The 55,965-nt window shown below is 59.7% G+C and carries 54 protein-coding genes, 1 tRNA gene and 1 pseudogene (2 of these 56 cut by a window edge); 31 read left to right on the top strand and 25 right to left on the bottom strand.

Annotation, left to right across the window (positions count from 1 at the left end; genetic code table 11):
* Positions 1–751, bottom strand: partial view of an SDR family NAD(P)-dependent oxidoreductase gene (locus LSG25_RS19605; protein ID WP_232742540.1) — the 5' portion only. The gene continues 44 nt to the left of window position 1, outside the view; only the first 751 of its 795 coding nucleotides appear in the window; its start codon is at positions 749–751; its stop codon lies beyond the left edge, outside the window.
* A 577-nt stretch (positions 752–1,328) separates the two neighbouring features.
* Here LSG25_RS19605 and LSG25_RS19600 point away from each other — a divergent pair.
* From LSG25_RS19600 to LSG25_RS19590, 3 genes and pseudogenes are all read left to right on the top strand, one after another.
* Positions 1,329–1,616: a co-chaperone GroES gene (locus LSG25_RS19600; RefSeq protein ID WP_232742539.1), complete on the top strand. Its 288-nt coding sequence runs from the start codon at positions 1,329–1,331 to the stop codon at positions 1,614–1,616.
* Between the two features lie 28 nt (positions 1,617–1,644).
* Positions 1,645–3,285, top strand: coding sequence for a chaperonin GroEL (gene groL / locus LSG25_RS19595; RefSeq protein ID WP_232742538.1), 1,641 nt, complete (start codon positions 1,645–1,647; stop codon positions 3,283–3,285).
* 236 nt (positions 3,286–3,521) lie between these two features.
* Positions 3,522–3,830 (top strand): annotated as a pseudogene (locus tag LSG25_RS19590) (DUF3363 domain-containing protein); the annotation flags it as partial.
* 6 nt (positions 3,831–3,836) lie between these two features.
* On the opposite strand, the gene LSG25_RS19585 reads toward LSG25_RS19590, so the two are convergent.
* Positions 3,837–4,499 carry a TetR/AcrR family transcriptional regulator gene (locus tag LSG25_RS19585; RefSeq protein WP_232742537.1) on the bottom strand — a complete coding sequence of 221 codons (663 nt, stop codon included), beginning with the start codon at positions 4,497–4,499 and terminating at the stop codon, positions 3,837–3,839.
* A gap of 239 nt (positions 4,500–4,738) precedes the next feature.
* On the opposite strand from LSG25_RS19585, the gene LSG25_RS19580 reads away from it, so the two are divergent.
* The 4 genes from LSG25_RS19580 (at position 4,739) to pyrF (ending at position 7,684) form a co-directional block, all read left to right on the top strand.
* Positions 4,739–5,737 (top strand): alpha/beta hydrolase, encoded by a 999-nt coding sequence (locus LSG25_RS19580; protein WP_232742536.1) that lies wholly within the window; start codon positions 4,739–4,741, stop codon positions 5,735–5,737.
* Positions 5,734–6,252: an SDR family NAD(P)-dependent oxidoreductase gene (locus LSG25_RS19575; RefSeq protein WP_232742535.1), complete on the top strand. Its 519-nt coding sequence runs from the start codon at positions 5,734–5,736 to the stop codon at positions 6,250–6,252. The genes LSG25_RS19580 and LSG25_RS19575 overlap by 4 nt, the downstream gene beginning before the upstream one ends.
* A 93-nt stretch (positions 6,253–6,345) precedes the next feature.
* Positions 6,346–6,729, top strand: coding sequence for a diacylglycerol kinase (locus LSG25_RS19570; protein ID WP_232742534.1), 384 nt, complete (start codon positions 6,346–6,348; stop codon positions 6,727–6,729).
* A gap of 139 nt (positions 6,730–6,868) precedes the next feature.
* Entirely contained in the window at positions 6,869–7,684 is an 816-nt protein-coding gene (gene pyrF, locus LSG25_RS19565; RefSeq protein ID WP_232742533.1) for an orotidine-5'-phosphate decarboxylase, read from the top strand.
* Here pyrF and LSG25_RS19560 read toward each other — a convergent pair.
* Genes LSG25_RS19560 through ribBA form a run of 6 tightly spaced genes read right to left on the bottom strand, consistent with a single transcriptional unit; the run spans position 7,668 to position 11,886 of the window.
* On the bottom strand, positions 7,668–8,174 hold the full coding sequence (locus LSG25_RS19560) for a CinA family protein (protein WP_232742532.1): 507 nt from the start codon (positions 8,172–8,174) through the stop codon (positions 7,668–7,670). The two genes, pyrF and LSG25_RS19560, sit on opposite strands and share 17 nt — an antisense overlap.
* A complete protein-coding gene (locus LSG25_RS19555; RefSeq protein ID WP_232742531.1) occupies positions 8,171–8,695 on the bottom strand; it encodes a phosphatidylglycerophosphatase A in 525 nt (174 codons plus the stop codon). The genes LSG25_RS19560 and LSG25_RS19555 overlap by 4 nt, the downstream gene beginning before the upstream one ends.
* Positions 8,696–8,727: 32 nt before the next feature.
* Positions 8,728–9,687, bottom strand: a complete 960-nt coding sequence (gene thiL, locus LSG25_RS19550; RefSeq protein WP_232742530.1) for a thiamine-phosphate kinase — start codon at positions 9,685–9,687, stop codon at positions 8,728–8,730.
* A gap of 21 nt (positions 9,688–9,708) precedes the next feature.
* Positions 9,709–10,230 (bottom strand): transcription antitermination factor NusB, encoded by a 522-nt coding sequence (gene nusB, locus LSG25_RS19545; protein WP_232742529.1) that lies wholly within the window; start codon positions 10,228–10,230, stop codon positions 9,709–9,711.
* Positions 10,199–10,708 carry a 6,7-dimethyl-8-ribityllumazine synthase gene (gene ribH, locus LSG25_RS19540; RefSeq protein ID WP_232742528.1) on the bottom strand — a complete coding sequence of 170 codons (510 nt, stop codon included), beginning with the start codon at positions 10,706–10,708 and terminating at the stop codon, positions 10,199–10,201. The genes nusB and ribH overlap by 32 nt, the downstream gene beginning before the upstream one ends.
* Positions 10,709–10,722: 14 nt before the next feature.
* On the bottom strand, positions 10,723–11,886 hold the full coding sequence (gene ribBA / locus LSG25_RS19535; protein WP_232742527.1) for a bifunctional 3,4-dihydroxy-2-butanone-4-phosphate synthase/GTP cyclohydrolase II: 1,164 nt from the start codon (positions 11,884–11,886) through the stop codon (positions 10,723–10,725).
* A gap of 203 nt (positions 11,887–12,089) precedes the next feature.
* Between ribBA and LSG25_RS19530 the strand changes: the two genes are divergently transcribed.
* Complete coding sequence (locus tag LSG25_RS19530) at positions 12,090–12,902, top strand: IclR family transcriptional regulator (protein ID WP_232742526.1); 813 nt, start codon at positions 12,090–12,092, stop codon at positions 12,900–12,902.
* A gap of 118 nt (positions 12,903–13,020) precedes the next feature.
* Positions 13,021–14,613 carry a CYTH and CHAD domain-containing protein gene (locus LSG25_RS19525; RefSeq protein ID WP_232742525.1) on the top strand — a complete coding sequence of 531 codons (1,593 nt, stop codon included), beginning with the start codon at positions 13,021–13,023 and terminating at the stop codon, positions 14,611–14,613.
* A gap of 32 nt (positions 14,614–14,645) precedes the next feature.
* On the opposite strand, the gene ftsY is transcribed toward LSG25_RS19525, so the two are convergent.
* Positions 14,646–15,779, bottom strand: a complete 1,134-nt coding sequence (ftsY, locus tag LSG25_RS19520) for a signal recognition particle-docking protein FtsY (protein WP_232742524.1) — start codon at positions 15,777–15,779, stop codon at positions 14,646–14,648.
* Positions 15,780–15,841: 62 nt separating this feature from the next.
* Between ftsY and rsmD the strand changes: the two genes are divergently transcribed.
* The 3 genes from rsmD (at position 15,842) to LSG25_RS19505 (ending at position 17,339) form a co-directional block, all read left to right on the top strand.
* Positions 15,842–16,432, top strand: coding sequence for a 16S rRNA (guanine(966)-N(2))-methyltransferase RsmD (rsmD, locus tag LSG25_RS19515; protein WP_232742523.1), 591 nt, complete (start codon positions 15,842–15,844; stop codon positions 16,430–16,432).
* A 76-nt stretch (positions 16,433–16,508) separates the two neighbouring features.
* Positions 16,509–17,012: a pantetheine-phosphate adenylyltransferase gene (coaD, locus tag LSG25_RS19510; RefSeq protein ID WP_232742522.1), complete on the top strand. Its 504-nt coding sequence runs from the start codon at positions 16,509–16,511 to the stop codon at positions 17,010–17,012.
* A 75-nt stretch (positions 17,013–17,087) separates the two neighbouring features.
* On the top strand, positions 17,088–17,339 hold the full coding sequence (locus LSG25_RS19505) for a YfhL family 4Fe-4S dicluster ferredoxin (RefSeq protein WP_232742521.1): 252 nt from the start codon (positions 17,088–17,090) through the stop codon (positions 17,337–17,339).
* 4 nt (positions 17,340–17,343) lie between these two features.
* Here the strand turns inward: LSG25_RS19505 and LSG25_RS19500 are convergent, their stop codons facing one another.
* Entirely contained in the window at positions 17,344–17,730 is a 387-nt protein-coding gene (locus LSG25_RS19500; RefSeq protein WP_232742520.1) for an MOSC N-terminal beta barrel domain-containing protein, read from the bottom strand.
* A complete protein-coding gene (locus LSG25_RS19495) occupies positions 17,727–20,321 on the bottom strand; it encodes an AsmA family protein (protein WP_232742519.1) in 2,595 nt (864 codons plus the stop codon). The genes LSG25_RS19500 and LSG25_RS19495 overlap by 4 nt, the downstream gene beginning before the upstream one ends.
* A 274-nt stretch (positions 20,322–20,595) precedes the next feature.
* Between LSG25_RS19495 and LSG25_RS19490 the strand changes: the two genes are divergently transcribed.
* Positions 20,596–21,873 carry a bifunctional O-acetylhomoserine aminocarboxypropyltransferase/cysteine synthase gene (locus tag LSG25_RS19490; RefSeq protein WP_232742518.1) on the top strand — a complete coding sequence of 426 codons (1,278 nt, stop codon included), beginning with the start codon at positions 20,596–20,598 and terminating at the stop codon, positions 21,871–21,873.
* Positions 21,874–21,930: 57 nt separating this feature from the next.
* Here LSG25_RS19490 and LSG25_RS19485 read toward each other — a convergent pair whose 3' ends face one another.
* Complete coding sequence (locus LSG25_RS19485; RefSeq protein ID WP_232742517.1) at positions 21,931–22,353, bottom strand: YidB family protein; 423 nt, start codon at positions 22,351–22,353, stop codon at positions 21,931–21,933.
* A gap of 122 nt (positions 22,354–22,475) precedes the next feature.
* On the opposite strand from LSG25_RS19485, the gene LSG25_RS19480 reads away from it, so the two are divergent.
* From LSG25_RS19480 to LSG25_RS19465, 4 genes are all read left to right on the top strand, one after another.
* On the top strand, positions 22,476–23,594 hold the full coding sequence (locus LSG25_RS19480) for a Re/Si-specific NAD(P)(+) transhydrogenase subunit alpha (protein WP_232742516.1): 1,119 nt from the start codon (positions 22,476–22,478) through the stop codon (positions 23,592–23,594).
* Positions 23,594–23,908 carry an NAD(P) transhydrogenase subunit alpha gene (locus LSG25_RS19475; RefSeq protein WP_232742515.1) on the top strand — a complete coding sequence of 105 codons (315 nt, stop codon included), beginning with the start codon at positions 23,594–23,596 and terminating at the stop codon, positions 23,906–23,908. Before LSG25_RS19480 ends, LSG25_RS19475 begins: the two co-directional genes overlap by 1 nt.
* Positions 23,905–25,341 carry an NAD(P)(+) transhydrogenase (Re/Si-specific) subunit beta gene (locus LSG25_RS19470; protein WP_232742514.1) on the top strand — a complete coding sequence of 479 codons (1,437 nt, stop codon included), beginning with the start codon at positions 23,905–23,907 and terminating at the stop codon, positions 25,339–25,341. The genes LSG25_RS19475 and LSG25_RS19470 overlap by 4 nt, the downstream gene beginning before the upstream one ends.
* Positions 25,342–25,430: 89 nt before the next feature.
* Positions 25,431–26,189, top strand: a complete 759-nt coding sequence (locus tag LSG25_RS19465; protein WP_232742513.1) for a flagellar brake protein — start codon at positions 25,431–25,433, stop codon at positions 26,187–26,189.
* 30 nt (positions 26,190–26,219) lie between these two features.
* On the opposite strand, the gene LSG25_RS19460 is transcribed toward LSG25_RS19465, so the two are convergent.
* Entirely contained in the window at positions 26,220–27,725 is a 1,506-nt protein-coding gene (locus tag LSG25_RS19460) for an aldehyde dehydrogenase family protein (RefSeq protein WP_232742512.1), read from the bottom strand.
* 149 nt (positions 27,726–27,874) lie between these two features.
* Here LSG25_RS19460 and LSG25_RS19455 point away from each other — a divergent pair, with 149 nt between their 5' ends.
* From LSG25_RS19455 to LSG25_RS19425, 7 genes are all read left to right on the top strand, one after another.
* A complete protein-coding gene (locus LSG25_RS19455) occupies positions 27,875–29,050 on the top strand; it encodes an FAD-binding oxidoreductase (protein WP_232742511.1) in 1,176 nt (391 codons plus the stop codon).
* A gap of 85 nt (positions 29,051–29,135) precedes the next feature.
* Positions 29,136–30,056, top strand: coding sequence for a bifunctional Delta(1)-pyrroline-2-carboxylate/Delta(1)-piperideine-2-carboxylate reductase (gene lhpI / locus LSG25_RS19450; protein ID WP_232742510.1), 921 nt, complete (start codon positions 29,136–29,138; stop codon positions 30,054–30,056).
* Positions 30,057–30,177: 121 nt separating this feature from the next.
* Complete coding sequence (locus LSG25_RS19445; RefSeq protein WP_232742509.1) at positions 30,178–31,683, top strand: 2-hydroxymuconic semialdehyde dehydrogenase; 1,506 nt, start codon at positions 30,178–30,180, stop codon at positions 31,681–31,683.
* Between the two features lie 28 nt (positions 31,684–31,711).
* A complete protein-coding gene (locus LSG25_RS19440) occupies positions 31,712–32,134 on the top strand; it encodes a RidA family protein (RefSeq protein WP_232742508.1) in 423 nt (140 codons plus the stop codon).
* 18 nt (positions 32,135–32,152) lie between these two features.
* Entirely contained in the window at positions 32,153–32,686 is a 534-nt protein-coding gene (locus tag LSG25_RS19435) for a 3-hydroxyanthranilate 3,4-dioxygenase (protein WP_232742507.1), read from the top strand.
* Between the two features lie 72 nt (positions 32,687–32,758).
* On the top strand, positions 32,759–33,760 hold the full coding sequence (locus LSG25_RS19430; protein ID WP_232742506.1) for an amidohydrolase family protein: 1,002 nt from the start codon (positions 32,759–32,761) through the stop codon (positions 33,758–33,760).
* Between the two features lie 87 nt (positions 33,761–33,847).
* Positions 33,848–34,804 (top strand): LysR family transcriptional regulator, encoded by a 957-nt coding sequence (locus tag LSG25_RS19425; RefSeq protein ID WP_232742505.1) that lies wholly within the window; start codon positions 33,848–33,850, stop codon positions 34,802–34,804.
* An 11-nt stretch (positions 34,805–34,815) separates the two neighbouring features.
* Here LSG25_RS19425 and LSG25_RS19420 read toward each other — a convergent pair whose 3' ends face one another.
* From LSG25_RS19420 to LSG25_RS19375, 10 genes are all read right to left on the bottom strand, one after another.
* Entirely contained in the window at positions 34,816–36,489 is a 1,674-nt protein-coding gene (locus LSG25_RS19420) for a GGDEF domain-containing protein (protein WP_232742504.1), read from the bottom strand.
* Between the two features lie 205 nt (positions 36,490–36,694).
* Positions 36,695–37,786 carry a redox-regulated ATPase YchF gene (gene ychF, locus LSG25_RS19415; protein ID WP_232742503.1) on the bottom strand — a complete coding sequence of 364 codons (1,092 nt, stop codon included), beginning with the start codon at positions 37,784–37,786 and terminating at the stop codon, positions 36,695–36,697.
* A gap of 106 nt (positions 37,787–37,892) precedes the next feature.
* Positions 37,893–38,699, bottom strand: coding sequence for a type II CAAX prenyl endopeptidase Rce1 family protein (locus LSG25_RS19410; protein ID WP_370636025.1), 807 nt, complete (start codon positions 38,697–38,699; stop codon positions 37,893–37,895).
* A complete protein-coding gene (pth, locus tag LSG25_RS19405) occupies positions 38,689–39,285 on the bottom strand; it encodes an aminoacyl-tRNA hydrolase (RefSeq protein ID WP_232742501.1) in 597 nt (198 codons plus the stop codon). Before pth ends, LSG25_RS19410 begins: the two co-directional genes overlap by 11 nt.
* 123 nt (positions 39,286–39,408) lie before the next feature.
* Complete coding sequence (locus tag LSG25_RS19400) at positions 39,409–40,038, bottom strand: 50S ribosomal protein L25/general stress protein Ctc (RefSeq protein ID WP_232742500.1); 630 nt, start codon at positions 40,036–40,038, stop codon at positions 39,409–39,411.
* 106 nt (positions 40,039–40,144) lie between these two features.
* Positions 40,145–41,095 (bottom strand): ribose-phosphate pyrophosphokinase, encoded by a 951-nt coding sequence (locus LSG25_RS19395; protein WP_232742499.1) that lies wholly within the window; start codon positions 41,093–41,095, stop codon positions 40,145–40,147.
* Between the two features lie 116 nt (positions 41,096–41,211).
* Positions 41,212–41,288 (bottom strand) — tRNA-Gln (locus LSG25_RS19390).
* A 1-nt stretch (position 41,289) separates the two neighbouring features.
* Positions 41,290–42,255 carry a 4-(cytidine 5'-diphospho)-2-C-methyl-D-erythritol kinase gene (gene ispE, locus LSG25_RS19385; protein WP_232742498.1) on the bottom strand — a complete coding sequence of 322 codons (966 nt, stop codon included), beginning with the start codon at positions 42,253–42,255 and terminating at the stop codon, positions 41,290–41,292.
* 12 nt (positions 42,256–42,267) lie between these two features.
* Positions 42,268–42,828, bottom strand: a complete 561-nt coding sequence (gene lolB, locus LSG25_RS19380; RefSeq protein ID WP_232742497.1) for a lipoprotein insertase outer membrane protein LolB — start codon at positions 42,826–42,828, stop codon at positions 42,268–42,270.
* Positions 42,828–44,603, bottom strand: coding sequence for a tetratricopeptide repeat protein (locus tag LSG25_RS19375; protein ID WP_232742496.1), 1,776 nt, complete (start codon positions 44,601–44,603; stop codon positions 42,828–42,830). Before LSG25_RS19375 ends, lolB begins: the two co-directional genes overlap by 1 nt.
* 87 nt (positions 44,604–44,690) lie before the next feature.
* Here LSG25_RS19375 and mutM point away from each other — a divergent pair, with 87 nt between their 5' ends.
* The 6 genes from mutM to fahA all read left to right on the top strand — a co-directional run bounded on the left by mutM (position 44,691) and on the right by fahA (position 51,170).
* Positions 44,691–45,518, top strand: a complete 828-nt coding sequence (mutM, locus tag LSG25_RS19370) for a bifunctional DNA-formamidopyrimidine glycosylase/DNA-(apurinic or apyrimidinic site) lyase (RefSeq protein WP_232742495.1) — start codon at positions 44,691–44,693, stop codon at positions 45,516–45,518.
* An 83-nt stretch (positions 45,519–45,601) separates the two neighbouring features.
* Entirely contained in the window at positions 45,602–46,558 is a 957-nt protein-coding gene (locus tag LSG25_RS19365; protein ID WP_232742494.1) for an MBL fold metallo-hydrolase, read from the top strand.
* A 31-nt stretch (positions 46,559–46,589) separates the two neighbouring features.
* Positions 46,590–48,266, top strand: a complete 1,677-nt coding sequence (locus tag LSG25_RS19360) for an FAD-dependent oxidoreductase (protein ID WP_232742493.1) — start codon at positions 46,590–46,592, stop codon at positions 48,264–48,266.
* A gap of 6 nt (positions 48,267–48,272) precedes the next feature.
* Complete coding sequence (locus LSG25_RS19355) at positions 48,273–48,479, top strand: DUF2783 domain-containing protein (RefSeq protein ID WP_232742492.1); 207 nt, start codon at positions 48,273–48,275, stop codon at positions 48,477–48,479.
* A 53-nt stretch (positions 48,480–48,532) separates the two neighbouring features.
* On the top strand, positions 48,533–49,834 hold the full coding sequence (gene hmgA / locus LSG25_RS19350; protein ID WP_232742491.1) for a homogentisate 1,2-dioxygenase: 1,302 nt from the start codon (positions 48,533–48,535) through the stop codon (positions 49,832–49,834).
* Between the two features lie 16 nt (positions 49,835–49,850).
* Complete coding sequence (gene fahA, locus LSG25_RS19345; protein WP_232742490.1) at positions 49,851–51,170, top strand: fumarylacetoacetase; 1,320 nt, start codon at positions 49,851–49,853, stop codon at positions 51,168–51,170.
* 495 nt (positions 51,171–51,665) lie between these two features.
* Here the strand turns inward: fahA and LSG25_RS19340 are convergent, their stop codons facing one another.
* Positions 51,666–53,027 (bottom strand): phosphatase PAP2 family protein, encoded by a 1,362-nt coding sequence (locus LSG25_RS19340; RefSeq protein WP_232742489.1) that lies wholly within the window; start codon positions 53,025–53,027, stop codon positions 51,666–51,668.
* A 144-nt stretch (positions 53,028–53,171) separates the two neighbouring features.
* Complete coding sequence (locus LSG25_RS19335) at positions 53,172–54,584, bottom strand: FAD-binding oxidoreductase (protein WP_232742488.1); 1,413 nt, start codon at positions 54,582–54,584, stop codon at positions 53,172–53,174.
* 172 nt (positions 54,585–54,756) lie between these two features.
* Between LSG25_RS19335 and LSG25_RS19330 the strand changes: the two genes are divergently transcribed.
* Positions 54,757–55,965, top strand: partial view of a phosphomannomutase/phosphoglucomutase gene (locus LSG25_RS19330; protein WP_232742487.1) — the 5' portion only. 180 nt of this gene lie beyond the right edge of the window; only the first 1,209 of its 1,389 coding nucleotides appear in the window; it begins with the start codon at positions 54,757–54,759; its stop codon lies off the right edge, out of view.

Here is a 55,965-nt window from a genome sequence, read left to right as displayed (position 1 = left end):
CCGCTGCATCGAATCCGCCGTCGACGGCGAGCACTTGGCCATTCACATAGCTGGCGCCCGGTGTGCACAAAAAACCGACCGCCGACGCAATTTCTTCCATAGTGCCATAGCGACCGAGCGGAATACTGTCGTAATAGTCGGCCCGGATTGCTGCCGAATGGACTTGCTTGGCCATTTCGGTTTCGACAGGCCCTGGCGCGATTGCGTTGACCCGGATTCCCATGGTTCCGAATTCAACCGCCTGTTGACGCGTAAGGTGGATGAGCGCGGCCTTACTGGTGCCATAGGCAACGCGCAAGGTGCTGGCGCGCAATCCCGAGATCGACGCGATGTTGACGATTGAACCGCCGCCGTTCTTTAACATCACGGGTACGCAGGCTTGCGAGCAGAGGAAGGCGCCATCCAGATTTGTCGCCATCACGTAGCGCCACTCTTCGAACGAGGTCGTGCCTAACGTCTTGAACACAGCAACGCCGGCATTGTTCACCAGCGCATCGATGCGGCCAAAGTGCGCCTCGATCCGCGCCATGGTCTCTTGCACTTGCTCGGGGTTCGACACGTCACAGGGCAGCGCAAGTACGCGCTTGTCACCTTGATACTCGAGTGCGGCTTTTGAGAGTTCCTCGGCATCAATGTCGAGCATAACCACTTGGTGGCCGTGAGCCAGAAACCATCGAATGGTTGCGAGCCCGATGCCGCGTGCGGCGCCAGTTACGACACTGACCGGTAGAGAGGAGTTGGGAATTGTCATATTAAGTTTTGAAGATATTTAAGGCAGTTGGAGATAGTCAGGATTTGCGCCGCAATTCAAAGCAAGGCAGCTAAACCCATAGCCGCCCCAATACCCGTTACAAGCGCGACACGTCTGTTCTCCAGACCGTGGGAGGCAATTGTATCTGGCGAAGTGCAAGTTCTTGCTTCATTTTGATTAAGCCTTAAGGTGGCATCTTACGCTCCTTGGAAACAGGGGGCTGGTGCGATAGCGGAACTCATCAGAGCGCGATGTATGACTTCCAAAGACGGCCTTTTGCCCGGACCGGCCACACAGATGACCTCATAGCTCCTGTTCATTGGGGTTCCTTGGCACAGTAGCTATCGTTGATCCGGCAATATCGCAAGCGATCAACGTTCATTGATGGGCGTTGATCTTATCTTCGCGAACGTCTACAAGTGGTGTTCGACATTCGACATCAAAAATGTAACAAACCCTTCCCCCCCACTTGAACAAATTCAATTCATCCCTATAATTAGCACTCGAAGGGGTTGAGTGCTAACAATTGACCCCCTACCCTAATATTTCCATTTTTTTACTGAACAGGAGTTCCTCCATGGCACTGCGTCCTTTGAACGATCGCGTGATCGTCAAGCGTCTGGACAACGAGCGCACCACTGCGTCGGGCATTGTAATTCCCGAAAGCGCCGCTGAAAAACCCGATCAAGGCGAAGTCATCGCTGTAGGTCCTGGCAAAAGAACCGAAGACGGCAAAGTGCTGCCGGTTGATCTGAAGGCCGGCGACAAGATTCTGTTCGGCAAATATGCCGGCCAGGCAGTCAAGGTTGACGGCGAAGAGCTGCTCGTTATTCGCGAGGAAGAAGTCCTCGCCGTAATCCAGTAATCATCCGAATCAAGCAAGGAATTTAATAATGGCTGCTAAGCAAGTACTATTTGGCGATGACGCTCGCGTGCGCATCGTCCGTGGCGTGAACATTCTCGCCAATGCCGTGAAAACGACTTTGGGCCCTAAAGGCCGCAACGTGGTTCTGGAGCGCTCTTTCGGCGCCCCCACCGTGACCAAAGACGGTGTTTCGGTTGCCAAAGAAATCGAACTGAAAGACAAATTCGAAAACATCGGTGCACAACTGGTTAAAGAAGTTGCCTCCAAAACGTCCGACAACGCGGGCGATGGCACCACCACCGCTACCGTGCTGGCTCAGTCGATCGTCGAAGAAGGCCTGAAATACGTGGCCGCCGGCATCAACCCCATGGACCTCAAGCGCGGTATCGACAAAGCTGTTGCCGTTGCCGTCGAAGAGTTGAAGAAACTGTCCAAGCCTTGCACCACCAGCAAGGAAATCGCCCAGGTCGGTTCGATCTCGGCCAACAGCGACAGCTCGATTGGCGAAATCATTGCCAATGCCATGGACAAAGTGGGCAAAGAAGGCGTGATCACCGTCGAAGACGGCAAATCGCTGGAAAATGAACTGGACGTCGTCGAAGGCATGCAATTCGACCGCGGCTATCTGTCGCCCTACTTCATCAACAATCCCGACAAGCAAGTGTCGGTTCTGGAAGATCCGTATGTCTTGATTTTCGACAAGAAAATCAGCAACATCCGCGACCTCTTGCCGATTCTCGAGCAAGTTGCAAAATCCAGCCGTCCTTTGCTGATCATTGCCGAAGACGTCGAAGGCGAAGCCCTGGCTACTCTGGTGGTCAACAACATTCGCGGCATTCTGAAGACCACGGCTGTCAAGGCTCCTGGCTTCGGCGACCGTCGCAAGGCCATGCTGGAAGATATCGCCATCCTGACCGGCGGCGTTGTGATTTCGGAAGAAACCGGCATGTCGCTCGAGAAAGCCGCCCTGACCGATCTGGGTCAGGCCAAGCGCATCGAAGTGGCTAAAGAAAACACCACGATCATCGATGGCGCTGGCGACAGCAAATCGATCGAAGCTCGCGTCAAGCAAGTACGCGTTCAGATCGAAGAAGCAACGTCCGACTACGATCGCGAAAAACTGCAAGAACGCGTGGCCAAACTGGCTGGCGGTGTTGCGGTGATTCGTGTCGGTGCCGCGACCGAAATCGAAATGAAAGAGAAGAAAGCCCGCGTGGAAGATGCTCTGCATGCCACTCGCGCCGCAGTGGAAGAAGGCATTGTTCCTGGCGGCGGCGTTGCGCTGATTCGTGCCAAGGCCGCCATTGCCAAGGTCAAGGGCGACAACGTCGATCAGGAAGCAGGCATCAAGCTGATTCTGCGCGCCGTTGAAGCTCCTTTGCGCACTATCGTGGCCAATGCCGGCGACGAGCCCAGCGTTGTGGTCAACAATGTCGCCAATGGCAAGGGTAACTACGGTTACAACGCTGCCACCGGCGAATACGGCGACCTGGTTGAGCAAGGCGTGCTGGATCCTACCAAGGTTACCCGCACGGCTCTGCAAAACGCCGCCTCGGTGGCCAGCCTGTTGCTCACGACTGAAGCCGCTGTGGCCGAAATCGTGGAAGACAAGCCTGCCGGTCCGGCTATGCCTGACATGGGTGGAATGGGCGGCATGGGCGGCTTCTAAGCGCCTTTGCGGTCTGCCGGCCTTCGGGCCGGCGCCTGTCTCGAAAAAATCCCGGTCTCTGGCCGGGATTTTTTTTCATGCTGACGCCAGCACCAAATTTGGCTGGTCTACGCTGAGGCTCGTCACAGCGAGTTACCTTAGGGATCAAGTGGATTCACCATACCCCGGTGCTTTCCACAAGCCGATCCACTTTCCAGCCGCGTGACTCCCACGCAGCACCTGGAAATTGGGTCACCATAGTTGAAGCACGCGGTTCAGCCGAAGTCCGGGCAGCCGACAAGAACATCGCCGAGAGAGTCTGGCGCGTGCCAGCGAACCTGCCTGAGCAAGGTCGGTAATACAATATACAGCGGCTGGATGGCGTGTCGATGGAGCTGCGTTCGCACTTTCCTATCGAGCGCCAGACACGCGTGATCGGCGCGATCTGGTTGGAGCAGCAATTGATCGGCGGCACCAGCAGCATCGCCGACAACGACTTCGGCGGTGACGCGCGCGAGGCACTGCGGCAGCGGTCGGGTTTCTTGATCGAACAAGGATTGGTACAGAACGCACTAGCTTCGCGAGGATACTTCTTTGCCCCTCTTCGTTCGCGTTGACGCGCGGGGGGAACTGCCAGCGGGGCGCACGCCTTTGAGTACTTGGGTAACGAGTTCATCCCCATAGACTTGCGTCAGCGGAGCGTGGCGCAGTAGATGTCTGAAATATAGAGGGCCAAAGATAGCATCGATCAACAACTGGGCATCGACCGACTCGTCAAACTCTCCTTTCTGCTTCCCCTCCTCGATATCCGCCGCAGTTGCAGTTCTGCGAGCATTGATATGTTGCTCCACCAGTTCGCTCAGGATTTCCGGTTCGCTTTGACCCTCGGCAATCAAGTCGGCAATGACCTTGCCGAACAAGCCATTGAATTCATGGATGAGACGACGGACTTTCGTGCGAATAGCGTGTTCAGCGGTCGCGGACTTCGGGATTTTCGACACCACTGCGACCCGCTCATGGAATACAGCAAACACGAGTGCTGCCTTAGATGGCCACCACTTGTAGAGAGTTGGCTTGCCGACTTTGGCACGTTTGGCAATCGCTTCCATGGTCAGGTCGCGAACTGAAGTCTCCTGCAGCAGTTCGAAAACGGCATTCAGGATCACAACATGAGAGTCCGCAGAGACGCTACGCGGACGCCCTCGCGACACTCGGGTGGGCTCGATAGTAGACATGCCTCCATTTTAGTTTTATCAAAACGATCCGTAAAGAATTTCGTGGTGCCAAGTCACAGGACGCTCAGTTCGGTCCATCACGCTGTTTGAGAAATCGCACCGCCGAGTAGAGCAGATGAACCGTAATGCGGGAGCAATGGGTTGACCTTCGTTCAATTTATAATTACATTACGTTCAGTTAAATAAATTAACGCCACCAATTACTTGCTTTGCCGACTCAAATCTCTCGGAGATACGCCATGTCTTTTTCCAAAAATGCTTCTCTTGATGCCCCCTGGGCAACTACTCATCCCCTGACATCCGCTGATGCCGTTGTAATGACTGGCTTGCGTGAGATGGTTCTTCCAATGAAGGGCAAGATGCAAGGTATTGCCGCGCGTGGTCCCTTCGATAACATCATGGGCCGCGTTCAAGCGCCGGCGGATGTCACGTTCGAGGCCGACAGCGTCGGCGGTGTCGCTGGCTGGTGGTGCCGCCCTGTGAATGCCCGCGTCGATGAGGTGATCCTTCATTTGCACGGAGGCTGGTACAACTGGGGCTCGGCGCAAGCCTTTCGCGGGCTGGTCGCACACATCGCTGTGAGTGCAGGTGCAGCGGCCTTCATTCCCGACTACCGACTAGCGCCAGAAAACCCGTTTCCAGCTGCAGCCAACGACGTGCAAGCCTGCTACGAAGGGCTGTTCCAGTGTGGCGTAAGTCGCGTGGCTATAGTGGGCGATTCAGCGGGCGGCGGTTTAGCGCTCGGTCTTTTGGCATGGACAACTTCGAAGGCGCGTGTGGGTAGCTCGCTCCCAGTGGCCGCGGTGGTGCTGTCTCCAGTGACCGACCTTACCCTTTCTGGCGAGAGCTGGAGCTCACGAGCAGATGCAGACCCGTACTTCGTCCGTGCCCAAGTCGAAGCCCTGGTCAAGTCGTACCTGAATGAGCAGGCCGCAACCGATCCGCTTGCTTCACCGCTGTATGGCATCCTGCAAAACTTGCCGCCAGTTCGCGTGCATGTGGGCAACGACGAAGTGCTGTTAGATGACTCTTGTCTCTATGTCGAGCGTGCTGTTGCTGCTGGTGTCGACGCAAAGTTAGATGTGTGGAAAGGCATGCCACACGGATTCCTATCCACTGTTGGGCGAACCAACGCAGCGACTAGCGCGCTTGAAGCAATCGGCAACTTCCTTGCGTTACGTCTGTCGACCAAACCGGGTAATCAATTCAACGCGGCAGACTTCAAGGAGCATGCGTGAAACTCACCGGCAACATAATTTTCATCACCGCTGGCGGCTCGGGCATCGGACGCGGTTTGGCCGAGGCATTCCACGCTCTACGCAACCAAGTCATCATTTCCGGACGGCGACTGTCCGTCTTAGAGACGGTCTGCGTGGCAAATCCTGGAATGCAATGTGCCGTCTTCAACGCCAACGACCTGCAAGACATCAAGCGGATAGCGCGGTACCTCGCCGAGAAAGCACCGGGATTGAACGTTCTCATTAACAATGCGGGCTTTCAGCAGCCCGAAAACCTTCTAAATCAACAAGAAGACCTGACAGATGCTGAGTCCACCATAACGACCAACCTCCTGGGACTCATTCGGATCACTGCCGCGCTATTGGTTTATATGGATTTTCTCGACATGCACGCCATCAGAAAAGACTTGATAACGGACATTTTTTATGAGCGCATGGCAGCGCCCCCTGCGAGGCCCAGGATTAAGTTTGGCTGGATCAGGCTGCGCCTGTATGATTCAGTGTCCGAGCGTTGATTTGGCTATGAGGGGTCCCCATACAGCCATTGTTAATTGCGAAGAGCGGGCACCCGTTCCCGCATAAATATAAATTAAAGCCGCCAGAGAAGAATGAACACATCGTCGCCTTATAAAAGCCTTGGCGGTTTCGGCCGCCTGCTCAATGCCCTGCGCTATTCGCTGCAGGGCTTCAAAGCCGCGTTTCAGCATGAGGCGGCCTTTCGCCAGGAACTGCTGCTGGCTGTTGTGCTGACGCCAGCGGCCTTCTGGCTGGGCCGCAATGCCCTGGAGATCCTGCTGCTGCTATCAACGATCCTGTTTGTCCTGATCGTGGAGATCCTGAATTCGGCGCTCGAAGCGCTGGCCGATGCGATTACGCTCGAACATCATCCCCTGATCGGCCGCGCCAAGGACCTGGGCAGCGCGGCGGTCATGCTGTCCCTGGCGCTGGGAGGCCTGGTCTGGGGCACCTTGTTGTGCGTCCGGTTCCTGTAGATGAAAAGGCAAACGGCTGCCCCGGGCTTGCGGCGCGATCGGCGCGTGCAAAGTCCACTACACTAGAGCCTGCGCGCGTCGCACATCCCTGTAGACGGCTGCCGTTTCCGCCACTTTTGCCGCACCCCTGTTATCGCCCATGACATTCATTACAAAGCTCAATCAAGCCTGGTCCGCCTCGAACTCCCTGCTCATGGTGGGCCTGGACCCCGATCCGCAGCGCTTTCCCGCCGAGCTTCAAGGCCGCGACGACGCCATCTACGAGTTCTGTCGCGCCATTGTCGATGCCACCGCTCCCTATGCCTGCGGCATCAAGCCGCAGATCGCGTATTTCTCGGCGCAACGCGCTGAAGAGCAACTTGAAGCCCTGTGCCGGTACATACGCCAGGCATATCCGCAGCTCCCCATCGTGCTCGATGCCAAGCGCGGCGACATAGGCTCGACAGCCGAACAATATGCCCGTGAAGCGTTCGAGCGCTATAACGCCGATGCGGTCACGGTCAGCCCGTATATGGGCTTCGACACCATACAACCGTATCTGGCCTGGCAGGACCGCGGGGTCATTGTGTTGTGCCGCACCTCGAACAAGGGCGGCTCCGACCTGCAGTTCATCGAGTCGAAAGACGACCTGCCGCTGTACCTGCATGTGGCCGGACTGGTCGCCGACCGCTGGAATACCAACGGCCAATGCGCCCTGGTGGTGGGCGCCACCTTCCCCGATGAAATCGCCCGGGTCAGGCAGCGTGTCGGCGATATGCCTCTGCTTGTGCCGGGTATAGGCGCCCAGGGCGGCGATATCCCCGCCACGGTCAAGGCGGGCTGCGACAGCCGTGGGGCGGGAATGATGATCAATTCGTCGCGCGCCATTTTGTACGCCAGCGGCGGAGAGGACTGGCGCGAAGCGGCATCGGCGGCGGCCCTGGCCACGCGCGATGCGATCAATGCTGCCCGATAAGCTCTATGGCGGTATGCAGGGCATAGGCAACGGCGCTTGAACGCACCTGCTGGCGGTCGCCTTCGAAAACCCGGATCGCGGCACGTGTTGTAACGCCATCGGGCGTGCGCCGGGCAAAACCGAAACACACCATGCCTACCGGCTTGCCCGGCGTCGCGCCGCCAGGCCCGGCAATGCCGGTCGTGGAAATGGCAAATTGCGACAGGCTGGAAACCGCCAGCACGCCGGCCGCCATTTCCATGGCGGTTTCTTCGCTGACGGCGCCGAACCGTTCCAGCGTATCGGCATGCACCAACAGATGCTGTATTTTGGCCGCATTGCTGTAGGTAACGAAGCCTCGGTCGAACCATTGGCTCGACCCCGCCACATCGGTCAGCGCGGCGCTCAAAAGGCCCCCGGTGCAGGACTCGGCACAGGCCATCATCCAGCCGCGGTCTATCATCAACTGCCCCAATGCCTGAACCAGGTCTGAAGATTCGTGCGCGCTCATAGCAATAGCTCCAATCGAACCAGAATCGCCATCACCAGCAAGGCGTATATGGCGGCAACGATGTCGTCCCACATCACTCCGAAGCCATTTTTGAAATGAGCGTCAAAGAAATGAATGGGCGGCGGCTTGACGATATCAAAGGCCCTGAACAGCAGAAACGCCAGCAATTGCGCGCCCCATACCCCGGGAGTCAACCACAGCACCAGCCAGAAGGCGATGATTTCGTCCCATACCATGCCGCCGTGATCGGGCTGCCCCAGTTCCTTGCCGACGCGGTGGCAGCTCCAGCAGCCATAGGCAAACGATAACACCAGCACGGCGGCAATTGCGCCATCGGGAAGCCGGGAAACCAGCAGCACCCAGAGTATCCACGCCAGGACCGTGCCCCATGTGCCCGGCCCGGGCCGCAACAGGCCGCTGCCGAAACCAAACGAAATAATCCGCGCGGGCGAATGGTATACCCATGCCAGGGTCGGCTCGAGGGGCGGTGTCGCCGACGTACCGGGATCAACAGAAGGCATAAAACCAACCTCTAAAAATTCGCATGAAAACTTCAGCCAAAATGATCGAACCCCGCGGGCAAAGGCGTAATGAATTGCCCGTCGGCCCCTTTTACCCTCAACCCGGGCTCGGCAGTAATGCGGCCCACCCGCGACACGGCCACCGAAGACTGCTGCGCCAACGCCAAAATCTGTTCGCGGCGCGGCGCGGCGGCCGTAAAGCAAAGCTGATACACATCGCCGCCGCCCAGCACAGCCGCCTGCTGCACGCTTTGCGGCAGGCGGCGTAAAGCCGGGTCAACCGGCAGCGCTGCGTAGTCGAGTTCCGCGCCACAGCCGCTGGCATCGAGTATATGTTCCAGATCTTGCACGAGGCCATCGGAAATATCCAGCGCCGCGTGCGCCACGCCGGCCAATTTCTGCCCCAGGCCGAGGGGAGGCAGCGGCCGCTCCAGGAACGGGCGAGTAGCGCTCAGCAGGTCGGGATTGGCCGGCAGCGCGTTCAACAACAGTTTCAAGGCGATATCGGCGGCCCCAAGCGTGCCTGTGATCCATATGTCGTCTCCGACCCTGGCAGCATTGCGACGCAGTGCCTGGCCCGCCTGGATCTGGCCGAATACGGTAACGCTGATAACGATGCCGCCCGGGCTGCGCGTGGTGTCGCCCCCGACCAGGGGACAGCCGCTGGCATCGGCCAGCGCATAGAAGCCATTTGAAAAAGCCTCGAGCCAGTCCGCATCGATGCCTGGCAGAGACAGGCTCAGCAAACATGCCAGGGGCTGCGCGCCCATGGCGGCAAGATCCGATAAATTGACGGCGAGCGCCTTGTGGCCCAGCGCATTGGGATCGACGTCGGCAAAAAAATGCCGCCCTTCGATGAGAAGGTCGGTACTGGCGGCCACTTGCATGCCGGGAGCCACGGGAAACAGGGCGCAGTCGTCACCGACCCCTAAAAACCGATCAGGCACAGGACGAGAAAAATACCGAGCGATAAGATCGAATTCGTTGCCCAATAGGCCCTCTTTTAGCCGGCCTTAGCGGCGCGCCGCAGCCTGGACCTCGGCGGACCGGACATCGGCCGCCATTTTGTCGAGGACTCCGTTGACGAATTTGAAGCCATCGGTTCCGCCGAACGATTTAGCCAGTTCCACCGCTTCGTTGATGGCTACCTTATAAGGTACTTCGACATGATGGATAAGCTCGTAGCTGCCTATCAGGAGTATTCCGTGCTCGATCGGAGAAAGCTCCGCCAAGGGACGGTCGATGTACGGCACAAAACGCTCGCGCAGCCCGGGGGCTTCGCGCAATACGCCGTGCAACAGGGTTTTGAACCATGTAGCGTCGGCTTCCTGGAATTCGTCGTCGTCGCGGATATGCGCGTCGATGGCGCCGGCTTCCTGCAAGCCATCATCGCCGCGCAACAGCCATGCATACACACCCTGCAGGGCGAACTCGCGCGCGCGCCTGCGCGCGCTGCGCGAATTGGGTTTTTGCGCAGCGGACCCGTCGTGGCCGTTATGAGCGTTATTCTTCGTCGTCAAAATCTTCGTCCTCATCTTCTTCGTCGTCTGATTCCGGCTCCAGCGCCGCGACCAGATTGGCCATTTCCACCGCGGCACGCGCGCAATCGCGACCTTTCCCGGCAGCCCGCGATTGCGCCTGCTCGTCGGTATCGGTGGTCAACACCCCGTTGGCGATTGGAATGCCGGTTTCGAGCGATACCCGGCTGATGGCCGAAGCGCTCTCGTTGCTGACCAGTTCAAAGTGATACGTTTCGCCCCGGATGACAGCGCCCAGTGCAATCAGCGCATCGAACTCAAACGTTTCGGCCATCTGGGCCAGGGTAACGCCCAGCTCGAGAGCGCCCGGCACCGAAACCAGCATGACGTCGCGCTCATCGACACCCAATTCGGCCAGTTCCGCCAGGCAGGCCTCGAGCTCGGCCTGGCCGATTTCTTCGTTGAAACGGGCGCGGACAATACCCAGGTGCAGACCTTCACCATTCAGATCGGGAGACAAAGTGTAAGGATTCATAGTCGGTATTCCTGTTAGGCCAAATTGACGGGTTCGCTATCGTAACCCGTGATCGTTAAAGAAAAACCGGCCATGCTGGGCATTTTTCGCGGCCGGGCCAATAAACGCGCTTTGCCGACATTCAGATCGCGCAAAATCTGCGCCCCGATGCCATAGGTTCTAAGATCGAAACGATTGTCGCCACTTTGGTTTTTTTCGTCGCCAGGCTGCCCCCAGGCCGCGAACTGGCTGAACATGATCTCGGCCGAGCCCTGGCAATTGAGCAGCACCAGCACCCCGGACGGCGCCGCAACAATGGTCTTGAGCGCATTCGAGACGCTCCAGCTGTGGGCCGTGGCCCCAACGCACAAGACATCGAGCATGCTGGTGGGTTCGTGTACCCGCACCAGGGTTTCCACTTCGGGCTCTATCGCGCCATGCACCAGGGCCAGATGCGGCGCCCCCGAGGCGCGATCACGATAGGCTACCGCCTGGAATTCCCCCCAAGGGGTTTCTATTGTACGCGCCGACACGCGCTCGACCATGGTTTCGTGCTCGCTGCGGTACTGGATGAGGTCGGCAATTGTGCCTATCTTCAGGCCATGCTCGCGCGCAAACAGTTTTAAATCGGGCAGGCGCGCCATCGTGCCGTCGGGCTTGAGGATTTCGCAAATGACCGCGGCCGGCGTAAGCCCGGCCAGATCCGTCAAATCGCAGCCGGCCTCGGTATGGCCGGCGCGCACCAGCACCCCGCCGCGCACCGCCTGAACCGGGAAAATATGCCCCGGCTGGACGATATCGGCCGGTTTGGCGTCGCGCGCCACGGCAACCTGGATGGTCCGCGCGCGGTCGGCGGCGGAAATGCCGGTTTCGACCCCCTCGGCCGCTTCGATGGACATGGTGAAATTAGTGCCGTATCGCGTTCCGTTGCGGCTGGCCATGAGCGGCAACTGAAGCTGGCGGCAGCGCTCTTCGGTCAGCGTCAGGCACACCAGGCCGCGCGCATGCGTCACCATGAAATTGATGGCGTCGGGCGTGACATATTCGGCGGCCATGACGAGATCCCCTTCGTTTTCACGGTCTTCTTCGTCAACCAGAATGACCAGCCGGCCGGCGCGCAACTCGGCGATGATATCGGGAACGGGGGAAATATCGTACGACTCCGACCGGCTAGGGTCTTCTATTGGGGTGTTGCTCATGGTTATGGGGACTCGTTGGAAAGTTGGCTAATTTTAACGCCTGCGGCAACAGGTATCGGACATTGTCGCCGGAACAGGCCACTTATGCCCGTCGCGGGCCAAACCCGAGTAACATTGGCGTGCCTGCTTTTTGGGCCCGCCGCGCCCGAACAAGCCAGAACAGTGTATCCGGCCACCGCCGAAACAACCTACTTCCCGACTCCATGGCAGCAAAACAATCAACAAGTCCCAACGATGGGCGGCGCAGCATCCAGTCCGTGGAAACGGGCTTTCCCCTGCTGGCAAGCCTGGTGGACGCGGGCATCCCCCTTACCCTGCGCGACCTGGCCACACGGGCGGGCATGACCTCGGCCAAAGCCCACCCCTACCTGGTCAGTTTTGTGCGGGTGGGCTTGGTAAAGCAGGACACGACGACCGGGCAATACGAACTGGGCCCATTTGCCCTGCAGATGGGCCTGGTCAGCCTGCAACGCCTGGACCCGGTGCGCATTGCCATGCCCTATGTCAATCAACTGGCGAGCCAGATCGGGCATACGCTGGCGATTGCGGTTCTGGGATCGCATGGGCCGACCATGATCCATATATGCGAAGCGAGCTATCCCGTGCACGTGAACATGCGCAAGGGCACGGTCATGTCCATGCTGCACACCGCCACGGGCCACGTCTTTGCGGCCTGGCTGCCGCCCAAGGTGGCCCAGCACTATATTGAACGAGAGGTCGGCGATACCGCCATAGTCACCAGCATCGGCCAGATACAGCCCAGCGAGGAAGCCCTGAGCGCCTTGCTGGCCGATATCAAAGAGCACGGCATGGCCCGCGCATTAGGCAACCCTCTACCCGGCATCGACGCCTTTTCGGTGCCTGTTTTCGACCATTCCGGCAACATTGCGCTGGCACTGACCAGCCTGGGGCCAAGCACGCTCTTCGACTCGAGCTGGGCAAGCCCCATCGCCCATGCGCTCAAGGACTGCGCCCGCGCCATATCGGAGCAATTGGGTTACAAGCCGGCAAAATGAACTGTCATATTGTTGTCATTATTATCCTGAATAATAGTCATATACCTGTCACGCAAAAACGCTGCACCGCCCGTCCCGCAAACCGTTAACAGGCGTCATCAATGACTTGCTGCCGGAAATGTTAGAACGAGAAATCAAACTGCACGTGCCGGCAAAAGCGCGCCTCGCCCTGGAACAGGAGTTGCGGGGGCAGCAGGCCACCGAAATTGCCCTGCATGCGCTTTACTTCGACACAGCCGGACGCGAACTGGCGCAAGCCAAAATAGCGCTGCGGTTGCGCCGGGAAGGCGAACATTGGATCCAGACCCTGAAAATGCCAGGCGCGGATGCCTTGTCGCGCATCGAAATCAATCACCCGCGCACTGAGCCAACGCTGGACCTGTCGCTGTATGAAAGCGGCGAACTGAAATCCGTTTTCACACGGCTGAAAAATCCTTTGGCGCTGTGCTACGAAACCAGGATCAAACGCCTGCTGCGGAAAATCCGCACCCGGTACGGAACCGTCGAGCTGGCCTACGATCAGGGAACGGTCTGCGCCGGCAGCCTGGAATTGCCGGTTTGCGAAATCGAATTCGAACTTCTCTCCGGCAGAATCCAGAGTCTGTTCACATTAAGCAAAAAATGGACGCAGCGCTTTGGCCTGATACTCGATCTGAGAAGCAAGGCCGAACGCGGCGACACTCTGGCATCGGCCGCGCAGGCCGCCGCCGGAACAAGCGCCGCGGCCGGACTGCCCACGGCCGCTAACCTGGCCGAACGCCTGGCCAAGCCGCGGCGCGCCGGCCTGCCCAAGTTGAAATCGGCAATGAGCCTGCATCAGGCCTATCTGGCCTGCGTGGACGACTGTTCGGGCCAGATCATCCGCAATGCCACTTTCGTGGCAGGCGTGGATGCCGCCCAGGCCGACGAAGCGCTGCGCGCCGAACATGTTCATCAGTTGCGCGTCGGCATACGCCGTTTACGCTCCTGCTGGAAGCTTTACAAAGACTGGAGCGCCCCCGCCGCCCCGCTGCTCGATACACAATTGCGCCAGCACTTTGCGGCCTTCGGTGAAACACGCGACGACGACGTGGTCCGATATACGATTGCGCCGCAACTTGAACGCGCGGGCATGCCCGCCTGTATTTTGCCGCAAGCCTCGGCACACGGCCCGGGTCATGCGGCGGCGCTGGCCTCCGGACCCGCGTTCCAGATCCTGTTGCTCGACCTGCTTGCCAGCGCGATTGGCCCCGAAACCGGGCCAGCGGCAAAAACGGCCGAACCACTCCCGAATGCCGCGGTACAAGCGGTTCCCGCCTCGGCCGGCGCCGAGGAAAAAGCCTTGCCGTTAAAGCTCGCGCTGGTCCGCCGCCTGAATAAATGGTTGGCGCGCATAGTGCAACAAGGCTCGCAATTCCAGGAACTTGCCATTGAAGACCAGCACGACCTGCGGAAAAAGGTCAAGCGCCTGCGGTATGGCCTGAATTTTTCCGAAGCCCTGCTGTCTCGCTCTACTCTGGAGCGGGTACTGGCCGCATTGACGCAAGCACAGGACACCCTGGGCGAACTCAACGATTTGTATGTGGCCGAGCAGGCCTATCGGGCGCTGCTGGACAACCAGCCCCAGGCCTGGTTTGCCGTGGGCTGGTTGCGTTCGATGCAAACGCAAAAGAAACGGGAAGCGCAAGCGATGTTCAAGGTGCTGGCCAAGGCCGGCAAGCTTAAGTCCTGATCGCTGGCTGGCCATCGGCCCGCAACAACAGCTTATTCCCCTACCAGGGCCGCCGCGAATTCACGCGCCACGAAAGGCTGCAAATCGTCCAGGCCTTCGCCCACCCCTATCCAGTAAACCGGCACCGGCCTTACCCCCTGGCTGCCCGCCGCAACCGCCGCCAGCGTGCCGCCCTTGGCCGTGCCATCGAGCTTGGTGACCACCAGCCCGGTCAGGGTGACGGCGGCATCGAAGGCGCGAATTTGAGCAATGGCGTTCTGCCCGGTATTGCCATCGATAACCAACAAGACTTCGTGCGGAGCGGCCGAATCCGCCTTTCCTATGACGCGTTTGATTTTTTTCAGCTCTTCCATCAGATGCAGCTGGGTCGGCAAGCGGCCCGCCGTATCCACCATGACGACCCCGGCCTGGCGCGCTCGCCCGGCATTGACCGCATCGAAAGCCACCGCGGCGGGATCGCCGCCCTCCTGGGCAATCACGGTCACATTATTGCGCGCCCCCCAGGCGATAAGCTGTTCGCGCGCGGCCGCGCGGAATGTATCGCCCGCGGCCAGCAGTACGCTGGCTCCCTGGCGCTGGAAGGTATTGGCCAATTTACCTATGGAGGTTGTTTTTCCCGCGCCGTTTACACCGGCAATCATGATGACCAGTGGCGCAACCTGCCCCAAGGGGAAGGGTTTTTCAAGCGGCGCCAGGTGATCGGCGAGTATGTCGCGCAATGCCGCCTTGACCTGCGCCGCATCTTCGATTTTTTCCTTGCGGACCCGGGCACGCAAGGCCGTGAGCAGTTTTTCGCTGGCCAGCGTGCCTGCGTCGGCCATGATCAGCGCGGTTTCCAGTTCATCGAACAGCGCTTCGTCGACCTTGACTCCAACAAACAGACCGCCGATATTCTGGCCGGTGCGCGACAGGCCTTTTTTCAACCTCGACAGCCAGCTTGTTTTTTCCACGGGCTCGGCGGCGGGCTCCACGGCCGGCACGAGCTGCGTTTCGGTATCCGAACCCTCTGGCCCGGACTGCGGCCAGGCGGCAAGCGTGTTTGTCTCGGCAGCCGGTGGCTCGGCCGGGACAGCCGCATCGATTTCGGCCGCGGCCTCGGGAGCGCCCGCCGGCGATTCCGGCGATTCGCCTGAAGTCGATTTTTTTCTTTTAAAAATGCTGAACATACGCTTTACACTACTCTAATTGGTTCATTTGACTGCCGTCACACCGCGTGCCGCTACACATCATGAAAAAACACCTCGTCCGTATTGTAGGCGGTGATTACCGACGTACCTCTATTCCGGTGATCGAAGCCGCCGGCCTTCGGCCCACCCCCGACCGCGTACGAGAAACTCTGTACAACTGGCTGCAGCATCTCTGGGCTCACGATTTTTCACAAAAACGCGTACTCGACCTGTTTGCCGGAACCGGCGCCCTGGGCTTCGAAGCCGCGTCCCGGGGCGTCGCCCACGTGCAGATGGTTGAATCCAACCCGGCCGCGGTGGCGGCGCTGCGGTCTTTGCGCTCCCGGCTGAAGGCCGACCACGTGCGCATCCACTCCGGCGATGCCCGCATGGTTCTGGACCGAACAAGCGCCGACCCTTTCGACCTGGTCCTGCTCGACCCGCCCTTCGGGCAGCAGTGGCTGGACACCTTGTGGGCCCGGCTGCCCCCCATTCTGGCACCCGATGGCCTGGTTTATGTCGAGTCTGAAACAGCGCTTGTTCCCCCCGAGCCTTTCGAGCTTTTGCGGCAAGGCAAGGCGGGGCAAGTGCATTTCCATCTGCTACGATTTGCTGCGGCGCAAAAAAAAGTCAATAATCCCGAAACAAGTTGAAAAAATAAGCTAAATTAATCTCTCTTGCCCTTGCCGGGCCAAGCCAATTCATTTACTACAAATCATCGGAATCCGTATGATCACTGCCGTCTACCCCGGAACGTTCGACCCCCTTACCCGCGGTCACGAAGACCTGGTACGTCGCGCCGCCAGCTTGTTCGACCACGTTGTCGTGGGCGTAGCCCACAGCCACGCCAAAAAGCCGTTTTTCAGCCTTGAAGAGCGCGTTGAAATTGCCGAAGAAGTATTGGGCCATTACCCCAACGTCGAAGTCAAGAGCTTTGCCGGACTGCTCAAAGACTTTGTCCGCGAACAGGAAGGACGTGTCATTGTACGCGGCCTGCGCGCCGTTTCCGACTTCGAATACGAATTCCAGATGGCCGGCATGAACCGCCACCTGCTGCCCGAAGTCGAGACCCTGTTCATGACACCGTCCGATCAATACCAGTTCATTTCAGGCACGATCGTGCGTGAAATCGCCATTCTGGGCGGCGATGTCAGCAAATTTGTATTCCCTTCGGTAGAGCGCTGGCTGCACAGCAAGGCCAAGGCGCACCGCGCCGAGCAGGAACAGGGGTAGGCTCATTTCCAGGATCGGGCCGGCCTGCGCCCACCGCAGCGCACTGACACCGGCATTTCGGCAAGGGTAGACACCATGGCTTTGCGCATTACCGAGGAATGCATCAATTGCGATGTCTGCGAACCGCAGTGCCCGAACACGGCGATTTCACTAGGCCTGGAAATCTATGAAATCGACCCGAGCCTGTGCACCGAGTGCGTAGGGCATTTCGGCGAGCCGCAGTGCCAGGTCGTTTGCCCCGTCGAGTGCATTGAGATCGATCCTCAATGGCAGGAAGGCCAGGAAGCCCTGATGGCCAAATACCAGCGGATCACTCAGAAAAGCTGAACCATCAAGGCTGCCACAACACCTCGGGCGCATCGGGATGCACCTTGACCAGGCGGCTGGGCACCCCCAGGAAATTGGATATCCAGGCAGCGGCCAGATCGCCTTCATCGACCACGTCGACGCGCTGTTTGCCAATGGTGGCATGACGCCAGACGCTCTCGTCGTCTTCAATCACATCGAGCGGAATATCCATGCGCAGCATGCCCGGCGCGCGAATCACCAGATAGCCGAAGCGAATGGCCACGGCAACTTGCGCCAGCGAGGGGTGATCCCTTTGCGTGAGCCACCGGCCATCGGCGTCGACCACCAGCCATTGGCGGTCGTAGGGTGCGGCGTCGGGGTTATCGATGCCTGCACAGGCGTCGATGGGAAAATAAAGAGTAGGTGTCATTGACCCAGTAGTCCTTTCAATGCATTGCCAATACTTTTCACCGCATCCGACTTGCCGGACGGAGCGGGCGCGGCCGGCTTGGCCGCCTGCGGCAGGAGATCTTTGCCGACCTTGTTCGACAGCAGGTCCAGCAAGCCATCCTGCACGGCCTGTTTCACCGCCTTGCTGCCGATTTCCTTCCACTGGACCTGATACCCCAGTTTATCGAAAGGCCCTGAAATGCGGATGGGAATCGTCACGCCTTTGAGATCCGCCAGTTCTTTGCCGCCTTGCCCCACAATGGTATTGACCACGCGGACATTTGCCACGATGTCGGCCTGCTGGTTGACCAGGTCGATCGAGGCCGGAGTACCTTCGGATATTCGCAGCAAAGGCGATACTATGCTGAGTTTTTTAAGCGTCCCCTGGCCCTGATTGAACGCCAGGCTGGCATCGAGCGAGGTAAAGTCCGTTTGCCGCCCGGCATCGAACTTCGCCGCCACGTCGGGAACCTGGCCACTGAATACATTTTCCACGGCGCTGCTCACTTCGCGCAGGGTCTGGGAAATATTGATCCCCTTGACCGCGCCATCGCGTATCGTGGCCTGCACCGTGCCGGTCAGGCCCGCCTTCAGCGCCGCCGTCGTCGCACCCTGGGCATGCAGGTTCAGGGCGATATTTCCTGTTCCGGTGAGTCGACTGTCCTGGGACAGGCCCTGCAGCAAGTCGCCCACGGCCACCTTGTCGAGCGTCAGTTGCGCGGCCATCGAATTATGCACATCCGCGGAAAGCTTGCCGCTAAGTTTGCCCCCGTACAAATCGGCCGACAAGGGAGCGATCGTCAGCATCCCGTTCAACACTCGAACCCCGGCGCTGAACTGCCTGGCATCCAGTTGGCGCGCCCGAACGTGGCCCACCTTGATGTTGCCGTTTACATCCAGGGATCCGAGAGCCGACAGGTCGATGGCCTCGGATACCGCCGCGGGAACCGCGGGCGCCGCAGCCTTGGCCGGAGCACTGGGCGCGGCCGGTTTGGCGGCCTCGGCCGTCTTGCCATCCGCCGCGGGAGCGGCCGCGGCCTTGGCTTGAGTCGGCGGAAACAGCTTATTGAAATCCAGCGTGTCGGCCACCAGATCAAACGTTACTTTTGGATCGCGCAATTGCGTCGCCTTGACCTTGAAATCGAGTTTGCTGCCGCTCAGCACCGCATTGATCTCGCTGCTGATCTGGTCCTTGACCAGATCGGCGCGCAGGCTGCCGATCAGGGGAAACTCGAAACTGTCGCCAGCCAGGGAAGGGTCCGATATCTTGACATCGCCCTTGATGGCCGACAGGCCGCCATGATCCTTGATGGAGCTCCAGTTCGCAGGCGAGGAAATATTGAACTGAATCACGCGCTGCCCCTCTTTGAGCCCGCCTTCCACTTTCAATTCTTTAAGCGTCAGTTCCTGCGCATTGCCGCCTATGCCGCTAACGCCCAGCGCCAGGCCCAGCACCTTCTGGCCGGAGAGCTTAACCGTACCGGAGATCGCGTCCCCCTTGGCGGCCTCGGGCGAAATCGACAAATTGGGGGCATCGACGGCAATGTCGAAATTTTGCGTAGGCAAGACCCCTTTGGCACGCAGGGCCAGCTTTTCGAGCTTGAGCTCGGATTGACTCCGGTCGACCTTGAGTTGAGGAACCGACAGGCTGGCATCAAGATTCTTGATCGGCTGCTTGCCGTCCACCGCGCCCTGCACGGCCAGTTCAAGATTGCTGGCCGTGAACATTTGCGAATAAGCGCTATACGCCAGATTGCCCTTCAGGCTGACTGTCTTGGCCTGCAGCGAATCCAGCATGCCCGAGACCTGCAGGCTCAGCTTTTGCGCCGAGTACGTCTGCTGTTCGGGATTGATTTTAACGACTGCCTGCCCTTCAATATTGGCGTCTGCAACGGGAGACACGCCAATCAGCTTGCCTTTCAAGGCCACGTCGAAGGGCTGATCGAAAGTCATGCGGCCGGTGTTGACTTCGAGTTTTTCCACTCGCGCCCGCGAGCCGGTTTTGACATCGCGAAAATGAATCTCGCCGTTTTTCAGGTCGAGCCCGGCAATATCAATCTGAAAGTCGGCGCGCGAGGCTTCGTGATTGGTCAGCACTGAGGGGCGCCCTGGAGGCTTGGCGTCGCCGCTTGTCCCGGGCGCCGCGTCTGTCGCCGGTTCGGCGGACAGCGAGCTTCCCATCAGATCCTGGAAATTGAATTGCCCCAGCCGATTGCGCACGACCCATCCCTTGAAACCCGAAACGGCCACATGGTCTACCACCAATCGATTCGACATCAGGGGCCAGATGGCCACCGCAAAACGGGCGCTGTCGATCGACGCAAACGTATTTGTGCTTTCCCTGTCGGACAAGGACACGCCCTGCAGCGACAGGCCTATGCGCGGAAACAGCGACAACTTGATATCACCCTTGATGGCCAAAGTGCGGTGGTACCGGTTGTACACAATTTCTTCGAGCTTGTTCTTGTATGCATTCGGATCGAAGGTCAGCAGGAAAATCGCCAGGCCCACCAGCGCGACAATTACCACGACCACCAATCCAACAAGCCCACGTTTGAACCAAACTTTCATTTCCGGCCTCAAAAACCTCGGGAAAACCCCCGAAACTGCCCTAGCAAGGCAATACGTTGAATGCTAACCCAAGTGCTTTGGATTTTTCAGGCTTCTCCGGATTTTTCTGGCTGAAACCTTGCAAAGTGTTATGCAAGCCTATTTTTAACAGTTTTTATATTCAACCGTTATAACAATATGGGACAAAGGTCTGTGCCACTTTACGCTTTCCCCGGTACGATAGGGCTTCTTGCCCCCCTGCCAATCTCGAGTCAAACCACGGAAAGCAAAAAACATGAAACTTGAAACGCTTGCCATTCATGCCGGCTACCAGCCCGACCCCACCACCAAGGCGGTCGCGGTGCCCATTTACCAGACCACGTCCTACGCCTTCGACAGCACCCAGCACGGCGCCGATCTGTTCGACCTGAAGGTTGCGGGCAATATATATACGCGCATCATGAACCCCACCAACGCGGTGCTGGAAGAACGCGTTGCGGCTCTCGAAGGGGGTGTGGCGGCACTCGCCGTGGCATCAGGCATGGCCGCCGTCACGTACGCCATCCAGACCATCGCCCAGGCGGGCGACAATATCGTCTCGGTCAGCAAGCTCTATGGCGGCACCTACAATTTATTTGCACATACCTTTCCGCGCCAGGGCATTACCGTGAAATTCGCCCCGCATAACGACGTGGCGGCGCTTGAAGCCCTGATCGACGAAAACACCAAGGCGGTATTTTGCGAGTCGATAGGCAATCCAGCGGGAAACATCATCGATATCCAGGCCTTTGCCGATGCCGCACACCGTCACGGCGTACCGCTGATCGTCGACAACACCGTTGCCTCCCCCGCCATTTGCCGGCCGTTCGAGCATGGCGCCGACATCATCGTACATGCGCTTACCAAATACATGGGCGGCCACGGCACGACCATCGCCGGCGCGGTCGTCGATTCGGGCAAATTCCCCTGGGCCGAGCACAAGGCCCGCTTCCCCATGCTGAACGAACCCGACCCATCCTATCACGGCGTGGTGTATACCGAGGCATTCGGCCCGGCGGCATTCATAGGCCGCTGCCGCGTGGTGCCGCTGCGCAATACCGGCGCGGCGCTCTCGCCATTCAACGCCTTTCTTATCCTGCAGGGAATCGAAACGCTACCCCTGCGCATGGAGCGCCACACCGAAAATGCGCTCAAGGTGGCCGCCTACCTGGCCAAACATGCGCAAGTATCGTGGGTCAAGTATGCCGGCCTGAGCGATCACCCCGAACATGGCCTGGCGAAAAAATACATGGACGGCAAACCCGCCAGCATCATGTCGTTCGGCATCAAGGGCGGCAGCGCCGCGGGCGCCCGATTCATCGATGCCCTGAAGCTCGTAGTGCGCCTGGTGAATATCGGCGATGCGAAATCCCTGGCCTGCCATCCCGCCTCGACCACGCACCGGCAGCTCAGCCCCGAAGAACTCGCCAAAGCGGGCGTGGGGGAAGATATGATCCGACTGTCGATTGGCCTTGAGCACATCGACGACATTCTGGCCGATCTGGAACAGGCCCTGAGCGCCAGCAAAGACTAAGCTTCAGGAACGACGGCCATGCCGAACCGGCCGCCTTTCCTGGCAAGCGGGTATCGCTTACAGTTTGCCGAGCAAGCCCGACAGGGAGCCCATGAGCGACGAGGTATCAAGGCCACCCTGCGCGCCCGGCTCGACGCTGCCGTTAGGCGTCGCGTGATCGACCAGATGCGGCAGCAAGGTGCTGAGGTTGCTCAATACCGAACTGGTGTCCTGGCCGGAGCTTTGCGCCAGGTTATTGACCATATCGTCGCCCAGCACGGCATGCAGCTGGTCGCCCGACACAGGCTGATTCGCGCCGGTGCCGACCCAGGAAGACACGACGCCGCCCAGACCGCCCTGTTCGAATTTCTGGACAAGCGCGGGCAAGCCGCCCGGATAGTTATTGACTTGTTCGAGCAAGGCGGGCAGCAATGCCGCCTGACCGCCTGCCTGGGGGTTTCCGCCACTGACAGCAGAAAGAACCGAATCCAGAAGTCCCATGATAATCTCCTTAATATGGTCAGTAAGTCTAGCAAATATACGCGCCGGACATTGCAAATAATTGTCAGTCAGTTCGAGTATAGTAAGCCTCATTAAATAATACGGGAAGCTGGAGAGTCTTCATGCAAATAGGAATTCCGCGCGAAAGCCAGCCAGGAGAAACGCGCGTTGCCGCCACTCCGGAAACGGTCAAAAAATATATAGGCGGCAAGCATACAGTCATTGTCGAGCATGGCGCGGGCGCGGCGGCCCACTACCCCGACGAAGCCTATGCCAACGTCGGCGCCACGCTGGGCAGCGCGGAGCAGGCGCTCGGGGCCGAGCTCGTGCTCAAGGTGCGCTCGCCCAACGAAGCTGAACGCCTGCACATGAAAGCCAACACGGTACTGGTCGGCATGCTCGACCCCTTCGATCAAGCGGGCCTGGCGGCGCTGGCCAGTACCGGCCTGACCGCCTTCGCTCTCGAAGCCGCGCCGCGCATCACGCGCGCGCAAAGCCTCGACGTCCTGTCCTCGCAAGCCAATCTGGCCGGCTACAAGGCCGTGCTGCTGGCGGCCAATCAGTACGGACGCCTGTTCCCCATGATGATGACGGCGGCCGGCACGCTCAAGGCGGCGCGCGCCGTCGTCCTGGGTGCGGGCGTGGCCGGCCTGCAGGCCATCGCCACCGCCAAGCGCCTGGGCGCCGTGGTCGAGGCGTCCGACGTGCGGCCCGCCGCCAAAGAACAGATCGAGTCGCTGGGCGCGAAATTCATCGACGTGCCCTTCGAAACCGATGAAGAGCGCGAAATAGCCCAGGGTGTGGGCGGCTATGCCCGGCCCATGCCGGCGGCCTGGATGGCCCGCCAGGCCGCGCTGGTATCGGAACGCTGCAAACAGGCCGATATCGTCATCAGCACCGCGCTGATTCCCGGGCGGCCGGCACCTGTGCTCATTACCGAAGACACCGTCAAGGCCATGAAGCCGGGCTCGGTCATTGTCGACCTGGCCGTCGAGCGCGGCGGCAACTGCCCCTTGTCCGAAAAAGACAAAATCGTAGAAAAGCACGGGGTCAGCCTGATCGGCTACAGCAACCTGCCGGCCCTGGTTGCCACCGATGCTTCGGCGCTCTATGCCCGCAATATTCTCGACTTCATGAAGCTGATCACGAACGCCGAGGGCGAGCTGGCCATACAGCACGAAGACGAAATCATTACCGCCTGCCTGATGTGCACCGGCGGCAACGTATTAAGGAGCGCCTGATGGAAGCGGTCAATCCCACCCTGATCAACTTTATTATCTTCGTGCTGGCCATCTACGTCGGCTACCACGTGGTCTGGAACGTCACACCCGCCCTGCATACGCCGCTCATGGCCGTCACCAACGCCATCTCGGCCATCGTCATCGTGGGCGCCATGCTGGCCGCGGCACTGACCGAAGGCGGGTTGGCGCGATTCATGGGCGTATTTGCCGTCACCCTGGCGGCCGTCAATGTCTTTGGCGGTTTCCTGGTCACTCGGCGCATGCTGGAAATGTTCAAGAAAAAAGAGAAGAAAACCGCGGGAGGGCAATCATGATTTCTGCCAATCTCGTCACCCTTTTCTACCTTATCGCTTCAATCTGCTTCATACAGGCGCTCAAAGGCCTGTCCCATCCCACCACCTCCCGGCGCGGCAATCTGTTCGGCATGATAGGCATGGCCATTGCCGTGATCACGACCGCCTTGCTGATCGTCGGCCTGGCCAGCGACGGCAAGGCCGGCATCGGTCTGGGCTGGGTCGTGCTGGGCTTGCTCATAGGCGGCAGCTTCGGCACCGTCCTGGCCAAGCGCGTCGAAATGACCAAAATGCCCGAACTCGTGGCATTCATGCACAGCATGATAGGCCTGGCCGCCGTGGCCATCGCCGTAGCCGTCGTGGCCGAACCGCATGCCTTCAATATCGCCGCCCCCGGAGACCCCATACCCGTGGGCAACCGGCTTGAACTGTTCATCGGCACCTTCGTGGGCGCCATCACGTTTTCCGGCTCGGTCATTGCCTTCGGCAAGCTGGCCGGCAAATACAAATTCAGACTGTTCCAGGGGGCCCCCGTGGTGTTCCCGGGCCAGCATTTCGTCAACCTGGCGCTGGCTATTGCCATGCTGGGCTGCGGGTTCTGGTTCATGGGCACGCAATTGTGGCTGCCCTTTATCATCATGGCCCTGCTCGCCTTCGTATTGGGAGTGCTGATCATCATCCCCATCGGCGGCGCCGACATGCCTGTCGTGGTATCCATGCTCAACAGCTACTCGGGCTGGGCCGCGGCCGGCATCGGTTTTTCGCTCAACAACCCCATGCTGATCATCGCCGGTTCGCTGGTCGGCTCATCGGGCGCGATCCTGTCGTACATCATGTGCAAGGCCATGAACCGCTCGTTCTTCAATGTCATATTGGGCGGTTTCGGCACGGCGCCCGGCACGGCGCAAAGCGCCAGCCAGGCCCAGCGCAATGTCAAATCCGGCAGCCCCGAAGACGCGGCCTTCCTAATGAGCAATGCCGAATCCGTCACCATCGTCCCCGGCTACGGCCTGGCGGTCGCGCGAGCCCAGCATGCTCTCAAGGAGCTCGCCGAGAAACTCGGCGAGCAAGGGGTCGTCGTCAAATACGCCATACATCCGGTGGCCGGCCGTATGCCGGGCCACATGAATGTCTTGCTGGCCGAAGCCGAGGTACCCTACGACCAGGTCTTCGAAATGGACGACATCAACGGCGAATTCGGCCAGACCGACGTGGTGCTGGTGCTGGGTGCGAACGATGTCGTGAACCCCGCCGCCAAGAACGATCCGCAATCGCCCATCGCCGGCATGCCCATACTCGAGGCCTACAAGGCCCGTACCGTCATCGTCAACAAACGTTCGATGGCGGCCGGCTATGCGGGGCTCGACAATGAACTGTTCTATATGGATAAAACCATGATGGTCTTCGGCGACGCCAAGAAAGTCATCGAAGATATGGTCAAGGCAATCGAATAAAACGGCCAAAGAGGCAGTTTTATTCGATAGACGAGACGTTTTTAATCGTTTATGCTTCGTGTTGCTGTTTACATTTGTTACAACATCTGATGCCTATCGACCCCCGCTTCGCCGCCGAAGACCCCAGCCCCTTCCTCGTGACGTCGCCACGGGAAATCGTGTCGCTGCTGCGCTCGCTCGAAAAAGAGCGGGCGCTCCTCCAGATGCACATTCCAGGCAGGCCGGTATCGGTCATTACCACCATTCTCGAGCTGGACGAACGCAAGAACATCGTCGTGGTCGACAACTCCCGGGAAGACGTCATCAACCAGCGCATGATCAGCGCCGAAAAGGTTTCGTTTGAAACGGCGCTGCACAAGATCCGCATCCTGTTTTCCACGCCGAAAGTCACCGCCGGCCGGCACGGGCAGCAATCGGCCCTGATGTTCGGCATCCCCACCGAGCTTACCCGCCTGCAGCGGCGCGACTACTATCGGGTGGACGTCCCGCTGAGCAATCCAACCCTGTGCTCCTTTCCGCTGCCCGGCAATGTCGATACCCCCCGCATTTCCCTGACCCTCGAAGACCTCAGTTGCGGCGGCATGCTTGTGGTGGACAACGACCAGGTCCTGGACTGTACCATCGGCACCCTGTATACCGGCTGCCGGCTCCAATTGCCGGACAACGAGATCCTGACCGTCACGGCCCAGGTCAAGCGCAATCTCGATGAAACCTTGTCAAACGACAGGAAAACCCATCGCGTCGGGTTTTCCTTCGTCGACCTGTCCAACACCTCGCTGATTGCCTTGCAGCGCCATATCGGCAAAATCGAGCGCAAACTGACTGCCCGGAACAAAGGGCTCGACTAATTCGGGCTGCGCGTACCGACCGGCGCCGCATCATGTTCCATTACCGAACCTGATCCCCTGCGCCAAAGGCAATGCGCGCGAATAATTTACGGTGTTGGTGGCGCGGCGCATATATGCTTTCCAGGCGTCGGAACCCGACTCGCGCCCGCCGCCGGTTTCCTTCTCGCCCCCGAACGCTCCGCCAATCTCGGCTCCCGATGTCCCGATATTGACATTGGCAATGCCGCAATCGGATCCCGCACTCGACATGAACCTTTCCGCCTCGCGCAGATCGGTGGTGAAAATGGCCGACGACAGGCCCTGGGGAACGCCATTGTGCAGGCGAATGGCATCCTCGAACGGCTCGTATCTGAGCACGTATAAAATCGGCGCGAAGGTTTCCTGGCACACCACATCGCTTTGTTCGGGTATCTCGACAATGGCGGGTTCCACGTAATAGGCGTCGGGGTACCGGCTGGCGAGCACACGGCCGCCGCCGAATACAAGCCCTTGCTGCTGCCTGGCCCGGTCAAGCGCGGCCTGCATGGCCAGGAAAGCCGGGCGATCGACTAGGGGACCGACCAGCGTTTGCGTATCCAGCGGATCGCCTATGCGGGCGCCCGCATACGACTGCTTCAGGCGTTCCAGCAAATCGTCGGCAACACCGCGATGCACAATCAGGCGACGTGTGCTGGTGCAACGCTGCCCTGCCGTGCCGATGGCGCCAAACAAAATCCCCTGAGCCGCCATGTCCAGATCGGCCGACGGCGTGACGATGACCGCATTGTTTCCCCCCAGTTCAAGCAGCGACCGCCCCAGGCGCGCCGCAACACGCTGGCCCACCTGGCGCCCCATTCGGGTCGAACCCGTTGCAGAAACCAGGGCGACCCGCCTGTCGTCGACCAGTGCTTCGCCCGCCTCGCGATCGCCTATCACCAGCTCGGACAAACCGGGCGGCGCATCGCTGAATTTTTCCATGGCGCGCCGGAACAAGGACTGGCAGGCCATGGCCGTCAACGGTGTCTTTTCCGAAGGCTTCCAGACGACCGCATCGCCGCACACAATCGCCAAGGCCATATTCCACGACCACACGGCAACCGGAAAATTAAAAGCGGAAATAACACCCACTACCCCCAAGGGGTGCCAAGTTTCCATCATGCGATGGCCCGGCCGCTCCGAAGCAATCGTCAAGCCATACAACTGGCGCGACAGGCCCGCCGCAAAGTCGCAAATATCGATCATCTCCTGGACCTCGCCCGCACCCTCGGCAAGAATCTTTCCCGTCTCGACCGATACCAGGCGACCCAGCGTATTTTTATGGGCTCTCAGTTCTTTGCCAAACAGGCGAATCAGCTCGCCGCGGCGCGGCGCCGGCACATCACGCCAGGCCCGGTACGCGGCTTCGGCGCGTTCAATCGCCGCGGAGACTTGAGCCGCCGTATGGACCTGAACCCGGGCCAGCACGGCGCCGTCGATGGGCGAGTGCACGGCCAAGGGACCGCCGGTCAAATCGTGCGGGGCCACGCCCATGGCATCAAGCAATTCCGAGTTTGTCATAGTGACCTCTCTATGCAGTCGAACGGCCCTGGGCGCCATGTGCGCCTGGGCGAAGACACTGCGCAAGTATGGAACCCGCTTACAGAAAAATTGCGGCAATCCCTGAAAATTCTGGAACAATAGTAGCAGTCAAGCCGAAGGTTTACGATATGCCGCGCGAACAGTTCGACGTCATCATTGCCGGAGGTGCCGCCGTCGGCAGCGCCTGCGCCTACTTCCTGACGGCCCATCCGGACTTCAAAGGCTCGGTGCTGGTCGTCGAGAAAGATTTCAGCTATCGGCGTTGCGCCACCAGCCTTTCCGCCGCATCCATACGCCATCAGTTTTCCACTCCCGAAAATATCCGGATGTCTCAGTTCGGAACAGAGTTCCTGCGCCATTTCGGCCAACGCCTCGCCGTGGACGGCGTGCGGCCCGAGGCCGGCTTCCATGAAGGCGGCTATCTGTTCCTGGCGACGGCGGCGGGCCTGGATGCCCTCAACGAAAACCACCGCACCCAACGTGCACTCGGCGTCGATGCAGCCTTGCTGAATCCGGAGCAGCTTGCGGCCCGTTTCCCCTGGATGCGAACCGACGGCCTCGCCGCGGGCTCCTTGGGCCTGTCGGGCGAAGGCTGGCTGGATGCGTACGGCATGATGCAGGGCTTCAGGAAAAAAGCGATATCCCAGGGCGCGCACTACAGGGAAAACGAAGTCGTGCAGGTGCAGCGCAAGGGGCGCCGCATCACCGGCGTCGGGCTCGACAACGGCGAGGCCCTGCGGTGTGGCGTACTGATCAATGCGGCGGGGACCGGCGGCCCGCAACTCGGCCGCCTGGCCGGGATCGACCTGCCGGTAGAGGCCCGCAAGCGCTGCATTTTTTACTTCCAATGCCCGAACCCGGTAGCGCCTTGCCCGCTGGTCATAGACCCGAGCGGCGCGTACTTCCGGCCCGAAGGCGCAGGCTTCATAGGTGGGATCGCGCCCGCCGACGATCCGCAATGCATCGACTTCGAGGTCCAGTATGAACTCTTCGAAGAGGTGCTGTGGCCGCTGCTTGCAGCCCGCGTACCGGCATTCGAAGCCATACGCTGCACCCATGGCTGGGCCGGCCATTACGATATGAACACACTGGACCACAACCTTATTATCGGCGCTCATCCGGACATTGAAAACCTGCTGTTCGCCAACGGCTTCAGCGGCCATGGACTGCAGCAGGCCCCCGCCGTCGGGCGGGCCCTGTCCGAACTGGTACTGTTCAACGGCTTTCGCACGCTGGACCTGACGCGCATGGGATGGTCGCGTATATTGGATAACACCCCGATCATCGAAAAGAACGTGGTGTGAACAGGGCGACGTGACGCTGCCGCGCATCGCGGGATACACTGCCTTTATCCTCCGTGTACTACCGTGTTCCATGCGTAAAGGCCCCATGAGCGTCAATGCAACTACCCTTTTCGATGCCGGGCAGACCGCCGGGCTGCTCGACTTTTCCCATCTCGTCGAAGCGCTCAAAACAGCCGCCATCGACTACGGGCGCGGCCTCATCATCGCGCCCGAACGCCAGGTCGTGCCTTTCCCGCGCGGCGGCCTCATGCTCTCCATGCCGGCAACCGCCGACGACATCGGCATACACAAGCTGGTCAACGTGACTCCGTCGAACCGGGCTCTGAACTTGCCCACCATCAATGGCCTGGTGTCGGCCTACAACGGAAAAACCGGCCAGGAACTGTTCGTGCTGGACGGCCCTGCCGTGACCGCCCGCCGCACCGCGGCCATTTCAATGCTCGCGCTTAAAACCTTTCTCGATCGAGCTCCTGCGCGCATCGCCCTGATCGGCACAGGCAAACAGGCTTCGGGACACGCCCAGGCCATCGCGGCGCTGTTTCCGGGCATTGCGCTGCTCGTCGCCGGCCGCAGCCTCGACAGCGCCGGCGCCTTTGTCCGGGCGCACGAAAACCTGGACCTGCGGTTCACCCCGGGTATCGTCTCGTCCATTCCACAAGATGTCGATGCGGTAATCACCGCCACCAGCAGCAAGACGCCTGTGTACGGCGAACCGGCCCGTGCCGGACGCCTGGTGATCGGAGTAGGAGCCTTTGAGGCTGATTCCGCCGAAATCGCCGCCGAAACGGTCCTGGGCAGCCAGATCTACGTCGACGACCCGGCCGGGGCCCGTCACGAAGCAGGAGACCTCATTCTGGCGCAAGCGGCCTGGAATCGGGTCATGCCCTTGTCCGAGGCACTGCTCAATGGAGTCGACTTCGGGCGGGCGCTGCTGTTCAAAAGCGTAGGTTGCGCCGCCTGGGATCTGGCCGCCGCACGCTGCGCGCAGGCGGCCCTTGGCCTGTAAATCGCGCGGCATGGCCAGTTTATATATTCTATAAAAGAATATCAGAATACTTAAATTTCATTATTTTTTATACCTCCAGGCAGATACACTACAAAAAAACAGTCCTATTGGTGGAGTCGACATGGTTAACACGCCCTTGCCCAAATCTCGCGCGGCAAAGCCCCCCGCGGCCGTTCCCCTGTTGCGCTGTTTTGTGGACGGCGCTTGGGTTGATACAGGAAAAAGCTTCGACAATATCAATCCGGTCAACGGCCAACTGATCAGTCATGTGTGCGAGGCCGGCCAGGACACGGTCAATGCCGCCATCAGCGCCGCCAACCGCGCCGCCCAGGGCAGCTGGAAACACAGCACAGTGTCCGAGCGAGCCGCTTTCCTGCACTGCATCGCCGATGGCATAGAACAGCGCTTCGACGATTTCGTCGCGGCCGAAGTTGCCGATACGGGGCGCCCTGTCCATCAGGCGCGCACGCTCGACGTTGCACGCGGCATCGCCAATTTCCGTACCTTTGCCGACCTGATCAAAACCAGCTCGAGCGATCTGTTCCAGAGCGACGGCCCCGACGGCGCCAAAATCATGAGCTACGTCATACGCAAGCCGCTGGGCACCATAGGCATCATTTCGCCCTGGAACCTGCCGTTGCTGCTCCTGACCTGGAAAGTCGCGCCGGCCCTGGCCATGGGGAATTGCGTCATTGCCAAGCCCTCGGAAGAAACCCCCTCGTCTGCCACATTGCTGGCCGAAGTCATACAGGCCGCCGGCCTGCCCAATGGTGTCTTCAATCTGATCCACGGTTTCGGGCCCGACTCGGCGGGACAATTCCTGAGCACCAGCCCGCATATCGACGCCATCACCTTTACAGGCGAATCCCGCACCGGCAGCACCATTATGAAAGCCGCCGCCGAAGGAGTGAAAGAAGTCTCGTTCGAGTTGGGCGGCAAGAATGCCGCGGTGGTATTTGCCGATGCCGATTTCGAGGCCGCCATTGCCGGTGTCATGAAATCGAGCTTTACCAATTCCGGGCAGGTCTGCCTGTGTTCCGAACGCGTTTATGTAGAGCGCCCTATTTTTGACCGCTTCGTGGCCGCACTGAAAAGCCGGACCGAACAGTTGCGCGTCGATTTCCCCGATGCCGAGGGCGTGGACATGGGTCCGCTGGTATCACACGCCCATCGCGACAAGGTGCTGTCTTATTACAAGCTGGCCCGCGACGAAGGCGCCACCGTCGTAAGCGGAGGCGGCGTGCCGGTCTTCGGCGACGAGCGCGACCAGGGCGCCTATGTACAGCCCACCATCATCACCGGCCTGCCCGACACCGCCCGCTGCGTGCGCGAGGAAATCTTCGGCCCCATCTGCCACATTTCTCCTTTCGACACCGAAGCCGAAGTCATAGAGCGTGTCAACGACAGCGCCTACGGCCTGGCCGGCTGCGTCTGGACCACCAATCTGTCTCGCGCTCATCGGGTTTCCAGCCAGTTCGAAACCGGCATCGTGTGGGTCAATACCTGGTTCACACGCGATTTGCGCACTCCGTTCGGCGGAGCAAAACTGTCGGGGCTGGGCCGCGAAGGCGGCCGCTATTCCCTGGACTTCTATTCGGAAATCAGCACCATCTGCATGAAGCTTTGATGCGCCAACCATTCATTACAGGAAGATCATGAGCAATCCGATACAAGCCCGCGTCGTCGAAGGCAAAGCCACACCCCGCGGCAAATTCCCTCATATCAAGCGCGCCGGCGATTTCCTGTTTGTCTCGGGCACCAGTTCGCGGCGTCCCGACAATACCTTTGCCGGAGCCCAGGCCGATGCCATGGGCACGACTCAGCTCGACATCCGAGTCCAGACCCGCGCGGTCATCGAAAACATCCGCGACATACTCGATAGCGAAGGCGCTGGCCTGGAGCACCTGGTCGAGATCTCGGCCTTCCTGGTCAATATGAACGATTTCGGCGGCTATAACGAAGTCTACGGCGAGTTTTTTTCGGCCGATGGCCCGACCCGCACCACGGTCGCCGTGCACCAGTTGCCCCATCCGCATCTGCTCATCGAAATGAAGGCTATCGCCTACTTGCCCAAATAAAGAATTACGGAGGACGCCATGCTTGCTTACGGAAAACCTTTCAACTTCGCACGCTGGATCGACGAACACGCCCATCTTTTAAAGCCCCCTGTCGGCAATCAGCAAATCTGGCAGGACAGCGACTTTATCGTTACGGTAGTGGGCGGCCCCAATCACCGCACCGACTATCACGATGACCCTTTCGAAGAGTTCTTTTACCAGATGCGGGGCAATGCCTACCTGTATCTATGGATCGACGGCGCCCGTGAACGGCTCGATCTAAAGGAAGGCGACATCTTCCTGATGCCGCCCCATGTCCGTCACTCGCCGCAAAGGCCGGAAGCCAACAGCGCCTGCCTGGTCATCGAGCGCCAACGCCCCCTCGGCCATATCGACGGCTTCGAATGGTACTGCGAAGGCGACAAAGGCTGCGGGCACCTGGTGCATCGTGTGGAAACCCAGTTGCAAAGCATCGTGACCGATCTGCCTCCGCTCTTTAATGCGTTCTACCAGTCCGAGGAAAAAAGGCGTTGCCCCAACTGCGGCAAGCTGCATCCCGGGAAAGGAAACTGAGCCGCAACGACGCCGGGCCAGCCACCATCGATCCATCTCACTGAACAGCTATCCAATACGCCGACACAGTCCATGAAAAAAATAGACATGCATTCCCATTTTTTCCCGCCCATCAGTCAGGCGCAGGCCGCGGCGCTGGACGCCGCGCAAGCGCCCTGGCTGTCCATTTCCAGCGACGGCGAGCATGGTCACATCATGAAAGGCGATCGATCCTTCCGGCCGGTCTACCGGGCCTTGTGGGACGCCAGTCTGCGGCTTGAAGAAATGGACCGTCACGGTCTGGATGCACAGGTCATTTCGGCCACGCCCATCATGTTCGGCTACAGCCATGCGGCCGACCACGCCGCTCCGTGGGCCGAACGCATGAACGATCTGGCGCTGGAACATTGCGCGGCCAACCCGAAGCGCCTCAAGGCCCTGGCCCAGGTACCTTTGCAGGATCTCGACCTCGCCTGCCGCGAGGCCTCTCGCGCCAAGGCCTGCGGCCATGTGGGCGTGCAGATCGGCAACCACCTGGGCGAGCGCGACCTCGATGACGAGCATCTGGTGCAGTTCCTGACGCATTGCGCCCTCAACGACATTGCGGTGCTGGCCCATCCCTGGGACATGATGACCGACGGCCGCATGAAAAAATGGATGCTGCCCTGGCTGGTGGCCATGCCGGCGGAAACCCAGTTGGGAATCCTGTCGCTGATTTTGTCTGGGGCGCTGGAACGCATACCAAAATCGCTCAAGCTATGCTTCGCCCATGGCGGCGGCAGCTTTGCCTTTTTGCTGGGACGTGTCGACAACGCCTGGCAATGCCGCGACATCGTACGCCAGGACTGCCCCCAGCCACCCTCCAGCTACCTGAACCGTTTCTACGTAGACAGCGCCGTCTTCGATCCGCGCGCGCTGCGCCTGCTTGTCGAGGTAATGGGCTCGGATCGCGTCATGCTGGGGTCGGACTACCCATTCCCCCTGGGCGAACAGCAAATAGGCAAGCTGGTCGCCGACAACGAATGGCTAAATGCCGCCGATCGTGAGAAAATCAACAGTCTCAACGCACAAGAGTTTTTTGGTTTCGAAGCCTAGTAGCGGGGCGGCGAGGTCCGCCCGGCGCCAAGCGGCAATGCAGTCCGGCCAGCCTATTCACACCACCCTGACATATCGACGCCGCTCATGGACCCGCTACTTCTAAATCGTACCGCGCTGGCCCGCAAGCTGCGTTTTTCGCAGTTGCTGGTGCTGGAACAGGTAATGCAAAGCAGGTCGATACTGCACGCTGCCCAGGCGCTCAATCTGACACAGCCGGCAGTCAGCAAGGTTGTTCTCGAACTGGAGGCCTGGTTCGGAGAACCGCTGCTGGTGCGCAGCAACCGCGGCGTTGCTCCCACCGAATTCGGCGAGCTCATTGGGCGCCGCGCCAAAACCCTGCTGGCCGAGCTCCGTGCCATGACCGACGAACTCAATGCCTACAAAACCGGTGTGCTGGGCCACGTCATCATCGGAACCCTTATTGCCGCCTCGTCATCCTTGCTGCCCCACGCCATTGCGCGGCTCAAGGCACAGGCCCCGCAAGTCATCGTAACGCTGCGCGTAGGGCAAATGGATCAACTGCTGCCCATACTCGCCACCGGCGATCTCGACCTGGTGGTGGGGCGTATTCCCGATGATCAGAGCTGGCGCGCCTCGGCCCAGACAGTGGCGGCCGAGACACTGTATCGCGATGAATTGTGCGTCGTGGCCGGCCGCCAGCACCCCCAGGCCAAAAAGAAAGCCCTGGGCCTGCACGATCTGGCGGGCTGCCCCTGGATTCTACCCACTACAGATTCATCGTTGCGCAAAACCGCCGACCGGCTTTTCGCGCAGGCCGGCTTGCCGCCACCCGACAATCTGGTCGAGTCGATGTCCGTCCTGACCAACTTGACGCTATTGTCCGACTTCAAGACCTGCGCATTCATGCCGCGCACCATTGCAATGCCGTTTGTCGAGTCCGGCATGTTGAGCGTACTGCCGGTAAAAGGCCTGGATGTGTTCGGCGACATCGGCTTCTTTCATCGGCCGAGCCACAGCCAGGGTCCGGCGGTCGAGCTATTCAAAACCTGCCTGCGCGAAGCGGTACGCGAAGTAATCTGAGACCCGGCGGCTCATACATCCGCTACGGCGGAGACCGACTTTGCCGCCGAGATCCCGGCCATTTCTTCTTCGAAGAAACAGATTCCGTTCTTTCCCGCCCGCTTGGCCCGATACATGGCGATATCCGCTTGCGACATCAATTGCGAACTGGAAACCGACAAACCGCTGTGCAAGGCAATGCCGATCGAAGCACTCAGCCTGAACGTTTTGCCGTCTATGATGTAAGGCTCGCAGATCGCCGCCAGGCATTGGCGCGCCACACTCCCGGCGCCGGCGCGCGCCTCGTCGATATTGACGAGATCGGTCATCAGAATCACAAACTCGTCGCCGCCCAGGCGCGCCACAGTATCGAGGCGCCGGCGCCCTTCCAGCAAACGGGTGGCAACCTGGACGAGCACGGCATCGCCCACATTGTGCCCGTGGTCGTCATTGATGGGCTTGAAGTAATCGAGATCGAAAAACAAAAGCGCAAAACACGAATTATTGCGGCCGGCTCGTGCCAAGGCTTGCAGCAGGCGGTCTTCCAGAATCACCCGGTTGTACAGGCCAGTCAGCGAGTCGTGGTGCGCAAGGAATTCCATGCTCGCCTCGTTCGCCCTGAGCGCGGTTTCTTTCTCGCGAAGGCGACCCACCAGATAGTTGAACCCCAGCACCAGGCCGCCAATTTCGTCGGCCCGCTGAACCGGCAAAGGCTCCAGCTCGCGTTTGCCGTCGGCCATTTGCCGCATCGCGTGCGCTGTTTCGGTCAGGGGCCGCAATATGCGCGGCATGACCAGCAGCAACGCAGCCAGCATGACCAGCAAAGCCACAAAACTGCCTTTCACCACCATGCCGCGCAGGACTTCGATCGGTTGAAAGGCTTCTGTCGTCGGCATGCGGGCGACCACGAACCAGCCTGTGCTGGGCACACTGACCATGGCCGACAATTCCTTGACGCCATGGGCATTGATGGTAACGCCAGTGCCTCGGTAGCCCGCCATGGCACGGTCGTGCAGCAGGTTGACGCCGGGCGGCGGAGTGGGCGTGAGCATCATGGAAGGATCGCTGGAGCCGACAAACAGCTTGTCGGCCGGTGAAATCAGCAGAAAGCCGCCCGTCGTGCCCAAGCGGGTTTCCTTAAGCCGCCCAAGGAAACCCGGCCCGTCCAGCGCCGTGACGCCCGCCAGCACCGCCACGACACGATGGTCGGCATCGCGCACCGGCGTCGCCATAATGATAATGGGCTGTCCATTCGCCGGATCGCGCTGCGGCCGGCTCATCACCGGCGCATCGGCCACAAGTGCCGCCTGAAACCATTTTTCGCCGAAAAAAACGTGCTGTGATTGTCCACCCAGGGCGGGATAGGCAGCCAGTACCCCGCCGTCCGGCCGTATCGCCCGCAGCCCGCTGAACAAGGGGTTCAAACGCTCCCGATCCTTGAACCACGCGGCGAGTTCATCCGGGCGCTGCACAAGGGAAAGCGGGACGACCGCGGCAAGTTCGCTGATCAGCGAACGGCGTTCGACCACGCGCTGATTGATATCGCTTGCAATATAGGATGCGATCGACAATTGCTGGGCGGCGACCAGGTCGCGCAATTGTTCTTGCGCAAACGGCAAGCCGACAGCAAGCCGCAAAATAAGGCCCAGAATAACCAGCACCGCACCCAGGGCGATGAGACGGAATTTCATACTTTGGAAATTCATGGTTGCGCCATCATACCCATACGGGGAATCGCCCCTCAGATAATTATTTATGCGTGCAGGATCCCGATAAGTTGCTTATCGTGCCTTCGTCCCAGGCAAATGTCAACGGGGGCCATTGCATAGGCCGCGAAAAACCCCTGCCAGGCGCGCACCCGGCACTTGTTATGGAACAGCGCCGCGGGCCCGGGCGCTTGCAATAGTAGGCTTAAACGTTGAACAGGAAATTCAGCACGTCGCCGTCCTTGACCACGTATTCCTTGCCTTCGGAACGCATTTTGCCGGCCTCCTTGGCGCCCTGCTCGCCTTTGCAGGCAATGAAGTCGTCGTAGGCGATGGTCTGGGCGCGAATGAAGCCACGCTCGAAATCGGTATGGATCACGCCCGCCGCCTTCGGAGCCGTATCGCCGATATGAATGGTCCAGGCGCGCACTTCCTTGACGCCCGCGGTAAAGTAGGTTTGCAGGCCCAACAGGCGAAAACCCGCGCGTATCACGCGATTCAGGCCGGGCTCATCCATGCCGATATCGGCCAGGAACACGCCTTTGTCTTCATCGTCGAGATCGGCGATTTCGGCTTCCACCGCCGCGCATACCGCCACGACCGGCGCATTTTCAGCAGCGACATACTCTTGCACGGCCGTCAGATGGGGATTGTTCTCGAAGCCGCCTTCCTTGACGTTGGCCACATACATGGCCGGCTTGGCGGTAATAAAGCACAGGGGCTTGATCAGCAGCAAGTCATCGGCATCGAGCTTGAGAGAGCGAATGGGGCGGGCCTCGTCGAGCACCGGCATGATCTTTTCGAGCAAGGCCACCATTTTGATGGCGTCTTTGTCGCCCGCGCGCGCGGTTTTCTGGTAGCGATGCAGGGCTTTTTCGGCCGAAGCCAGGTCGGCCAGCGCCAACTCGGTATTGATGACGGCGATATCGGACAGCGGATCGATCTTGCCTGCAACGTGAATGACATTTTCATCTTCGAAGCAGCGCACCACATGCACAATGGCATCGGTTTCCCGGATATTGGCCAGGAATTGGTTGCCCAGGCCCTCGCCTTTGGATGCGCCCGCCACCAGGCCGGCGATATCGACGAACTCGACCACCGCGGGCAGGATGCGCTCGGGCTTGACGATGTCGGCCAAAGCCGACAGGCGCGCGTCGGGCACCTCGACCACGCCGACATTCGGCTCGATGGTGCAAAACGGATAGTTCTCAGCGGCAATGCCGGCCTTGGTCAAAGCGTTGAAGAGAGTGGATTTTCCGACGTTGGGTAAACCAACAATGCCGCATTGCAGAGCCATGAGTATCCTGAAATTTCTGAAAAACAAATAAAGAACAGCATTTTACGTGATGGGCACCAAATAGTCTGGTGCCTCCGGCCAGCGCAACCCTGCCGGCGCCAAACCTTCAGGTGAGCATTTGCGGAACCGTGTGCAACGCAATCCACACCACCAGCAGCGGGCCGCCGTTGAACAGGCCGTGCAGCAGCATCGAGGCGCCGATGCCGCGGCGAACCCGCAGCCACCCGAGTACCAGGCCTGTCAGCCATTGCGGCAATACCAGCAGGGGCATGAGCCAATACGGCGTGAGGTGGAGCGAGAAATTATTCAGATGGACACCCGCGAACAACACCGACGATGCATAAAAAACCCATGGAAAGCAGCGGCGATAACGAAGCCGCAGCCCCCAGGCCATGGGTCGACGCGCCCGCGCGAGCCAGTTCAGGCGCACGGGCGCATTGTTGCGGCCTTTCAAATACGGCAGCCAGCACAGCAACAATATGGCCGCCAGCAACAGTATGGTGCCCCAGCGCGGCCCCAGCACCAGCGCGACAACCGCCGCCGGCACCAGCCACAGGGCTTGTGCAATATGCCTCAAGCCATAGCGAAAAACCAGTTCCTCGACAATCGGCGCCCAGATCAGCGCCTGCAGCCACGGAATACGGTGTATATCGAGCCTGTGTCCGGCCCCTCCCAGGCTTGCCGCGGTCGCGGCAATGGGCCCCAGGACAAACAGGTTCACGACCCATAAAAAGGCCGCCCATTGCAGCAGGCGCCAAAACGACAAGCCTGGAAACCAGTCTTCCCACCAGCCATCGCTTGCCGCCCGCCCAGGCAGGCGCGGGGCAAAGCCCGGGCGTTTCAAAAACCGCCAGAACTCCCGAAACTCGTCTCGAAATCGCAATGCACGAGTTCCTTGGGCTTCAGCCACGATTGGCCTCGTGCAATTGGCTCATGGCCTGGGTGAATTCGCCCCGCAGCAAGGCCGGAGCAATTGCCCGGCAACGATCGATGACGCCTTCTATTTCGCTCAGCTCGTCGCGCCGCGGTGGATTGAGCACAAAGGCAGCTACCTGCTGGGCCAGCCCAAGAGTGCGCGGATGGCCTATCCCCACGCGCAAGCGCCAGAAGTCCGGGCTGCCGAAGGCCGATTGAATGTCGCGCAAACCATTGTGGCCGGCATGCCCCCCACCCTGCTTGAGCTTGACATTGCCCGGCAGCAGGTCCAGTTCGTCGTGCAATACCAGGACTTGCTCGGGCACGAGCTTGTAAAAGCGCATGAGCGCGCCCGCCGCTTGGCCGGAACGATTCATAAAGGTCATGGGCTTGGCCAGGATGACGGCCTCGCCTTCGAAACGGGCCTTGGCCACTGAAGCGGAAAAAGCCTTCTCAAGCGCAAAACCGGCCTTCAAGTCATCGGCCAGATGATCTGCCAGCCAGAAGCCCGCGTTATGACGCGTGGTTTCATACTCGGGGCCGGGATTACCCAGGCCAATAATCAGGCGTATAGGAAGTGTCATAAGCGGCAGGCAAAGCGGACAAAATACAGCAAGGATTCAAAGACGGATCAAAGCAAAACCCCTGCCAGCCACGCTGAGCAGGGGTTTGCGCCAAACCGGGAGTTTGGCATGCGGCACCGGGCTTTATTCGACCGGCTTGTCGGCGGCAGGAGCTTCAGCGGCCGGAGCTGCATCGTCTGAGCTGTCGCTACCCGCTTTGAGGTGCGCCGCGGCCAGGGCCGGGTTGGCATCGCTGCCATGCGGCACATAGACCACGCCCTTGGGCAAGGTAATGTCGGACAAGTGCAGAATCGCGCCGCCCAGGAGCTGGCCGAGGTCGACTTCGATGAACTGGGGCAGGTTCGCAGGCAGGCAAGTGATTTCAAGCTCGGTCACGACATGGCTGACAATGGCTCCGCTAAGCTTGACGGCAGGCGACAGCTCGGCATTGACGAAGTGCAAGGGCACTTTGGTGTGCAGGGCTTGCGTCGCATCGACACGCTGGAAGTCGACGTGCAGGACCTGCTGCTTGTAGGGGTGCCATTGCACAGAGCGCAACAATACCTGTTCGGTTTTACCGCCCAGATCCATCGTCAGAATCGATGCGTGAAACGATTCTTTGCGCAGGGCATGATAGATTTCATTGTGGTCGAGCTCGATGCTCAGAGGCTGGGCAGTACCGCCGTAGACAATGGCGGGAACACGGCCAGCGTGGCGCAGGCGGCGGCTCGCACTCGTACCCTGTTCGCTACGCGAAGTGGCGTTGAATTTCATGGAAAAACTCCAAATGACAGTGGGCTTGAAGCCCGATTAAAAAACGCGGCGTGAATCACGCTGCGAGGAACCGCTATCTGCCGCGACCAGCAGACAGCGAATAGGTTTAATCGACGAACAGGGAACTGACTGATTCGGCGTTGGAAATACGTAAAATGGTTTCACCCAGCAACGAAGCGCACGACAGTTGGCGAATCTTGCCGCAGTCGCGCCCGGCGTCCGACAATGGAATCGAATCGGTCACCACCAGCTCGTCGATTTCCGAAGCGGCTATACGCCCGACCGCCTCGCCCGACAGGACGGGGTGGGTGCAATAGGCATAGACCGACAGGGCGCCACGTTCTTTAAGAGCCTGCGCAGCCTTGCACAGAGTGCCGGCGGTATCGACCATGTCGTCCATGATGATGCAATTGCGGCCATCGACCTCGCCAATAATGTTCATGACTTCGGACACGTTGGCGCGCGGACGGCGCTTGTCGATAATGGCCAGATCGACCTCGAGCTGCTTGGCCAGGGCCCGGGCCCGCACCACACCGCCGATATCGGGCGAAACCACCACCAGATTGCTATAGTTGCGACGCCAGATGTCGCCCAGCAAAATAGGCCCCGCATAGACGTTATCGACGGGAATATCGAAAAAGCCCTGAATCTGGTCGGCGTGCAGATCCATGGTCATGACGCGATCGACACCCACCACCTGCAACATATTGGCGACGACCTTGGCCGAAATCGAGACACGAGCCGAGCGCGGCCGGCGATCCTGGCGGGCATAGCCGAAATAAGGAATCGCGGCGGTAATGCGGCCTGCCGAGGCACGGCGCAATGCATCGACCATGACCATGATTTCCATCAGGTTGTCGTTAGTCGGAGCGCACGTGGGCTGCAGCACGAAAACGTCTTTGCCGCGGACATTTTCATTGATTTCAACCATGACCTCCCCGTCGGAGAAGCGGCCTACGGTCATCTTCCCGAGGGACATATCGAGATGATTGACCACATCGACTGCCAAGCGAGTGTTGGCAGTGCCTGTAAAAATCATGAATCTGTCGTTTGTCATGATGGACGGTAGAGATTCCGTGGCGTTAAACAACAAAGCTGTTGACCAGCACCCCACCCGGGGCCGACTCAACAGCTTCATGTATTAACTGCAAAGCCTTCAAGGCTTGGAAAAAGTGGCTGGGGAAGAAGGATTCGAACCTTCGCATGCTGGAATCAAAATCCAGTGCCTTAACCAGCTTGGCGATTCCCCAATTAACTGTGTACCCAGTATCGTAATGGATGATCAAGCAAACCCGGGCAAGCCCATGTATTTTCAATCACCGCTTCCTTGCCGGAATTGCTGCAAGGTATTTTAACGACAATTTCCTGCTGACACAGCCGGGCCTGTTCCAACGTTACAAACTCAACGAAAAAACAGGCGCCAGACCCGGTCATTCGAGCATCGATACCCAACTGCCCCAACCGCAAGGCGGCTTCGCGTACGCGCGGATACCTGCTGCAAACCACCGGCTCCAAGTCGTTGCGGCCAAAATACCCGGTATTGCGCACCGCCCCGGCCGTTTTTTCATCAAAAACGCAAGCGGCCAACAACCCTTCTTTTTTAGCTTCGACTTTTTGCCAATCAGCAAAGACCGTAATTCTGACAGACGGGGAATTCCTTGTCAATTCAGGGGCCGAGAATACACCCGCAGTGGGCACCTGCTGGCGCGGCTGAATCACCACATAAGCTCGCTCGGGCAGGGTGAGCGGCGACAATATTTCGCCTATCCCTTCCGCAAAGGCCGGCTGGCCGAAAATGAAAACCGGGACATCGGCCCCCAAAGGCAAAGCCAGCGCCATGAGTTCACGCCGATTCAAGCCGGTTTGCCACAAGCGGTTCAGGGCCAACAAAGTCGTGGCGGCATCGCTCGACCCGCCGCCCAGGCCCGCACCCGATGGAATGTTTTTCCGGTAGCTGATCTGCGCCCCGTACGGGGTGCCTGTTGCCCGCTGCAGCGCCCGGGCGGCGCGCACGACCAAGTCATCTTCGTGAGCCAGATCGGGATTCGGGCCCTCGCAGACTATCCGGCCGTCGCTGCGTTTTTCATAATGAAGCACATCGCACAGGTCGATGAACCGAAACGCCGTCTGCAGCAAATGGTAGCCATCGTCGCGCCGGCCGACGACATGCAGGAACAAATTGAGCTTGGCAGGCGCGGGAACATCGTACAGCGTCACTCAAGACCCCGGCTACGTGCCATCGACAACCAGACGCACGCTGATGCGCTGGTTGGAATCATTGCGATTGAGCTGCAACAGCCTGGGGCCAAGCGAATCATAGCGCGACAGCGCGACCCGCCAGCCGTTCTGCTGGAAGCCCGTGACTTGACCCGCCTGGTTTTTTTCCAGGTTCAGCACCGCGCCCGTGCGGCCCCGCAGCCAGTCGCGCAAACCCTCCACGGGAATGGCGCTGCCCAGGACTTGCTCGACCAATCCATCGGGATCGCTCGCCTGTTCCTGCGACCCATCGGATCGCGTCAGAACCGAATAGCCAGGAGATACCTGCACGCGGGCAAGGGTATTACCCAGGGGATTGGCCAGATCGAGCCTGAGCGTTTGTCCATCGTCGCGCCAGGCAAAACCGCCTTGCACAGCCTGCTGCTTGCCGTTGTCGCGCATCACGCTGACGGCAAACCGGCCGGTCCGTTCAAAAGCCTGGGCGCCGCCCGCATCAGTGATTCTGTGCGGCGTGGCGCAGGCCGCCAGCAAACCTGCCAGACAAAAAACCAGCCAGGCACGATACAGGCGCATCAAAGCTTCACCTCGAAGCGCTTGATCGTTTTCAGCAAGGCGTCGTTCTTGGCGTCCTTGGCCAGGCCCGCACGCCATATTTTCTTGGCCTCGTCGAATCGCTTGAGCTTCCACAGCACTTCGCCCAGATGGGCCGCCACATCGGCCGACGGCAACAGCGCATAAGACCGCTGCAGGTAGTCCAATGCCACCTTGTTGTCGCCCGTTCGATAAAGATACCAGCCCACGCTATCCAGAATGAATGGATTGTCCGGCTCCAGATCGAGGGCATGCTCGAGCAGATCCTGCGCTTCATCCAGGCGAATATTCTGGTCGGCGTAGGTATAGCCCAAAGAGTTATAGGCATTGGCATTGTTCGGGCTGATCTGGATAACGCGCAGCATGAGCTTTTCGAAGTCGTCGAACTTGCCCTGCCGCTCGTACATCATGCCCAGGTCGTACATGATCTCGGAAGTATCGGGCATGGCCTTGTTGGCATTGACCAGCACCTCGGTGGCCTCGCCGGTGCGTCCCGCGTCGCGGTAAATCGACGACAGGGTAAGCGCGATGACCGTCCGCTCGTGATTGTCCTGCGGCTTGAGCGCCGCAATCGTGCCGCGCGCCGCGGACAGATTGCCAAGGCGGGCCTGCAGTACGGCCTGATGGATGCGGGCCTGAAACCGCAGCGTGGGGTCGTCGATAAGACCCAGTTGACGGATTGCATCATTCAGGCGCCCCTGCTTTTCGGCAATTTGCACCAGCAGCAGCCTGGCGTCGGAAGCGTCCGCGGCCGCGTTGGTGGCATTGTCGTTGATCGATATGCGGCGCTGCGTCTGGATGCTGATGTATTCATTCAGCAGCGATTCGGCGCGGCTATAGCGTTCGGCGCGAAAATTGACCTCTGCCTCGGTGTAAAGCAGATCGAAATCCTCGGGAGCGCGCTGGCGCATTTTTGCAACCTGCGCCAAGGCACCGTCAAAATCCTTGCGGTCGGTCAGGCGAGCAGCCAGCATCAGCTGCAATTTGCGCGCTTCGGGATGCTTTTCGGCATACACCCGCGCCGCATTGATCGCCGCCCCCGGATCGACCTTCAAGCCATATTCAAGCACTCTTTGCGCGGCCGGCTCGGAATTCGGATCCAGCGCCAGGGCCTGCTGCGCTTCGGACAGCGCGCGGTCGGGATCGCCGGCCGCCCAGGCGGCGTCAGCCAGGGCCAGATGCGCCACGGGCAAGGAACGCACCGGATCATGCAAGGCTTTATCCAGGACATCGAGCGCCATTTTCTTGTCGCTCATTTTGCCGACTACAGCGGCCGCCTGCCCAATTGCCCTGTCTTTATCCTGCGCCTTGTCGATGCGAGCCCAAAGCGCGCCGGCCAAGCCCGCCGTCTGGCCATTGGACGCCGCCAGCGCCAATGAAGACGCTACGGCCTCGGGGTCGTCGGGTGCCAGTCGCGCCCACTCGCGCGCGGCCGCCAGGGCACGCGGCATATCGCGATCGGCCATGGAAAACTGAAACGCCCGTTTAGCCAAACGTGGATCCGAGGTATCCTTGGAAAGATCCAGCATGGTCTGGCTTGCCAGATCGTACTGGCCTCGCTGCGCGCCTATTTCCGACGCCAGCACGCGATAGAGGATATCCGCCGTCAGGCTAACATCGGGCAACTTGCCCTCTCGAAGCCGAATCAGTTCGGTTTGTTTGCGCGAGTGCTCGGTTTGCCGGGCCTGGGCGGCAAAAGACAGCAGCAGACACAAACCGACAAATGTTACTGAAGACAAGGAAATTGATAGTTTCATTCACTCGAACCACTGCCGTTGTGCCCGTAATACGGACGCAAAATGGCGAAATTACATACGAAGATTGAGAGATCTTAGCACCCCCTCATGCCTGAGCTACCAGAAGTCGAAACGACCCGTCGCGGAATTGCGACGGTTATGCCGGGTCGGATACTGACCCGATTCATTGTGCACGAATCGCGCATGCGCTGGCCGATCCCGCCCGGACTGCCCGAAATCATCAGCGGCAAGGTCGTGCAAAGTTGCGAACGCCGCGGCAAATACCTGCTGATCAACTTTGACCATGGTACACAGATTGTCCACCTGGGCATGTCCGGCTCATTGCGGCGCGTGACGCTCGATGAGCCCCGGCGCAAGCACGATCACGCCGAATGGCTGTTTGAAAGCGCGCGCTTTCTATTGCACGACCCGCGCCGCTTCGGCGCGGTGCTGTGGCATGGCGCTGAAGACGGGCCCCTGGCCGGCCACCCCCTGCTTGCCAAGCTGGGCATAGAACCCTTCGACCCTCTGTTCAGCCCTGACTGGCTGCATCGACATCTGCGCGGCAAGACGCTTTCAATCAAACAGGCATTGCTGGCGGGCAATGCCGTCGTCGGCGTGGGCAACATCTACGCCTCGGAGTCGCTGTTCAAGGCGCGCATCAATCCGCAAACCAGCGCCGGCAAACTGTCCCTGACTCGCTGCACGCGACTGTTCGCCTCTATACGGCAAACGCTGGAAGATGCGCTCGCGTCCGGCGGCAGCACCTTGCGCGACTACGTCGACGCCAGCGGCGAGCCGGGAGCTTATTTCGCACTGCACGCAGCCGTTTACGAGCGTGCCGGCCAGCCTTGCCCCGTCTGCCAGACACCCATACGCCGCATTGTCCAAGGGCAAAGAGCGACTTATTACTGTCCGCGCTGTCAGCGCAATTAGCCCGGCTAATATTCGTTTATAACAAATGCATTGCACAAAAACGAATTATCGGCTATATTTTTCCCATTAACTGGAGACCTCACATGAGCAAACAATTCGCCTCGCACGCCGACATGGAAGACAAAGTCGTTTCGTTCGAAAAACTATCCGATAACGCCTATGCCTATACCGCCGAAGGCGACCCCAACACAGGGATCATCATTGGCGACGATGCTGTCATGGTCATCGATACACAAGCCACGCCTGTCATGGCCCAGGACGTGATTCGCCGCATCAAGGAAGTCACCGACAAGCCGGTCAAATACATTTTGCTGTCGCACTACCACGCGGTGCGCGTTTTCGGAGCGTCTGCCTACAATGCCCAGGAAATCCTCGCCAGCCGCGACACCCACGATCTGATCGTCGAGCGCGGCGAACAAGACAAAGCGAGCGAAATCGCGCGTTTCCCGCGCCTGTTCCGCAATGTCGAATCCATTCCGCCTGGGCTGACCTGGCCGACCATAACCTTCGAAGGCGAAATGACGGTCAATCTGGGCAATCTTGAAGTGCAGATCATGCAAGTCGGGCGCGGCCACACAAAGGGTGACACGATCGCCTGGCTGCCCGAGCAAAAAATCCTGTTTGCCGGCGATCTGGTCGAATACCAGTCCACGCCTTATGCCGGCGACTGCTATTTCCGCGAATGGCCCTACACGCTGGATACCCTGGCCGGTTTCAATGCCGAGAAAATGGTGCCGGGTCGCGGCCCGGCCCTGAAATCGGCCGACGAAGTCCGCAAAGGCCTGGCCGGTACGCGCGCATTCCTGACCGACCTCTACACGTGTGTAAACAACGGGGTCGCCGAAGGCAAAGACCTCAAGGCGATTTATCGCGAAACCTACGATTTCATGAAGCCGCGCTACGCCAATTGGGTGATTTTCGACCATTGCATGCCGTTTGACGTTTCACGCGCCTACGACGAAGCCACCGGCTATGACGATCCCCGTATCTGGACCGCCGAACGCGATATCGAAATGTGGAAGCAACTCGAAGGCAATTAATCCGCAAAAAAAACAAAACAGGAGCATGGATGTGGGCGACATCGATTATCAGGCGCTGGAATTCGCTTACCGGCCACAGCCCGCTCAGGCAGAAAATCGCCATCCGATCGTCGTGGTCGGAGCCGGCCCTGTCGGCCTGAGCACGGCAATCGACCTTGCCCAACGCGGCAGCAAGGTCGTGGTCGTCGATGACGACTACCGTCTGTCCACGGGATCCCGCGCCATCTGTTTTGCCAAACGCACGCTCGATGTCTGGGATCGCCTTGGCGTCGGCCAGAACATGGTCGACAAAGGCGTGTCCTGGAATGTAGGCAAGATCTTCTTCAAAAACGAGGAAGTCTGGCGCTTCGACCTGCTACCCGAGCAAGGCCACAGGCGGCCCGCCTTCATCAATCTGCAGCAGTACTATTGCGAAGGCTTCCTGTACCAGCACGCCGCCCGGCACCCCAACATCGAATTGCGCTGGAAACACAAGGCCGTCGCGGTCAAGAACCACAGCGACCATGTCGAGCTCACTGTCGACACCCCCGACGGCCCCTATACATTGATCGCCGACTGGCTGCTTGCCTGCGACGGATCTCGTTCACCCTTGCGCAAAATGATCGGCCAGGAAAGCCACGGCCGGATTTTCCACGACCGCTTTCTTATTGCCGATGTCAGGATGGATGCCGAGTTCCCGACCGAGCGCTGGTTCTGGTTCGACCCACCCTTTCATCCCAATCAGTCCGTACTGCTCCACCGCCAGCCCGACAACATCTGGCGCATCGACTTCCAACTGGGCTGGAACGCCGATCCCGTTGAAGAGGTCAAGCCGGAAAATGTGCTGCCACGCATCAAGGCGCTGCTTGGCGCAGACGTGAATTTCGAGCTCGAATGGGTCAGCATCTATACCTTTGCGTGCGAACGCATGGACCGATTCCAGCACGGGCGGATTCTGTTTGCCGGCGACGCCGCTCATCGCGTCTCGCCTTTCGGCGCCCGCGGCGCCAACAGCGGCGTGCAGGATGCCGACAATCTCGCCTGGAAACTGCACCTGGTCACCCAGGGCCTGGCTCCCGAATCCCTGATCGCTACTTACGCGGCGGAACGCGAAAAAGCCGCCGACGAAAATATTCAGCACTCATCGCGCTCCACCGATTTCATTACGCCCAAAAGCGAAATCAGCCTGTTATTCAGGAATACGGTCTTGAAACTGGCCAAGCAATTTGAATTCGCCCGCAAGCTGGTCAATAGCGGGCGCCTTTCGACGCCCACGTTTTATTCCGACTCGCCCCTCAATACGCCCGATACCGACAGTTTCATGCCAGGCCTGCCCCTGGGCGGCGTGGCGCCCGACGCGCCCATCCTGGTACAGGGCCGTCGCGACTGGTGGCTGGGCCAGTTGGACGGGCGATTCGTCCTTGCCGTCTTTTGCCTTGCGCAACTGCCTCCGGCTGCAACGCTGCAAGAACTGGCACGGCTACAGGAAAATCCCGCAGGCCTGAAAGTCGTTTTCGTATTGGGTCCCGAAGCCCACGCACTGCCGGTGCCGGCAGGATTCCAGGCGGTCGTCGACCATGAATCGATCCTGGCCGAACGCTACGGCGCACTCGAACAAACCAGCTACCTGATCCGCCCCGACCAGCATCTGGCCGCCCGCTGGCATCATTGCGATGCTTCGGATATCCAGGCGGCCTTGCTGCGGGCGATGGGTTTCAACCAGAGTTAGCGACTCATGCATACACTAAATACTCAATCCAATTTTGCGGTACCCGATGACTTCTACGAACACCTGATCGAAGCGCATCGCGACCTCAGCACAGAACAAAGCCACGCCATGAATGCCGCGCTGGTTCTGCTCCTGGCCAACCATATCGGCGATCTGGACATTGTTCGCGATGCCTTGCAAAAGGCGCGCAACACGATTCAGAACGGCGGATAACGCCCGCAGGCCCCCGAACCCAGCCCGGCAAATTCGTTTTAGGAACATTTTCGATGAGTACACTTCAGTATCAAACCGGATTCGGCAATCATTGCGCCACCGAGGCACTGCCCGGAGCGCTGCCCGCGGGCAGCAACTCACCCCAGGTTTGCCCCTATGGACTCTACGCCGAGCAGTTGTCCGGGACCGCGTTTACCGCCCCCCGCGCCGAAAACCGCCGCTCCTGGCTATACCGGATTCGTCCGGCCGCCGTACAGCAGCCGTTTGAAGCGTGCACAGACATCGCAAGCTGGCTGAATACATTCGGCGACGGCCCGGTCACACCAAACCAGTTGCGCTGGGATCCGCTGGACATACCGGCCGAGCCCACCGACTTCATCCATGGCATTCGCACTTGGGCGGGCAACGGCAATCCCGACGACCACACCGGCGTGAGCATAAATCTGTATGTGGCCAACCGCTCCATGCAAGACAGTTATTTCTACAATGCCGATGCCGAAATGCTGATCGTGCCGCAAGAAGGCCGCCTGCGCCTGGCCACCGAACTCGGGCTGATCGATATCGAGCCCTGCGAAATCGCCGTCATCCCGCGCGGCGTACGTTTTCGCGTCACGCTTATCGACCCTTCCGCACGTGGCTATTTGCTTGAAAATTTCGGCGCCGCCATGCGCCTGCCCGAGCTCGGCCCTATCGGTTCCAATTGCCTGGCCAATGCGCGCGACTTCAAGACCCCCGTGGCCTGGTATGAAGATCTCGAAGGCGATTTCGCGCTTTACGCCAAATTTACCGGCGGTTTCTGGCGCGCCCGAATCGATCATTCGCCGCTCGACGTCGTAGCCTGGCACGGCACCCACGCCCCCTACAAATACGATCTGCGCCGCTTCAATGCCATAGGCTCGATCAGCTACGATCATCCCGATCCCAGCATTTTTACCGTACTGACCTCGCCTTCCGACACTCCAGGCACGGCCAATATGGATTTCGCCATTTTTCCGCCACGCGTGCTGGCTATGGAAAACACCTTCCGCCCGCCCTGGTTCCATCGCAATGTCGCCAGCGAGTTCATGGGCTTGATCCAGGGCGTCTACGATGCCAAGGCCGAAGGATTCCTGCCTGGAGGCGCCAGCCTGCACAACTGCATGACGCCTCATGGCCCGGATGCCGAAACCTTCGAAAAAGCCTCGACGGCCGACATCAGCCAGCCGCACTATATCCGCGATACCATGGCTTTCATGTTCGAAACGCGCCGCGTCATACGCCCAACCGCCGCCGCGCTGGCTTCGCCCGCGCTGCAAGGCAACTACTATCAAGCCTGGCAAGGATTGAAAAAGCACTTCAATCCCTCCAAGGCATAACAAACAGGATGCAACGATGTCCCACTTGAACGAAACCCACGACCCGCAACTCCAAAGCTGGGTCGAGTCGGCCAATGTCGAACACAACGGCTTTCCCATACAAAACCTGCCTTTCGGCATTTTCCGCGAACGCGCCGGTTCGCAGAGCTTTCGCCCCGGCGTAGCCATCGGCGATCAGATTCTCGATCTGGCCGCGCTGGCGCAGGCCCGGCCATTTACGGGCCTGGCGGCCGAAGCGCTGAACGCCTGCACGGGCGATCGCCTGAATGCGCTCATGAGTCTGGGCCAGGCGCACTGGTCGGCGCTGCGGCTGGCCTTGTCCAGAGCCCTGCGCTCAGGGGCGGCGCAGCAAAAGCTCCTGGAACCGCTGCTGAGTGCCCAGTCCAAAGCGGAATTCGATGTTCCGGCCCATATCGGCGACTACACCGATTTTTACATTTCCCTGCATCACGCGACGTCGGTCGGCAAGCAATTCCGCCCCGACAATCCCTTGCTGCCCAATTACAAGTGGGTCCCTATCGGCTACCACGGCCGGGCCTCGAGCATTGGGGTATCGGGCCAGAAATTTCCACGGCCGGTTGGGCAGACACGCCCCGCCAGCGAGGGCGCGAAGCCGGGCTTCGGGCCATGCCAGCGCATGGACTATGAGCTTGAGCTGGGCATTTTTGTCGGCCAGGGCAACCCTCAGGGTGAACGCATTGGCATCGACCAGGCCGAGTCCCATGTATTTGGGCTGTGCATACTGAATGACTGGTCGGCCCGCGATATCCAGGCCTGGGAATACCAGCCTCTGGGCCCATTTTTGTCCAAGAATTTCGCCAGCACTATTTCGCCCTGGATCGTAACTCTGGAAGCGCTGGCGCCATTCCGCACCGAATTCACGCGCGAGGCGTCCGATCCGCAACCGCTGCCTTATTTGTCTTCGGCCATCAATTCAGCCGCGGGCGCCTTCGACATAGGCCTGGAAATTCTGCTTACCACTGAACAGTCGCGTGCCGCGAAGGCGAAGCCGGCGCGGCTGTCGCAGAGCAATTTCAAGGATGCTTACTGGAATGTCGCGCAACTGGTGGCTCACCATACCGTCAATGGCTGCAATTTGCAGGCGGGCGATATGTTCGGCACGGGTACTCTTTCGGGCCCTGGGCCGGACCAGGCGGGATCGATACTCGAGCTGAACCACGGCGGCAAGGATCCGGTGCGGTTGCCTTGGGGGGAGCAGCGTGTATTCCTGCAAGACAACGACGAAGTGATTTTGCGGGCCAGGTGCCAAAAGCCCGGGTATCCGACTATCAGCCTGGGAGAGTGTGCTGGGATGATTCTTCCGGCTAAGACGTAGGGGACGGGCCTTGTGGTCGCCTATTATTCGCGTTCTTTGTTCTTCTTTGTTCTTCTTTGTTCTTAAGACGCGGGGGTGGCGGCCCAGGCGGGGTGGTGCTCGCATCGTCCGGTCCTGGCTTTGCCAGGACTGCCCGCGGCCGGCGCCTGGATCGGGCGGTCGCGGAACTCGCGTCGTCCACAGCCCCCCGGGCTGTGGACACCCTTGACGCTCAAACAACCGCTCCCTTGCATCCCGATCCAGGCGCCGGCCGCGGCGGACTCAAGCTCGCTCACCCCGCCTGGGCCGCCACCCCCGCTTGCGTTGGAGCTTTTTGGGCGGTTATGGGGCGATTTTTTGCAGGCTTATGAGTCTGTGGTTTTTACATGCCCATAGGGCAACGTTTTTTGCATGCCTGCAGGCCAGCGGTTTTTGCATGCTTGCGGGGCGGCGCGAATATCACTGGTCGCGGACATTTCGAGCGGCTGATTGCGAATCCGTGGGAAAGGACCTTCATCAGGGCAGGCGTATCAGCACGGGCAACCATCCCGAAGCTTGCGCCCAGCCGATCAATGCGAACAGAGGCAATGCCAGGAAATACGGCAGGGCATCGCGAATGGTGTTCCAGAGTCCCGATACGGACACGGTCACTTCGTCTTTGCTTTGCCAATTCGACAATTTGGGGCCAAAACGCGGCACCTTGGCGCAGTACTCGCCGAACTTCGGCCCGAACACCTTGCGCAGCAAGCGCTCTTCTTCGTCGATCACATTGTTGAAGACGGCATACACGAACAAGGCCAGGATGGGTCCCAACAGGATGCTGCCGGACTGGGCGCCTATGCCTACCACGGCGGTCATGGAAAACCAGTACAGGGGATTGCGGCTGATGGAGTAAGGCCCTTGGTGTATCAGTTCGGCGCCCTTGCGCCCGCCCAGATACAGCATGCACCAGCAGCGCCCAAGCATTGCAACCAGAATCAATGCCAGCCCCACCCACTGCACCGTTAGATGCACCCAGGAGTCGTGCGGCCAGGCCGAGGACAGGAACGGCAGCAGGCAAACGAACAATACGCCGTAGGCGGTCAGGGTGTTGCGGCGCTGCACTTGAACAATGGACAAATGCCGCCAGATTTCATCGAGTGTGTAGTCTGTCGTATCGGTCGCGGCCTTGCGGTGGCGCGTAACCACCAGGGGATAAAAAAGCAGGCTGCACAAAAGCCAGGCCACGGCGGCCGACCAGATTGTTTCGCTCAGGAAATGAGCGCCCTGGCTGATCCGCAACACGCTCAGAGCCACACCGGCGACAATGGCCAGCACCAGGCCCAGCCAGCGCAAACGCGGCCGGTTAAGTGCCCATCCGGCGAAATACAGGCCGAACAAAGAATAGCCTACAGCCGCGTGGCTGCTGGGCAAGGCGCCTCCGGCCGGCACGCCACCGAAAGCCCAGAAGGTGTTGGGAAGCTGTCCGGTGCCGCCGAATACCGCCAGGAAAAACGGTCGGGGCAAGGCTGTGCCATGCTTGAGCGCCCAGACCAGCAGCGGCGTCAGGCAAAACACGGCAAACAAGGTCCAGAGCACGGCCCGGGTGGATTGCGCGGCTTGGCCGCGGCCGCTGCGCAAGGCCATTACACCTGTCACGACGATCAGGGCAGGCATGACAAACCAGGTCGCCGCAGTCGCCAGCGCCTGCGCCAACCATTGTTCGCGCAGGGGGAAGGCATGGCTGGCCGCATCAAAAAACCGCGCCGTCAGTGCCATATCCAGGCTGGAATACTGTACGCTGTACGCCAGCCAGCCCAACAATACGGACACGCCTATGATCTGGGTCAGAATATAAAAGAAAGAATTCCGATAATACATATCGGTTGGGTGCGGCATGAACGAATTCCTTTGAAAAACCGAGGGAATGCATTGCTTGCACACCCTCGGCCATACATAAAGCGGCAAGCGCCGTAGCATACCGCGCAATTCATAAAATAAAAAACCCATTCGGCGGAAAGTATTGTTTTCCGGCCTTTTGAGTCAGTTCAGCACTTTGCCCGGATTCATCAAGCCATGCGGGTCCAGCGCCTGTTTGATGCGCTTCATCAGGGCGAGCTCGACGGGGTCCTTGTAGCGCGGGAGGATATCGCGCTTGAGCTGGCCCACGCCGTGCTCGGCGCTGATCGAGCCCCCGAAGCTGTGCACGCTTTCGTAGACCACGTTATAGATGGCGTCTTGAAGGCCCAGCAAGTTTTCTTCGGTGTAGGCCTGGCCTTTGGCCACGTTATAGTGCAGATTGCCGTCGCCCAGGTGGCCGAAAATCACATGCTGCACTCCCGGAAAATGGGCCTGCAATGCCGCGTTGGTCGTTTCCACGAACTCCGCCATTCTCGACACAGGTATCGATACATCGTGCTTGACGCTCTTGCCGAACGCTTTTTCCGACAGCGGCACACTTTCACGCAAATGCCACAAGGCGTCGCTTTGCGCCGTGCTTTCGGCGATCACCGCGTCGATCACCAGGTTATCTTCGAGAGTCTGGCCCACGATGGCTTCGAAACGTTCGCGCGCATGCTGCGCGCTTTCGCTGTCGGAAACCTCGAGCAAGGTATACCAGGGCAAGCGCGCCGACGAGCCTTCGAAAGGAATGCGCTGCTGCGGATAACACTGGACAACTCCATGCAAACATTCGCCGGCGATCAGCTCAAAGCCGGTCAGGCTTGCGCCGAACCCCTTGCGCGCCGCCGACAGCACCGCCACCGCGTCGCGTATGGAGCCCACACCCAACAATGCCGTGCACTGGGCAAGCGGCTGCGGATACAGCTTGACCGTGGCGGCGGTGATAATACCCAGAGTACCTTCGCTTCCTATGTACAAGTCCCGCAAATCGTAGCCTGTGTTGTCCTTGCGCAAGCCGCGCAGGCCGTGCCAGATATCGCCTTCGGCCGTCACGACCTCCAGCCCCAGCACCAGGTCCCGTGCATTGCCGTAGCGCAGCACCTGGGTTCCGCCGGCGTTGGTGCCAAGGTTGCCTCCCACCGTGCAGCTCCCTTCGGCCGCCAGGCTCAGGGGAAACAAGCGATCCGCGGCATGAGCGGCCTGCTGCGCCGACTGCAGTATGCAGCCTGCTTCGACAACCATAGTGTCGTTGTCGGTATCGACGCTGCGTACCTGATTCATGCGAGTCAGGGAGAGCACGATGGCCGTACCGCTGGAATCGGGCGTGGCTCCTCCGCACAGGCTTGTGTTGCCGCCTTGCGGCACGATAGGCACCTGGTTGAGCATACACCAGCGAACAACGTCGGAGACTTCCTGCGCGGTAGCGGGCCTGACCACCGCCAGAGCCCGGCCTGTATAACGACCCCGCCAATCGACCAGATACGGCCCGGCTTGCGCCGCATCCAACACATGCGGCGCGCCTACAATCCGGACCAATTCGTTTAATGGCTTCATCGCTATCCCCTTGTGCCTGCCGAATTCCGAGCCGTCTATTTTAGGCGTACTTTAAACGGCCGGACGCCGCAGTCAGAACTCGAAACAAATCCGCCTGCCCGCGGTTTTACCGTCCTCCATCCAATCCACGATAATACGAAATGTTTTTCGCCAAGTTTTTCAAGGAAATGTTTTGACAGATTTCACACTTCCCGACGCGGTATTCAAGGCCTACGATATTCGCGGCACAGTGCCCGAACAGCTCAATGCGGAGTTTGCCCACAGGCTGGGCCTGGCCTTGGCGCAGCGGGCACGCGCAGAGCGCATAAGCACCCTGGTCGTTGGCTACGACGGCCGGCTCAGCAGCCCTGGGCTGGCCCAGGCCCTCCAGGAAGGTTTAATGGCGGGCGGCATCAATACCCTGGACCTGAGCATGGTGCCGACTCCCCTGGTGTATTTTGCCGCGCATACGCAAGAAACCGGCTCGGGCGTAGCTATTACAGGCAGTCATAATCCGCCCAATTACAACGGCTTCAAAATGATGATGGGGGGTAAAACCTTGCATGGCAGCGATGTTCAGGCGCTTAAAACCGCCATGGCAAGCCTGTCCGCACCCATTGACATACCGCATGGAACCCGGCAAACCCTGGATCTGGTCGACGCTTATGTCCAGCGCGTTACATCCGATGTGAAGATCGCCAGGCCGATGAAAATCGCCATCGACTGCGGCAACGGCGTGGGCGGGGCCGTGGCCCCCCAGTTATTCAAGGCCATGGGTTGCGAGGTCGACGAGCTTTTTTGCGAAGTCGATGGACATTTCCCCAATCATCACCCCGACCCCGCCGATCCTCACAACCTGCAAGACCTGATCCGGCATGTGCAAAACAGCGACTGCGAACTCGGGCTGGCTTTCGATGGCGATGCCGACCGCCTGGGGGTCGTTACCAAATCCGGCGAAATCATCTGGCCCGATCGCCAGCTAATTCTGTACGCACAGGATATTTTGCGGCGCGTGCCCGGCTCGACGATCATTTTCGATGTCAAATGCAGCCGTCATGTGGCCGATTCCATCAAGCAATCCGGAGGGCAACCACTGATGTGGCAAACCGGGCATTCCATGATCAAGGCCAAGCTGGCGGAAACCGGCGCCCCTTTGGCCGGGGAAATGAGCGGTCATATTTTTTTCAAGGAACGCTGGTTCGGCTTCGACGACGGCCTGTACACCGGCGCACGCCTGCTCGAAATCCTGTCGCGCGGCTCCAACCCGTCGGCGGTTCTTGAAGCGCTGCCCCAAGGTATTTCCACGCCCGAGCTCAAGCTGGAAATGCGGGAAGGCGAGCCCCATGCGCTCATCAAACGCCTGCAAAGCGAAGGCAAGTTCCCGCTTGCGCAAAGCATCAAT

The organism is Paralcaligenes sp. KSB-10 (assembly GCF_021266465.1).
GTDB lineage: Bacteria > Pseudomonadota > Gammaproteobacteria > Burkholderiales > Burkholderiaceae_B.
Note: the sequence above shows the minus strand (reverse complement) of the source record. Positions and strands in the feature narration are given on the sequence as shown.

Excerpts from the sequence above, each read along its gene's own strand:
- LSG25_RS19555 (WP_232742531.1), bottom strand. The coding sequence starts at position 8,695 with ATGCCTTCTGTTGATCCCGGTACGTCGGCGACACCGCCCCTCGAGCCG.
- LSG25_RS19580 (WP_232742536.1), top strand. The coding sequence starts at position 4,739 with ATGTCTTTTTCCAAAAATGCTTCTCTTGATGCCCCCTGGGCAACTACT.
- hmgA (WP_232742491.1), top strand. The coding sequence starts at position 48,533 with ATGAGTACACTTCAGTATCAAACCGGATTCGGCAATCATTGCGCCACC.
- LSG25_RS19475 (WP_232742515.1), top strand. The coding sequence starts at position 23,594 with ATGGAAGCGGTCAATCCCACCCTGATCAACTTTATTATCTTCGTGCTG.
- LSG25_RS19500 (WP_232742520.1), bottom strand. The coding sequence starts at position 17,730 with ATGACACCTACTCTTTATTTTCCCATCGACGCCTGTGCAGGCATCGAT.
- LSG25_RS19525 (WP_232742525.1), top strand. The coding sequence starts at position 13,021 with ATGTTAGAACGAGAAATCAAACTGCACGTGCCGGCAAAAGCGCGCCTC.
- LSG25_RS19375 (WP_232742496.1), bottom strand. The coding sequence starts at position 44,603 with ATGAAACTATCAATTTCCTTGTCTTCAGTAACATTTGTCGGTTTGTGT.
- LSG25_RS19455 (WP_232742511.1), top strand. The coding sequence starts at position 27,875 with ATGCCGCGCGAACAGTTCGACGTCATCATTGCCGGAGGTGCCGCCGTC.
- LSG25_RS19505 (WP_232742521.1), top strand. The coding sequence starts at position 17,088 with ATGGCTTTGCGCATTACCGAGGAATGCATCAATTGCGATGTCTGCGAA.
- lolB (WP_232742497.1), bottom strand. The coding sequence starts at position 42,828 with ATGCGCCTGTATCGTGCCTGGCTGGTTTTTTGTCTGGCAGGTTTGCTG.
- pyrF (WP_232742533.1), top strand. The coding sequence starts at position 6,869 with ATGACATTCATTACAAAGCTCAATCAAGCCTGGTCCGCCTCGAACTCC.
- LSG25_RS19600 (WP_232742539.1), top strand. The coding sequence starts at position 1,329 with ATGGCACTGCGTCCTTTGAACGATCGCGTGATCGTCAAGCGTCTGGAC.
- LSG25_RS19445 (WP_232742509.1), top strand. The coding sequence starts at position 30,178 with ATGGTTAACACGCCCTTGCCCAAATCTCGCGCGGCAAAGCCCCCCGCG.
- LSG25_RS19560 (WP_232742532.1), bottom strand. The coding sequence starts at position 8,174 with ATGAGCGCGCACGAATCTTCAGACCTGGTTCAGGCATTGGGGCAGTTG.
- LSG25_RS19585 (WP_232742537.1), bottom strand. The coding sequence starts at position 4,499 with ATGTCTACTATCGAGCCCACCCGAGTGTCGCGAGGGCGTCCGCGTAGC.
- LSG25_RS19495 (WP_232742519.1), bottom strand. The coding sequence starts at position 20,321 with ATGAAAGTTTGGTTCAAACGTGGGCTTGTTGGATTGGTGGTCGTGGTA.
- LSG25_RS19400 (WP_232742500.1), bottom strand. The coding sequence starts at position 40,038 with ATGAAATTCAACGCCACTTCGCGTAGCGAACAGGGTACGAGTGCGAGC.
- LSG25_RS19420 (WP_232742504.1), bottom strand. The coding sequence starts at position 36,489 with ATGAATTTCCAAAGTATGAAATTCCGTCTCATCGCCCTGGGTGCGGTG.
- LSG25_RS19440 (WP_232742508.1), top strand. The coding sequence starts at position 31,712 with ATGAGCAATCCGATACAAGCCCGCGTCGTCGAAGGCAAAGCCACACCC.
- ribH (WP_232742528.1), bottom strand. The coding sequence starts at position 10,708 with ATGAATCCTTACACTTTGTCTCCCGATCTGAATGGTGAAGGTCTGCAC.
- mutM (WP_232742495.1), top strand. The coding sequence starts at position 44,691 with ATGCCTGAGCTACCAGAAGTCGAAACGACCCGTCGCGGAATTGCGACG.
- lhpI (WP_232742510.1), top strand. The coding sequence starts at position 29,136 with ATGAGCGTCAATGCAACTACCCTTTTCGATGCCGGGCAGACCGCCGGG.
- rsmD (WP_232742523.1), top strand. The coding sequence starts at position 15,842 with ATGAAAAAACACCTCGTCCGTATTGTAGGCGGTGATTACCGACGTACC.
- LSG25_RS19435 (WP_232742507.1), top strand. The coding sequence starts at position 32,153 with ATGCTTGCTTACGGAAAACCTTTCAACTTCGCACGCTGGATCGACGAA.
- groL (WP_232742538.1), top strand. The coding sequence starts at position 1,645 with ATGGCTGCTAAGCAAGTACTATTTGGCGATGACGCTCGCGTGCGCATC.
- LSG25_RS19335 (WP_232742488.1), bottom strand. The coding sequence starts at position 54,584 with ATGAAGCCATTAAACGAATTGGTCCGGATTGTAGGCGCGCCGCATGTG.
- nusB (WP_232742529.1), bottom strand. The coding sequence starts at position 10,230 with ATGAGGACGAAGATTTTGACGACGAAGAATAACGCTCATAACGGCCAC.
- LSG25_RS19425 (WP_232742505.1), top strand. The coding sequence starts at position 33,848 with ATGGACCCGCTACTTCTAAATCGTACCGCGCTGGCCCGCAAGCTGCGT.
- LSG25_RS19480 (WP_232742516.1), top strand. The coding sequence starts at position 22,476 with ATGCAAATAGGAATTCCGCGCGAAAGCCAGCCAGGAGAAACGCGCGTT.
- pth (WP_232742501.1), bottom strand. The coding sequence starts at position 39,285 with ATGACACTTCCTATACGCCTGATTATTGGCCTGGGTAATCCCGGCCCC.
- LSG25_RS19530 (WP_232742526.1), top strand. The coding sequence starts at position 12,090 with ATGGCAGCAAAACAATCAACAAGTCCCAACGATGGGCGGCGCAGCATC.
- LSG25_RS19395 (WP_232742499.1), bottom strand. The coding sequence starts at position 41,095 with ATGACAAACGACAGATTCATGATTTTTACAGGCACTGCCAACACTCGC.
- LSG25_RS19570 (WP_232742534.1), top strand. The coding sequence starts at position 6,346 with ATGAACACATCGTCGCCTTATAAAAGCCTTGGCGGTTTCGGCCGCCTG.
- LSG25_RS19460 (WP_232742512.1), bottom strand. The coding sequence starts at position 27,725 with ATGACAAACTCGGAATTGCTTGATGCCATGGGCGTGGCCCCGCACGAT.
- fahA (WP_232742490.1), top strand. The coding sequence starts at position 49,851 with ATGTCCCACTTGAACGAAACCCACGACCCGCAACTCCAAAGCTGGGTC.
- LSG25_RS19465 (WP_232742513.1), top strand. The coding sequence starts at position 25,431 with ATGCCTATCGACCCCCGCTTCGCCGCCGAAGACCCCAGCCCCTTCCTC.
- LSG25_RS19485 (WP_232742517.1), bottom strand. The coding sequence starts at position 22,353 with ATGGGACTTCTGGATTCGGTTCTTTCTGCTGTCAGTGGCGGAAACCCC.
- ychF (WP_232742503.1), bottom strand. The coding sequence starts at position 37,786 with ATGGCTCTGCAATGCGGCATTGTTGGTTTACCCAACGTCGGAAAATCC.
- coaD (WP_232742522.1), top strand. The coding sequence starts at position 16,509 with ATGATCACTGCCGTCTACCCCGGAACGTTCGACCCCCTTACCCGCGGT.
- LSG25_RS19430 (WP_232742506.1), top strand. The coding sequence starts at position 32,759 with ATGAAAAAAATAGACATGCATTCCCATTTTTTCCCGCCCATCAGTCAG.
- ribBA (WP_232742527.1), bottom strand. The coding sequence starts at position 11,886 with ATGAGCAACACCCCAATAGAAGACCCTAGCCGGTCGGAGTCGTACGAT.
- LSG25_RS19470 (WP_232742514.1), top strand. The coding sequence starts at position 23,905 with ATGATTTCTGCCAATCTCGTCACCCTTTTCTACCTTATCGCTTCAATC.
- ftsY (WP_232742524.1), bottom strand. The coding sequence starts at position 15,779 with ATGTTCAGCATTTTTAAAAGAAAAAAATCGACTTCAGGCGAATCGCCG.
- LSG25_RS19490 (WP_232742518.1), top strand. The coding sequence starts at position 20,596 with ATGAAACTTGAAACGCTTGCCATTCATGCCGGCTACCAGCCCGACCCC.
- LSG25_RS19340 (WP_232742489.1), bottom strand. The coding sequence starts at position 53,027 with ATGCCGCACCCAACCGATATGTATTATCGGAATTCTTTCTTTTATATT.
- LSG25_RS19355 (WP_232742492.1), top strand. The coding sequence starts at position 48,273 with ATGCATACACTAAATACTCAATCCAATTTTGCGGTACCCGATGACTTC.
- LSG25_RS19365 (WP_232742494.1), top strand. The coding sequence starts at position 45,602 with ATGAGCAAACAATTCGCCTCGCACGCCGACATGGAAGACAAAGTCGTT.